Source organism: Shewanella colwelliana (assembly GCF_001735525.1).
Classification (GTDB): Bacteria; Pseudomonadota; Gammaproteobacteria; order Enterobacterales; family Shewanellaceae; genus Shewanella; species Shewanella colwelliana.
In genome coordinates this window covers 1-56710 of the sequence record NZ_MCBT01000023.1, presented here as the reverse complement: position 1 = coordinate 56710, position 56710 = coordinate 1, and the positions used below count along the sequence as shown (strand labels likewise).

Below are 56710 nucleotides of genomic sequence, written 5' to 3'. Positions count from 1 at the left end.
ACTAGGGAAGCCAATTAGCAAAGCCAATTTACAAGCGGGAGATTTAGTCCTATTTAAAACGGGCTGGTCGACAAGGCACGTCGGAATTTATTTAAGTGATTCACGTTTTTTACATGCTTCAACGAGCCAAGGGGTAATGATATCTCGATTGGACAATCGTTATTGGCAGCAAAAGTATTGGCAATCGCGTCGACTATAAATTGCGCTGGATGAGTTCGGTCATCCAGTGCAACCGCTCATCTGTTATGTGTTTACGTCCAGCCTTTGTTGGAACCAGTTTCTGCTAAACTGATATTAAGACGTCATCAATTTGGAAACTGGGCGTAGATTGAGGGGTGCATGGAACAACTACCTGTAGTGCTTGTTGTTGATGGGGCGAGTGAAGCCTGTCATTCGGTGTGCCAGTTTTTGACCGGGCAATATCGTCTGCTGACTGCAGACACCGTTGAGCAGTGCCTCATTGCTGCCATGCAAAAACCTGAGTTAATTTTGTTAAACATGGCACTTCTTGATGACTCGGATATTAGTGTTTGGCAGCAGTTAAAGTCCAATCCTGAAACTCAAAATATCCCCGTTCTGGCACTGGTTAATGACGATGGCGAAGGGCTCACAATGCTGGATAGTGGTGCCGCAGACTTTGTCTGTAAACCTATTCAAGCGGTTATCCTTAAGGCACGCGTTGCTACCCATATTCAATTGCAGTCTCAGGGCAATAAACTTAATTTTCTTGCATTACATGACCAGCTAACGGGTTTGTATAATCGGCATTTTTTGGTGGAGCGCGCCCATCAAAGCTTGTCGAAAATACAGCGTCATCAAACGGCACTCTCTATTGTGTTGTTAGATTTAGATGGTTTCCGCCATATCAATGACTTTAATGGCCACCATGTCGGTGACTTGGTATTGCAAATCGTGTCAAAACTATTGCAAGAATCCTTTCGTAAAGAGGATGTGGTTGCCCGCATGGGGGGGGAGGAGTTTGTGATTCTAATGGAGTCGGGCATTGAGGAAGCGCTTGATAAAACTGAGTCCGTGCGCCAGTTATTACAGAACCTCAAACCAATGGGATTACCGCTAACGGGTAGCTTTGGCGTCGTCAATGTCAATGCCGATAATCTCGACTTCTCACACCTTATGTTACTGGCCGATGAGGCGGTTTATAAGGCTAAAGCTGACGGACGTAATTGCATCGTCTGCTATGATCAAGGGCATTACCTTTCACAAACCACCCACTAGCCATAAGCCGAAGCGAAGATCGGCTTGTTCCTCCCATTTAGCACTGTCTCAGTAAGCGTAAAATATGTTATTTTATGGCCACACTATGTGTTGGGCGTTCTGCCCACATTTTCCACTTTTACCTGTAGTAGATAAGGATTTATGGAATGGCAAAAGCAAAAATTGGCATTGTGACCGTCAGTGATAGAGCCAGTGCTGGCGTGTATGAAGATATTTCAGGCAAGGCTATTATTGATACGCTAAACCAGTATCTTACATCAGAGTGGGAGCCAGTGTATGAGGTGATTCCTGATGAAGCTGATGTCATTTCAGCGACCCTTATTAAGATGGCTGACGAGCAGGATTGCTGCTTGATTGTTACTACAGGTGGTACCGGACCAGCCAAGCGCGATGTGACCCCCGAGGCCACAGAAGCGGTATGCGACCGTATGATGCCTGGCTTTGGTGAGTTGATGCGCGCCGAGTCGTTAAAATTTGTGCCGACAGCGATTTTATCTCGCCAAACCGCGGGACTTCGTGGCGACTCACTTATCGTTAATTTACCAGGTAAGCCTAAGTCGATTCGTGAATGCCTCGATGCAGTATTCCCAGCTATCCCTTATTGCATAGACCTGATGGAAGGGCCCTTTCTAGAGTGCGACGAAGCGGTGATAAAGCCATTTAGACCTAAGGCAAAATAGCTTAAGAGGCTGTTGTGAATAACCTAGCGACATCAGTGGCTAGGTTTTGCTTTAAGGTGTTTACTCATAGAGGCTTTCAGTTGCGCCTCATTGTCTCGCTCCCTCTCACTTTTATGTTCTGCCATTGCATCTTCCACCAGTCGCTCACAGCGTACTCTCTCTGATTCTTGTTGTAATGGGTCAATAGCGCGATCGGTTTGCGCATCACATAGCGCACTGGCACAACCTGAAACTGTCGATACGAGTATCACCAGTCCTAGGGCTCGCTTGGTTTTAAAAAGTTGCTTGTTCACATGTTTACCTGACAGCATTTTAAAAAATGCCACTCTATCATAGAAATCAAAGCGCTTTGTGGCGATTAGGCTAATGACTGACATGAGTCGCGACTAATTTTCTCGTCGGATCAAGCTGTACATCCTGGCGATGCTTGCCTTCCACAACGGTTAAATAATAAAGACCTGTGGCTGGCGATTGAGGATATTTTGGCGATGGTGGCCGTTATATGCCTCTTCTAATAATCTGATGCGCACTATAGCCCGTAAACAATAGTAAGCTTGGTATCGCAATAAAATGTGCGAACAGATTGGGTTCAGTGCTGAAATGTAACCACAATAGTAGCGTCCAGCTACCCCCTAAGTAACAGAGGCTAAGTAGCAGGTGTAATCTTGGTTTATTCATTGACTATTTCCTTATCATTTACACTAAAGCCAGTATAAAAACTCGACAAATAGCGTGAAAGTGTCATTATTGACAAAATAAGGGTGATTAATGACAGTCTGTGGGGCGAAATGAAAACGGTTATGATTCTAGCGGCGGGTAATGTTGTGGCGGGTGGTATCGTTGGCTTTTTAGATGTATTCAGCTTTACTAACGCTTTATATCGCCGCCTTAATCCTGAGGTCACGCAAGATCTATTTCATTGCCATATTATCTCTGCTGACGGGCAAGCGATCACGACTAATCAAGGCTTCCAACTGCCTGCAATGGCCTTAAGTGATGCACAGTCAATAATGGCGGCAGATGCGGTGATATTGGCGTCCTCTTTTGTGACCAATAAAGCAGAATTTCAACTATATCAACAGGAGTTCGAAGGCCTGTTAAAGCCACTACAAGCCTATGCGAAAACAGGTAAACCCATTGCTGCCTATTGTTCTGCAACCTTAATGCTAGCAGCGTCAGGCTTGCTCGATGGCCGCCGTGCGACCACGGTTTGGTGGTTGTCTCAGATGTTTGAGCGCAATTTTGAACAGGTTAACCTTTGCATGGATGCATTGGTGGTGTCCGATGAGCAGTTTCATACCGCAGGGGCAACGACATCAAATTTTAGCTTGGCGTTACACTTAGTGGGCTTGCTGGCTGGGGAGGCGTTGGCGCAGCAGATGGCTAAGATATTACTTATCGATCCAAACCGCTGCTCGCAGCAACCCTTTATGACCATGGCCATTAATCCCGAGCAGCACAAGGATGAGTTGATCCACAAGATCCAGCAGTGGATGCACTCTAATCTTAACCACAATTGGGTTTTAGATGAGGTGGCCGATAAGTTTGCCGTGGGTAAGCGCACCTTAATCCGCCGTTTTAAGAAAGCACTAAATGAAACGCCCGCGAGCTATATGCAGAGGTTACGTGTTGATGAAGCCAAGCGCCTACTAGAAACCACTGAGTTGGCGCTAGAGCAGATTGTGATACGAGTGGGTTATGAAGATGTCAGCTCGTTTAGAAAACTGTTTATTCAGCTTACGAGTCTTTCACCTCGTGTCTATCGGCAAAAATTCAATACCCATACCTGCTGTTAGGCTGCAATTAGAGAGCATTGATCTGCTGCTTTAAGTCGTAACTGCTATCTGTCACGATTTTCTCTAGAGTTTGTACTCTTTCTTCTAGATGGCGGTTTTGTTTGCGAAGCAGTTCAAGTTCATCGAGTTTGATATCGGCCTTGGTGATTTTCTTCATTCTGAAGTAGTGTTTAAGGCCTTCGCTAATTGCTGTGCTGATGATAAGTGCCAGCATAATAACCATAACAATAATCTCTTTATCCATCATAAACACCTTATTAACTTTCTGTTTTAGCATTGTTTGCGTATTTATCGACAACCTTGCCAGTTGTCGCCCATATCAAGACACCGCCCCAAGCTATAAATGATAGCCCTGCTGGAATACACGCCAATAAAATGAGCTTAAAATGCTTGCGGTTAAACATCAGTGCGAGCATGGCAGGTAGAAACCAGATAATGAGCACTCCAACAGCTAGCAGAGCCATAAATGCATAGTTTTCTTGGGCTAAAATTTTATCTACAAACTCCATTTTCTCTCTCCTTTAAGTTAAGCCCGTCGCCATGAGTACGCCGGGCTTAACGGTTTCTATTTATAATCCGAAAACAATCTTTTCACTTTTCAGTGAACGCTCCATACCGAATGCCAGCACGATGGCAATGGCGACAGTGGTCGTGCTTGATAGTGCAAGTTGCAACATTGGGATCTCCTGGCCTTTGATAAAGGCTATAAGTGCCTGCATCTGTCCAGAGATTGGCAACCATTGCAGTGTATCTGGCGCAATGTTGTAACTCGCCGCCATCGACAGCATCATAGGAACAATCAGTACTATGGTGAGATATGACTGCGCCTCTTTAAAGGATTTAGCCATAAAGGAGACAAAAAGCTGCAGTGCTGCGGCCATTAATGATATTGGCAGGCCGATCACTAACATCAATGCGATAAAGTCTGGGGTAATATTGACGCTAAAACCAAGCTCCTGCCAAGGCACAAAGCCATAGGCGATTTTTGAGATCACTAAGGTTAAAATAAGCCCCACCATGGCAAAAATGGTGACTGCTGCAATTTTTGCCAGCACGATATCGCGGGTAGACACTGGATGACTAAGTAGCAAAGCCAGTGAATTGCGCTCGCGCTCACCTGCGCTGGTGTCTATAGCTAAGTTCATACCTGAGATAAATACCGCGTACACCATCATGAAAATGGCAACACCTAAGATCATACCGCCCTTAGAGTCAGAGGTGGCCTGATCTTCAACGACAACCTTTAGTGGCTGCACCACCTTAGGGTCGATACCGCGAGCGATAAGACGAAGGCTGCCCATTTCGGCGCTATAAACTTGCAAACTTTTCTCTAAACGTCTGATAGACGATTGCAGCTTTTCATTAGAGTTATCGGCGATAAGCGTGATCTCCGCCGGCAGGCTGTTAGCCATGTTGCTTGCGTAGTCTTCACTGATGATCAACTCTATCTGTTTACGGTCGGCATCATCGCCTTGGCTTATCTCATTGCTGGCAAGAAACTTAACCAAGTCAGGGGCTCGTTCGCTGTGGCTGATGGTGATGTTGAGTGCTTCAGGGCTAGTTATTTGGCCGATAAGTAGCATAAACATGCCACACATCATCAATGGGGCACCAATGGCATAGTAAAGGCCAGCCATGACCGAGCGCTTATCTCTGGCGGCATCGGTCAGCTCTTTTCTGACCATAGTGATTATTGTACTGATCATGCTGCAATTCCCTCGTCGGTGCCTATGAGTTCAATAAAGGCATCTTCCAATGATGTTTTCCCTGTCTGCTGACACAGCTGTTCTGGGCTACCTACGGCTACTACTTTACCTTCAGCCATGACAATCACTTGATCACACAATGCGGCCACCTCTTGCATCACATGGCTAGAAAACAGCACACAATGCCCCGCATCCTTGAGGTCTTTAAGTAGGTCGCGAAGCACTCGGGTGCTCATCACATCTAAACCTCGGGTTGGCTCGTCGAGAATGATATTGGTCGGTTCATGCACAATTGCCTGTGCCAGTGCCGTTTTCATCCGTTGTCCCTGAGAGAATCCTTTGCATTTACGATCAGCAATATCATTCATATGCAGTTTGCCCAGTACACTGGCTGCTGCGTTTTTGGCATCTTTACGGCTCAAGCCATTAAGCTCGGCAAAGTAGCTGATATATTCCCGCGGGGTTAAGCGCTCATACAGCCCAAATGGATCTGGGAATAGTCCCAGTTGTTGTTTAGCGGCGACCGGGTTTTGAGCGACATCAATGCCATCTATCTCAGCATGGCCATTATCTGGTTTGAGTAAGCCAAACACAGTACGTAAGCAGGTGGTTTTACCTGCACCATTGGGGCCTAGCAGACCTGTGATTTGCCCATCTAATGCCTCAAAGCTAAGGTCATTAAGTGCTTGGACGTCGCCAATACGTTTTGAAAGATTCGATACTTTAATCATGGTCCGCTCCTTGTGCGCTTGCTGGCACCGAGTCATCAGTTTTTTGGGGAATCGCCTCAACAGTACTGGCATTAAGGTAAAAGTTACGGCGAACATCTTTATTCAAACATTCGTCACTGAGCTCATCGACTTTACCTTGGCTAACAAGCTGCGCGATAAGGTCATTACCACAGCTTTGATAGGCCACACCATGAGTGGCATATGGGGCTACGAAATGTTTAGCATTGCTGAGTTTTTCCATTGCCATTTCGCCCCAGCTTGGTGGGGTGGCAGGGTCAAGCTCTCCCGACAACACTAAGGTTGGAATGGCACTATCGATAGGGGCTGAAAAATCACTGTCTACCGCTGGAATGTTCCAAATAGGGCAGCTTTGATCGAAGCCTTTTAACATCTCTCGGCCAAAATAGCCTTGCTCTGCCTGCTGGCGCTCTTCACTGCTGAAGCGTTGCCAGTCTTCTCCGCAAACTACAGCAGCATGCATACCCGCAGCGATACCTGTGCTGTTAATGGTGAGCGCGTAAAGCCCCATAATAGGTTGAAAATTATCTTGTGCGGCCTGATTAATGGCGTGTGGGATCAGGGCTCTGACATTTGGCATATAGAGCGCCATGCGCACCGCACCCATAAACTTGGCTTGGGTCATGGTGAGCAGAGTGGGCTCACTGGTAAGCGGATCTCGGGTTTGGCTAATCGCAGGGCCTTGGCTTAGTCTGTCATTAACCTGGGCAAAATCGGCTGCCAACTGCGGGAACTGCTGCTGACATAAGGTATTGTTTTGACAATCTTGTAGCAGTAGGTCAAGTGCGCGGCTTATGGCGTCACCTATGTGTAATACACTTTGCTGCATAGGCACTACGCCATCGATAGTGACGGTAGATAGAGCCTGTGGATACTGACGCATATAGAGTTGTGCCATACGTGAGCCATAGGAGATGCCATAAAGATGTAGTTTTTGATAACCTATGTGTTCACGCACCGCTTCAAAATCTTTGAGGGCTGTATTGCTACCATACTGGGTCACATCTGCGTCGATACCATCTAAGCATGCTTGGCTTTCTGCGCCGATATCGACATCACTATCGTTAATAGAGAGTGCTCCTTCAAACCCTTCTCCTGTGCACTCAAGTAGATTTGATTGGCCCGTACCACGTTGGTCGATGAGCAGAATATCTCTATGTTGACGCACTTTGCTGAAGATTTTATCGAAACCAGGGGCGTTTTCGATGGCCGATTGGCCTGGGCCACCCGCGATAGCCAGCAGGGCTTCGCTGGGGAAGCTAGGTTTAATCGCAGGCAATACCACATAGTGTACTTGAATCTGTTTGCCATCGGGCAGATTGTAGTTTTCTGGCACCGATACGCTGCCGCAGCGCAACCTATCTGAAAGCCCTTCTACATAACAAGATTCAGCCGTTGACGTGTTGTCTGTGTTGGCCCAAGTGGGCTGTGAGAATAGCAGCAAGCCAGCCGCAGCAGGGATCATTAGAGCGACTAGCTGTTTGAGGCTTATTTTGTTGCTTGGGTTATTGCCCATATGATTAACCTTTCCATGAAGCATGATACTTATTCCTTAGTTGAAATTTACTGTATCTATGTTAATTTAGTACTGTATCGGTGTATCAATGTATTAATACAGTGACTAAAGGCTAATGCTAGAATTACTTAATGTCAACCCCAGTAGTGGCGATCCAATTTACCGACAGTTAAGCGAACAGATTGTGCGTTTGATTGTGGGTGGGCAGCTGCAGCAGCAACAGGTATTACCGTCGGTAAGGCAGATTGCTGAGCATTTAACGGTGAACCCTATGACGGTATCACGTGCCATACAATTGCTGGTGGAGCAAGGGTGGCTTGAGCGTCGTCGTGGCCAACCCACAAGGGTTGCGGCGCGGGAGGAGAGTGAAACAACCTCTGGCGCGCAGTTGCTGGTGCCACAAGTCGAAGCGCTAATTGCACAGGCGACCCAATTAGGTGTTAGCGTCGAAGAACTTCAAGATGTGATTGCGAAAGTTTGGCATAAATAATTAGGATGATTGAATATGGACCACAACGAACAGCCCATTTTAGCGTTTCAGCACCTGAGTAAGCAGTTTGATGATCAGCTTGCTATCGATGATCTCTCTATGGCGCTATACCCTGGTATGGTTGTGGGCTTACTTGGGCAAAATGGTGCCGGTAAGTCAACATTAATGCGTTGTGCTTTGGGCATTGTTGATGTGAGTCAGGGTCAAGTTTCATTGTTAGGCGAGTCTAGTGGTGAGTTAAGTTCAAAGGTGAAAGAGCGCTTGGGTTATGTGCCTCAACAACCCTTTGGTTATGAGGGATTCACCGTTGAAAAAGCCCTTCAGTTACATAGAAGCTTCTACCCAGATTGGGACATTAAATTAGAGCAAGATTGGCTAGCACGCTTTGAGCTTGAGGGGAAAAAGCAGGTGCAGCGATTATCTGTGGGCCAACGGCAATCTTTAGCCCTGATTATGGCCATGGCGTACAGACCTAAGTTACTGATCTTAGATGAACCCGTTGCCAGTTTAGACCCTATCGCTCGTCGTGAATTTATGTCTGATCTGTTTGACTTAGCCTTAGATTCCGGCTCTGCTGTATTGTTTTCTTCTCATATCACCTCAGACTTAGAGCGTGTGGCCAGTCATCTGGCATTGATGAAAAAAGGTAAGTTGGTCATCTTTAAAGAGATAGACCGCGTGCGAGAAGAGATTCGCTTAATCACCTTAAAAGCCAATCAATCGTTACCCAATGAATTACTGGTATTAAATCAACTCGGTGAGCAGTTATTAGTTGATAACTACCACGAAGGAATAGCGCCCCTTTGCGACGCGGTGGCGTCAGTTAATCTTGAACAGTTGTTTATGGAGCTGCATCGATGAGATGGCCAAATTCGCTGCGCGGCATGATGTGCATGTGGTTCTTTGACTTGGGGAGTGTCAGCTTTCTCGGTACGGCTATGTTGGCGTTTGTGTTGATGTTGCTGTTGAGCATGGGCGGTAAGCTTGAAGCGATATCAATGATGCTGGGCATGATGCAAGTATCTACATCGGCCGCGATAGCGTGGCAGTTTAATCGTTTAGCTGCGACCGAATGGGCAGCCTTGGTACCGCATTACCGCCACAACGTCTTGATTCAGGCTGTGTTTATTGGTGCTGTAGTGACGAGCATTTCAGTGTTCACCAGTATCTTGTTGGAGCTACCTATGGGAGTAGAGCTGGTGCTGGCGGCTACGCTCGCTGGCTTAAGCTTTATCTATTTTTGCTGCCGTTATGTCAAAGGTTTCTATTTCTCTTTCTTTTTGTTCTTGCTGCTGCCATTTTTAGACGATATTGCTAAGCAGATCCCTGGGCCGAGCTTGCTGATTATTGCCATCGCAGTATTTATGGTTGCAGGGCTGCTATGGCGAGAGATCGTGGCGTTAAAATGGCACAACGAGGCGCGTTCTGTTTACCTCAATGGATTAGAGATGGGTTGGTTTTGGTTGCCAAGCTTTGGTTCGTTGCGATTCATGTCTTACATCGATAGGTTTTTGCATCCAGCAAACTTTTTCTTGGGCGCAATGCTATCGATGATCGTCGTCACTATGCCGATCATCGCCTTGTTGGTCACCCTCATTAACTACATCGCTGATATAGAACTGCCTGTGCTATTTATTTTGGGTCAGTTTAGTGCCATCTGCTGCGCAATGGTGCATTGGAGCCGAGTTCAGCGTTGGCGAGCGGTTGAGGCACTTTATATGTTGCCCGGATTTGACGGTAAACAGGGGATGGTGGAGGCGTTTGCTGCGGCGCAATATCGACTGTTAGCTCTGCTCACGCTAATGATGGCGGTTATCGCAACTTTAGTTGGCCTGTCGAATGATTCATTTACCTTTGTATTGTGGGGTCATGTGGTACTCAGTACCTTCTGTGCCTGTGCGCTCCTGTTGGGTTTTGGTTGTGCAGCCAAAGGCGCGATACATATAACGTTGACTATGCTAGTTGTTGTCGCCCACTCTATATGGTTGTCCAGTTCACTGATTGCCATACGCGATGGTGAAGAAATAATTTACTGGTTATTTGTAGACATCGGATTAGTGGCGTTTTCCATGCTAACCCTTTGGTGGGGAAAGAAAAAGCTCTGGAGTGGCGATCTGGCGTAACCCCACGAAATCCATGGGTTTTGTGCACCGCTTAACAGTATTTGAGCAAAAGCTCTTATTTTTTAGCCAATGTTAAAGTAAAATGCGCAAAACAGGTACACTTGTACGCTAAAAAAGGTCATAAAAAATGTCACTCGAGCAATATCATCCAATTCGTCTGATTCAAGAGCAGAGCCGCCAACTCGGTGAGGCGACCGCCCTTGAAGGCTATGGAATGGCCGCTCCGTGGGATCGCATTAGCTGGCGTTCTTTTGGTGAAATTAGTGACAACCTTGCTAAAGCGCTCATTGAAAAAGCGATTGAGCGTCAAGATAAAATCGTTATTTTGTCGCAAAACTGCCCACAATGGACCTGTGCGGATGTCGGTGCGCTAAAAGCGAAAGCAGTTGTGGTACCCATTTATCCAACTAGCACCATTGAGCAAGCGCGTTACATTATTAACGATGCACAAGCCAAGTTGATATTTGTCGGTGATGCAGAGCAGTACAAGATGGCCTGCGAGCTTGTTAAGCTGTGTGATAGCTTGGTTGATATTGTGGTTTTTGATGCCAGTGTCGCCTTGAAAGATAGTACTCACAGCCATTTTGATACCTTTATAGCGCAAACCTTTGCTGCGGCGTCGGACGTCGAATTAGCGGCGCGTATTAAAGAGAGTCATCTCGATGATTTAGTCACACTCATTTACACCTCTGGTACCACGGGCGACCCTAAAGGGGTGATGCTCGATTATCGTAATATTGCGTCTATGGTGCGCCAGCACGACACGGTACTCCCGTTTATTGCTGGTGATGTATCGTTAGCCTTCCTGCCATTGAGTCATGTATTTGAGCGCGGCTGGAGCTTTTACGTATTATGCCGGGGTGGTCATAATGTCTATCTGCAAGACCCTATGACGGTAAAAGACGCCATTGTAGATGTTAAACCGCATACTTTATGTGTAGTGCCGCGTTTTCTTGAGAAAGTCTACAGCGCTGTGCAGGACAAAGTCATCAAGGCGCCCGAAACGCGTCAGAAACTATTTACTTGGGCTATCTCGGTGGGTAGTCGTCAGTTTGAGGTGGGGCAAGGGCGTGCTAAGGGCTCATTAGCGTTAAATCTGCAGTGGAAATTGGCGAATAAATTGGTGTTTAGCAAGCTGCAGCAAGTGTTAGGGGGCCGCCTAAAATTTATGCCGTGTGGTGGCGCTGCGCTGGACCAAAATGTTGCCAGTTTTTTCCATGCGATCAACGTACCTGTACTGTGTGGGTATGGGATGACCGAAACTGTCGCCACGATTACCTGTAATACTTTGGATAACCGTGTTGCTGGATCCAACGGAAAAACTCTGCCAGAAGTTGAGATAAAACTGGGCAAAGACAATGAGATTTTAGTTCGCGGTGATACCGTGATGCGTGGTTACTATAACCGCCCAGATGATACCGCTGCGACTTTCGACGAGGGGTGGTTGAAAACTGGTGATGCTGGCCATATCGACGAACAAGGCAACTTATTTATTACAGACCGTATTAAAGAGTTGATGAAAACTTCTAACGGCAAATATATTGCGCCTCAGCGTGTGGAAGGTACTGTTGGCTGCTGCCCGTTTATTGAGCAGGTTGCAATTATTGCGGATGCCAAAAATTACGTGACAGCCTTGATTGTGCCAGCCTTTGAGTCGTTGGAGAGCTGGGCACAAGAGAAAGGGTTGCACTATGAGTCACCGATTGACTTACTGCGCCACAGTCACGTGATTGAACATTTTGAGCAGCGCTTAAAGACTTTGCAGAGTGAGTTGGCAGGATTTGAAAAGATTAAGAAGTTTACCTTGCTGCCTGAGGCGTTTTCGATGGAAGCGGGTTTAATCACACCAACGATGAAGCTGCGCCGCAAAATGATTTATCACAAGTATGCCAGTGAAATTAGTGCCATGTATGTTAAGTGATCGGTAACTGATTAGAAAAAGGGACGTATTTACGTTCCTTTTTTATTGAGCTGTTTTACCAATGTGGAGTCCTGTTGCATCCATTTCTGTTCTCAGTTACCGTCAGCAGCACAATAATAAAACGATAATCGATAAAGGAACTTCCCGTGTCGCAGACCTTTTTTACCTTAGCTATTCAACCACGATTCAATGAAACCGATGGCCTAGGTCACATCAATAACACCGTCATCCCCGTATGGTTTGAGGCGGCGCGTGAGCCCGTGTTTGAGATCTTCAATCCCAGCCTTAATCTGGCCGAGTGGAACCTCATTGTCGCTGGTTTTACGATTGCCTATACCGCGCCGACTAACTACGGTAAACCCGTAGAGGTTAAAACCTGGATAAGTCGAGTGGGTAGTAGCAGTTTTGAAGTCGCGCAGCAGAGTTGGCAAACTGGCAAAATGACCGCTGAAGCTAAGACGACGCTGGTGCATTATGATTATGCTGTGGAAAAAAGCGTCCCGATTGCAGATGTGGTCAAACAGGCTCTGTTGCACCTAACTGGCGGGTAGCCTGAATAGGGCTTATTTAATCTAAGTTGACGTTAAATAAGCCTTAAAGAAATTTCTTTACATACCAGCAGCTTGCGGTTATTTGGTATTGCTGCGCTTTTGCCCAGAGTAACCCGTGCCTGACTAAACGCTCTGCTAACCCTTTACCGCGTAAGGCCTCGGGAACATACGTGCGTGAAAAATCAACATGATCACCTTGCAAGCCATATTCTAATACAGCTTGATTATTGTCGATTTCGATAACAAACTGCTGCTGTTCAGCTTGATGTTTAATGGCTATTTCTGTCATAAGGTTTTATCACTCCGATTGAGTATTGTCTCTGTTATAACAGTTTTTGCTTGCGGTTAGCTATGGCTATATTTTGGGGCTACCTTGCGTCGACCGGACTGCTATGGCGCAGATAGATTATAATTTTTTCACTTTTTAGTTGGGTCAGTATCGGTGTTGAAAAATAGATGTAACCATTTTTTTAGGGCTCGTTATCTCCCGTCTCTTACCATGGCGCTTTGTTTGGCTGGTGTAGGCACTAAAGTACACGCTGTCGATACGGATTTGCGTCATGTGATTGAGGCTAAAGTTAAGGGCGACATCACCAGCACTATAGTGTTAACCGATGCCAACCTTATTTCGTTAGGGATTGTCGATTTTAACCCTAACTCTTTAGTCGACTTGAGTGAGATAGGCGATATCAATGTTGGTGATGAAGAGACCTTACGTCGGCGCAGCCAGCTAAAGAGTTACACAGTTCCTTGGGAAAGCGATGACGTACAGCTGACACCACAATGGACTAGATCTGTTGGCGTACGATTTTCTTATGTGAGTGCGACTGACAGTATCGAGGGGATTGACGATAGAACACTTCAAAGCCCGTTAGAAGACACGAGTTACCTTCTGGCGGGAGAGTATCGTTGGAAATATAAGATCAATCAAAACTGGAATCTAGCTTTGGGTTTAGGTGGTCAGTTTCTATGGTTGGAAAACAGCTTAAAATATCAAGATCCCCTTCTCGAAAGCTTCAGTAGCCTTATTGACAACGCCTTTGTTAATACCAGCTATGGCGCACTTATGTTTGATCCCAATGCGGAGTTAACCTATGCCAGTCAATGGTATGGGCACAAATGGGAGTTTATTAGTTCACTACGTTACGCTGTTGGGCGCACAGTGTTTACAGATGACGGTGCTCAAGCGGTTTCGCCCCAAGTTGGGCGTTTTAGTAACGCTTTTGTATTTCATTATCAGCTGCCTAATGCATGGGATAACCGAAATGAACTGCGCATGCTGATTAAGCGGGTTGATCTGACAGGTGATGTGGTCGACCCAATGGGGACTCGCGACTATTATGAACTCGGTGCAGGCTGGATAATTGAAACGCCATCGCTATCCTCTTGGCTAGACAATATTGGCGTGGGAATTACGCTTAATATCAATAGCGGCCTTAGTGGTGGTGGCATTGTGTTATTGCTCAATGAGGAGCTCTGATTCACTTTTCCACCACCCAGCTTTGTTCTTTTAGGCTATTTTGCTTGATGATCGTGTAAAACGGCGAGTAGTTCTGGCGTTAATTCTGCCTTGGTTTTAGTTTTGAAATTAAACATGACAGCCACTGATGAACCGACTGTGGTGACAGCTTGCTGCTGCTCACTAAAAACTTGATAGTGCATGGTAAAACGGTCGCTTTGAATATCACTAACACTCACACCAACATGCAGTGTATCGGGGAAGGTGACCGGTCTTTTATAACGGGCGCTATTTTCGCTGATCACTGGACCTAGGCCTGATTTATACATCTCATCGAGCGGAAAAAAGCGGTTAAAAAAATCGATGCGTGCTGTTTCAAAGTAGCGAAAATAGACCACATTGTTGACGTGCTGTAGGGCGTCCATTTCCCCCCAAGCAACCGAGATAGAAGTATGGATTGGGTATTGTTGGATAAATTTTTCCACAGGGATCACTTCCTTTTGCTCTTTTAAATTTAAACACTTGTTTGATTGAGCATAACAGCATGACTATGTAGCAACAAGAGGCAACTGCTGGATCAAAAAAGACACCTTAAGGTGCCTTTTGGGAGAGGGCTAACTTAACGGCTAGATCTCTAATTCGTCAAAGCTGGTGATCTGTTTGAAGTCGCCAGTACGCTGAGTGGTTTCACGGACCATCTGTAGTGTACGAAGACCTGCTTGCTCCGCTGCTTTTAGCTCTTCAATGACATCAGAGATAAACAGCACTTGTTTGGGCGCTAAGCTGATGGTGTTGATGATGTTGCTGTATGCCTGCTTGAACAGCTTATTACCTGTACGGGTATCGAAATGGCCGTCGAAGTATTGAGTTAAGTCGCCACCGTCACTGTGACTAAATAACAGTTTCTGCGCATCAACTGACCCTGAAGAGAAGCTATATAGACGTACATTGTGAGCTTTAAAGCCTTTCACTGCTTCGATAAAATCCGGGAAGATATGCCCTTTAAATTCACCTTTGGCATAACCTTGTTTCCAGATTAAGCCTTGCAGGGTTTTCAGTGGTGTCGCCTTACGGTCTTCGGCCACCCATTGTTGCAGGATCTCTATGACTCGGTCGAGTGACGCTTCTGGCTCTAATGCGATATCACGCACATCACAGATGCAGTTGTCGACTAATACATTGCTTTGATTTTCTTTAATAAAATCAGGGAGAGCCTTTGCCGAATAAGGGAAAAGGGTGTCCTGAATAAAGTTTAGGTCGGTTGTTGTACCTGCTGTATCTACAACAATGGCTCGAATACCCATAACGTTGGCTTACTCCACAATGCATTACTAAAAATGATAGCTTAATTTACACTCCAGATCCTAAGCTGTATTGCCCCCGTTGGCTAGTGAATTATCACCACTAATGTTGCGATGGGCTGCTTAGCTGACAACTTTGCAATCAAACGACTAAAAGGACGAATATTAACCATTATTGACGGGATTCTGTAGAAATATCATACTTGCACGTTCTCGTCATATATTCAAAGGATGGAAATTGACAATGAACGTCTCAAAAATCATCACCGTTTTACTGATACTCATCATCGGCAGTCTTGTATTGCCTTTAGCCGCAAAACCGTCGGTTAAATCTCTGCCTATGCACTTATCCGCTTGTGATAGCACTGAGTGCAGTAAAAAATTTAAAGAATACAAAACCTTGTCCCGTTATGGTCATTCTGATGCCATGTATACGTTAGCGGAGATGTATCGTGTGGGTTATGGTGCAAATATTGATATGCGTTTGGCCACAAAGTGGTATCGCCGTGCTGCGAGGTTAGGTAATCCTTTTGCGCAATATAAAGCGGCGATTATCTATCTTCAGGATACAGAAGAGCAAGATGTTGATAAGGCGATGCGCTATCTTCGTTCAGCAAATAGAGCCGATCTGAGTGAGGCTACTCATCTCTTAGGGATGCTCTATTTAGAGGGTGATTTAGTTGAAAAAGATGCTGAAAAGTCGAAGGAATATCTCACTAAAGCCTATGAGGCTGAGTACCCGCCAACGATGATGTTATTGGCTGAGGCGAGTGACGTCGCGTTAGCGTCTCAGGTATTGGCTGCAAACACGGTTAAGCATAAAAAACAGAGCATTGCGGCTCCTATCGATGAGATGGAGGTTATCGAGGTTCAGGGGCTGAGCCTTGAGGAGGTATTTAGTTATCATATCTCAATAATGCGAAATGGTGTGCCGGATGGAGCAAATGGTACAGGTACGTCACTGCGCGGCAGAACCTGTGGCGAGATGATCGCTTGTAACACTGAAACCGATAAAGAGCGAATTAGAGACTTCTTGATGTCAACTTGGTAGTCAATGAGTATTAATTTTTTGGGGGGGAATCGCTATCATCCCTAACCTAGTACTCATATGTTGTTATGCAAGAATCAATGGAAAAATAAAAACGGTGAGCAGGGAAAATATGATAAAAAAAATACGACAGAGTTTGATCGTCATGCTCGTTTCCATGGGGCCTTTAAGTTTGGCTCTGGCGGCGAACGTTGATGAGAGCAACCACATTGAAACCCTGAAGGTGACCTCGCGCTATTCGGTGCAGCCTATAGAGTTTACGGTCACACTCCCGCCTAACTATAGCCATAACAGTGATCAGGGTTATGTGGTGTTGTTTGACTTTCATCCTCGCAGTCGCGCTTATCTTGATGGTATGCATGATTGGATGAGTCACAACGGCGCTTGGCCATGGCTTGAAACGATTATTGTTACCGCGCCAGATGGCAGTGAACCGCTCGGTAATATGAAAACCGCAGCGATCGAAGAGCAGGGCGATACTCAGTTACTCGACTTTATGCAACAAGCATTGTTGCCAGCTATCGATGCCAACTATCGCACCAATGGTTTTCGCATCTTTAATGGTTTTACCGGTAATGCAGGGTTAGTGCTTTATACCTTAATTAACCGACCAGGGCTGTTTAATGCTTACTTTGCGGCTAGTCCTGTGTTGAGCCAAGACTTTGCCTATGTGATAAAAGATGCACCCAAAAAGTTGGCTGCGATGCAGGGTAGACCGCGTTTTCTGCTGATGAGTACCAGTGATAGCGACTTTGAGAAAAGCCAGTTGGCTGACTTTGCCTTAATGGAGCAAGTCTTAACGACCAATGCCACTAAGACGTTGGATTATCAAATTAAGCGCTTCGATGGCAGTTACTATATGACGCAGCCGATATTGGCTACCGCTTATGGTATAGAGCGGTTATTCAATGACTATCATCAAGTCTTGAGTGCAGACTCTGCGATCTCCAAGCGGGGAAGTGATGCCATTATCGCGCACTATCGTTACCTGTCAGAGGAGAAGTATGGCTTCGATGTTCCTTCTACTGAGTCGCTGATAGCTTTAGCCGAAGCGGAGTTTGCTAAAAATGAGGCGAAAGGTTTAGTGGTTTATCAGGCGGCTGTCAGCGCTAACCCTAACTCTCACACTGCTCACGATGCGTTAGCTGGTGCCTATGGCAAGATGAAGCAGTTCGACAAGGCGATTAAACACGAGAAGCTCGCGCTAGAACATACAGACCATCCGTTCTGGACTCGTAAATATTCTCAGAACCTGGCCGCTTTTGAAGCTAAAAAGGCGCTGTGATCGTTAATCTTATCATTGAAGATAGTGTTTTGAGACGCTATCGCCAATGTGGTTCGTTTACGGATGAGATGAAAGACCTATGATGTCCCTGTTGTTATGACAGGGCTATTGCGAAAACAAAATCGCTAATGCATTGCATGGGAGGCAAAGGGCTTTGTGACCTAAGCCCCTGTTAATTCAGCGTCAGTAGGCGTAAATTTGAGTGACTGTTTAGCCACTGTTGGATTGTTAGCGTCATGGTTAATACTATTTTGTTAGTTTCTCAAATCAGGTGCCCTCACTGCGGACATCAGCAAAAAGAAAACATGCCAACCGATGCGTGTCAGTTCTTCTATGAATGCAAAGGCTGTCATCAAATACTTAAGCCACTGGCTGGCGACTGCTGCGTGTTTTGCTCCTACGGCACAGTCAAGTGTCCACCCATTCAACAAGGTGGTGATTGTTGTAAAGCTAATGCCACTAAGCAATAAGTACCTTTTTAAGCTTGGCCTATTGATTTCTGTTAGCGAGTTTTATAATTTTTACCTGCTACTTTAATCTTTCCTATGGAGGGGAAGCCATGCAACAAACCGTGATTAAGTCGTCAAATGCCACTATTCAAAATGGCGTCGCACGTGCAGATGGTAAGTTTTGGATCACTGAAAGTAATATCCATTTTGAGCCTTACAACACAGAGTTTGGCTTAGGCCCCTATAAGATCGATAGGCAATCGGTATCTAAAGTCGATAAATGCGTGGCGACGGGTGGCGGTTTTATTCCTGTGACCACAGATGCCATTAAAATCACTCTGTCAGATGACAACTCCTATAAATTTATTTTGGCATTTGCCGATGAGTGGCTTGAGCTGCTGCGTCGTTAAGCTGAACTTTACCCCATTTCATAACGGTGCGAGTAAATTATGTACCTAGGTCAATGCCTTTGTGGCGAAATATCGATTAAAGTGAATGGGCCGATAACGGATATTATCCATTGTCACTGCTCTTTATGTCGGAAAAATAGTGGTACAGCGTACGCGACTAATGGTTTTATTAACCGTGCTGACTTTGAAATTGTGGCAGGAGCAGAGAGCCTGACAACATTTTCATTTAAGCCTGGTCGTAACCGACATTTCTGTCGTCGGTGTGGGTCACCTGTTTTCAGCAGTAATAAACAAGATCCCAGTCGACTAAGGATACGTTTGGGCATACTTGACTCAGATATCTCTGAAAAGCCAGCATCTCATAATTTCGTTACTTCAAAAGCAAGCTGGGATGATTTGGACGCCAACTTACCGCGTTATGAGACATTTGAGCCAAGCAGAAAGTAGTCATTCATTAGTTGTTGAGAGCGACGATAAATCACACTCTTCCTCTGCTATAATCGGCTGTCGCAAGCGATCGATCACCATAAATCCATGGTTGTTAACTATGCAGGCTAAGTATCAAATTCCTTTCGGGTAAACAAGCCAAAACGATGTGCAACCACTTCGCTTTGGCTAAATACAGACTATTGATGAACCAATTTGCCAGCTTTCACCACATCCTTACACACATCGACCCCATAACTGTAGGCGAGTGCGGCTGGGGTCGTGACATCCCAATGACAGAAGTCCGCCTGCATGCCTGCGCGCAATACGCCTACACTCTCTTCAATGCCCAGTGCCTTAGCCGCGTTGCGTGTCATACCTGCGATAGCCTCTTCTGGCGTTAAGCGAAACAGAGTACAACCCATGTTGAGCATCAATAGGCTAGAACAGAGCGGCGATGAGCCGGGGTTGTAGTCGCTGGCAAGTACCATAGGCACTTGATATTTTCGCAGTAAGTCGATGGGGGGCATCTGGGTTTCGCGGAGGAAATAGTATGCGCCAGGGAGCAGGGTGGCACAGGTGCCGCTTTCACTCAGCGCTTTGACACCCGCTTCGTCTAAATACTCAACATGATCCACCGACTTAGCCCCCAGTTTGGCCGCCATAGCAGACCCCCCTAAGTTAGATAGCTGCTCTGCATGGAGTTTGATATCCAGTCCCGCTTTTTTGGCGGCGCTTAATACGCGTTCCGTTTGCGCTAGGCTAAAGGCGATATTTTCACAAAAAACATCGGCGGCATCGGCAAGATTTTCACTGATCACCGCCGGCAGCATCTCATCTATTACTAAGTCGACATAAGCATCGCTGTTATCTTTATACTCTGGTGGAATCGCGTGGGCGCCTAAAAAAGTGGTTTTTACATCCACATGGTGATGTTTGCCAAGCTCTCGGGCGACCCGCAGTAGTTTGAGCTCTGTTTCGGTATCTAGGCCATAACCTGATTTGATTTCAACTGTGGTGACGCCCTCTTTTGCCAGCGCATTTAGACGCTGTCTACCTAGCTCAAATAGCTCCGCTTCTGAGGCTTCGCGGCAGGCTTTTACTGTTGAAATAATACCGCCGCCAGCACGAGCAATCTCTTCATAACTGGCACCTTGTAGACGCAGTTCAAATTCATTAGCACGGTTGCCTGCAAACACTAGATGGGTGTGAGCATCAATGAGACCTGGGGTTAGCCAACCGCCTTTGCCTCTGTAAACTGGCGTTGACAATACATCAAACTGCGGCAGCTCGCTACGCGGGCCAATCCACGCAATTTTTCCCGCTTGTACCGCAACGGCCGCATCAGTAATAGCACCGTAAGGCGCTGAAATAGAAGGGTCCATTGTTGCTACGTTAACGTCAATCCAAACCTGATCCCAAGACATCTAATTTCCCTCTTTGCGGGCACTTATGGTGCTAATGGCAAAATATTTATGTGAGCTAGCTTGTATTTACTTGTATATACAAGCTAGGATTATAGCGGTAATTTTTACCCTTTGAAAAGTGATATCGCTGTTCTTTGATGTGCCATCTTAACATTGAGAACGGCTAGTAAGCGTTAAGGAGCTTAGATGGCTACGCCCAAGTTTGCTGAAATTAAGCAGTTTATTTTGACTAAGGTTGAGTCGGGAGCATGGCAAGAACATAGCCGGGTTCCCTCTGAAAACCAATTAGCAGAACTGTTTGAGTGTAGCCGTATGACAGCAAGGCGGGCACTGACTGAGTTGGCCGAAACCGGTGTGCTCGAGCGCTCTCAAGGGTTAGGAACCTTTGTTGCGGGGCTAAAATCACAGTCATCGATGATGGCGATCCGTAATATTGCCGATGAAATTAAGGACCGCGGTCATGGCTACAGTGTGAGGCAGTTAGGGTTAACTCAAACAAGCGCCACAGCCCAGATTGCTATTGCTTTAGGGCTCGAAGAGGGGAGCCCTGTATTTTACTCTGTGCTGGTGCATTGTGAGCAAGAGTTACCCTTGCAGCTTGAAGAGCGCTTTGTGAACCCGCAATTGGTGCCCGATTACCTTAAACAAGATTTTAGTTTGCAAACGCCTCACGAGTATCTCTCCTTTGTCGCACCGTTAACGGAGGCGCGCCATACCATTGAGGCGGTTGTCGCAGATAATGAGCAGCAGCAACAGTTACAGATTGAGGCGAGCGAGCCCTGTCTACAAATTTTACGCCGTACTTGGTCACGCCAAGGGGTGGTGAGCTTTGCACGTCTGATTCACCCTGGTAGCCGTTTCCGACTTGGCGGTCATTTGACCTTCAATCGCTAGTGCATATCAAACACTTTACGGGAACGACCTGTTTCCCATAAACCCTAGTGGTGACAGGTTGAAGCAAAAATAACGATAAAAATTGAGTTAAATCGATTAGATAAAACAAATTGAGGTAAGCAACAATGGATAAGAGACACGACCCCAGCCGTCGCATCATCGCCCCACATGGCACAACTCTGAGCTGTAAAAGTTGGCTCACTGAAGCTGCGATGCGTATGTTGATGAATAACCTTCACCCTGATGTGGCTGAGCGTCCAGAAGACCTTGTAGTCTACGGCGGTATTGGTCGAGCGGCGCGTGATTGGCAGTGTTACGACAAGATTGTTGAAGTCCTACAGCGCTTAGACGATGACGAAACCCTGTTGGTACAGTCTGGTAAGCCTGTGGGCGTATTTAAGACCCACAACAATGCTCCTCGAGTGATCATTGCTAACTCAAATCTAGTGCCACATTGGGCTAATTGGGAACACTTTAACGAGTTAGATAAGAAAGGTTTGGCCATGTACGGCCAGATGACGGCAGGCTCTTGGATTTACATTGGTACGCAAGGCATTGTGCAGGGCACCTACGAAACATTTGTTGCCATGGCTAAGCAGCACTTTGGTGGTGATTCAAAGGGTAAGTGGATCTTAACGGGTGGACTCGGTGGCATGGGCGGCGCGCAACCTCTTGCTGGTACCATGGCGGGTTACTCAGTGCTTGCTTGTGAAGTGGACGAAACTCGTATCGATTTCCGTTTGCGTACCCGCTATGTGGATAAAAAGGCCACTAGCTTGGATGAAGCGTTAGCCATGATTGATGACGCTAACAAAGCGGGCACTCCTGTGTCTGTTGGCTTGTTGGCCAACGCGGCGGATGTGTTTGCCGAATTGGTTGAGCGCGGTATTACCCCTGATGTGGTGACCGACCAAACCTCAGCACACGATCCACTCAACGGATACTTGCCACAAGGCTGGACCTTAGCGCAAGCGGTTGAGATGCGTAAGACCGATGAAGCGGCTGTGGTTAAAGCAGCTAAGCAATCGATGGCTGTGCAGGTTAAGGCGATGCTAGCGCTGCAAGCCGCAGGCGCTGCCACTACCGACTATGGTAATAATATTCGTCAGATGGCGTTTGAAGAGGGTGTTGCAAACGCATTTGATTTCCCCGGATTTGTGCCTGCCTATGTGCGTCCTTTGTTCTGCGAAGGAATTGGCCCATTCCGCTGGGTTGCTCTATCTGGCGATCCTGAAGATATCTATAAGACTGACGCTAAGGTCAAAGAGCTTATTCCTGATAATCCACATCTGCACAACTGGTTAGATATGGCACGTGAGCGCATTGCATTCCAAGGCTTGCCTGCACGTATCTGTTGGGTAGGGCTAAAAGATCGCGCGCGTTTAGCGCTAGCCTTTAACGAGATGGTTAAAAATGGTGAGTTATCAGCGCCAGTTGTGATTGGTCGCGATCACTTAGATTCAGGCTCTGTTGCTAGTCCTAATCGTGAAACAGAGTCAATGCTTGATGGTTCTGATGCTGTGTCTGATTGGCCACTAATGAATGCGCTGCTCAATACGGCCAGCGGTGCTACTTGGGTGTCTTTGCATCATGGCGGTGGCGTGGGCATGGGCTTTAGCCAGCACTCGGGTGTCGTGATTGTGGCTGATGGCAGTGATGATGCCGCAGAGCGGTTAGGGCGTGTACTGTGGAATGACCCTGCAACGGGCGTCATGCGCCATGCCGATGCTGGATACGATATTGCAAAAGACTGTGCAAAAGAGCAGGGTCTAGACCTGCCGATGCTGGAGAAGTAGAAGATGAGTCATTTAATATTAAAACCAGGCACTCTTAGCCTGCAACAGTTACGCGAAATTAGTCGTAGCAAAGTGAGCCTTGAGCTATGCCCTAGTGCCATTGCCGACATCAATACCAGTGCAGGCTTAGTACAGCAAGTGTTAGATGAAGGTCGCACCGTTTACGGTATCAATACCGGTTTTGGTTTACTGGCCAATACCAAAATAGGCACCGACGACCTGCAACTGTTGCAGCGCTCAATTGTATTGTCGCACGCAGCAGGCACAGGCCAGTATATGCAAGACGCGACCGTGCGTTTGATGATGGTATTGAAGATCAATTCGCTAAGCCGTGGCTTCTCAGGCATTCGTCTTGAGGTGATTAACTTCCTTATCGCCTTGGTCAATGCAGAGGTCTACCCTTGCGTTCCAGAGAAAGGCTCTGTCGGGGCATCGGGCGACTTAGCACCACTGTCACACATGTGTTTACCGCTACTTGCCGAAGGTGAAATGAGCTATAAAGGTCAGCTAATTTCAGCGGCAGAAGGCCTTGAAATTGCTGGCCTTAAACCATTAGAGCTCGCAGCTAAAGAGGGCTTAGCGTTGCTGAACGGTACCCAGGCCTCAACCGCATTGGCACTTGAAGGCTTGTTTAATGCAGAAGATCTGTTTGCAGCAAGTTCAGTGATCGGCGCCATGAGCGTAGAGGCCGCCATGGGAAGTCGCAGTCCGTTTGATCCGCGTATTCATGCTGCACGCGGCCAAAAAGGTCAAATCGATTCGGCTGCCGTGTTCCGTCACCTATTGGGTGATGAGTCAGAGATCAGTCTCGATCATGTAAACTGTGAGAAGGTTCAAGATCCATACTCATTGCGCTGTCAGCCGCAGGTTCTGGGAGCATGTTTGACGCAAATCCGCCATGCGGCTGAGGTATTAGGCACTGAGGCTAACGGAGTAACGGATAACCCTCTAGTGTTCCAAGATACGGGTGACATTATCTCTGGCGGTAACTTCCACGCAGAGCCAGTGGCGATGGCCGCAGACAACTTAGCAATAGCGATTGCCGAGCTTGGCTCTATCGCCGAGCGCCGTATTGCACTGCTAATTGACTCAAACTTGTCAAAGCTGCCTCCATTCCTCGTTGAGAATGGCGGCGTAAACTCAGGCTTTATGATTGCTCAGGTAACGGCTGCGGCATTGGCTTCTGAGAACAAGACTTACGCACATCCTGCGTCAGTGGATAGCTTGCCAACCTCTGCGAACCAAGAAGATCATGTGTCTATGGCCACTTTTGCGGCCCGTCGTCTGCGTGATATGTCTGAAAACACTCGTGGTGTATTGGCGGTTGAGCTACTCGCTGCAGCGCAGGGCCTGGATTTCCGTCGTCCTCTGCAACCTGCAGTGGCTGTTGCTAAAGCCAAAGCTGAGCTACGTGAACTGGTAACCTACTACGATAAGGACCGTTTCTTTGGCCCAGATATCGAAGCTGCTACCGATCTACTGATCACAGCTAGTTTTAATGCATATTTGCCAGCAGATATCTTGCCAAGCTTTTAAGCATCAGCAGATACAGCGGATTTATAAAAGGGCTTAAGGGCCCTTTTTTGTATTCAGGCTTAATCCGTAGGCTTTAGTCTTAGGTCGAATGTCGCTGTTGTTGAAACGAGAGATGTGTAATAGCGTAGTTTGATGAGTTGAAGATAGTTAATCCTAACTAAGGCTAGGCAATGCAAGCATTCCAAGATTTATATCCAGAAGATCTCAGTCACTGTTATGGTTGCGGCAGAAATAATCCTCATGGTCATCAGCTAAAAAGTTACTGGGATGACGATGAAACCATCGCGCTTTTCACCCCTAAGTCTTTCCATACCGCCATTCCTGGTTTTGTTTACGGCGGACTGATTGCATCGTTAATCGATTGTCACGGAACTGGTAGTGCTAGCGCTGCTGCAGCAAGGGCATTTTGCGATGGTTCTCAAGAGCCACCAAGGTTTGTCACCGCAGCACTGAACATTGATTATCTAGCGCCGACCCCTATGGGGATAGAGTTGGAACTGCGCGGCGTCATCCGCGAGATTAAACCTAAAAAAGTGGTGTTAGATATCAGCCTTATCGCTGCTGGTGTTACCTGCGCCAAAGGGCATATGGTGGCAGTGAAGATGCCTGCGAGTATGATGATTGAAGCATAAAAAAGAGCAGAGAAGAGCCTGCTCTTATTTGTCGCTGAACACTGAGACGAGATTACATCCGTGAATCCATCTCGGTGACCTTGAGTGTCATCAGCTGTTTATTCCACTGCTGCTTATCTATACCATCAATCCAAAATACGCGGCTTTCTCTTACCTGGCCTTTACGTAGGTAGGATTCGGGCATTCTAAATATCGCTTTCCATACCTTGACGGTTTCTTTCTTTATCAGTGATCTCGAATCTGAAAAAAGGCCGATTTCGAGTTCAATAACGACGTAGTGCTCAGGGCTATTACTGGATAACTCAAAGGTTAAACCTAGGCGATTTTTATCATCCCATTGACTGTCTAGGAAGCTGACTTTGACCCCATTCTTTGCGGTAGACTTGAGCAAGGTTGCTTGTTTCATTGCGCTGGCGGTTAGGGTATCGGCAACGACGGGTGCCGTAGCACTGTTTTGCTCGGTTGTTGCAATAACTGAAGCACTGGTTGCTACTGAGGTTGCCTCTAGGTTATTGGTAGGTGTCTGACTTTCTAGAAAAACATATTCCCAAGTGAAGTCATCATTGATTTGAATTTTTGTACCGTCTTCTAGGGTGACAATGGCGACTTTTTCAGGGGTGATTTCTGCCGAATAAGCTGACACGCTAAAGAGCATCAGTGTGATGGCTAGATAAGTTAGCAGTGTTCTGTGCATGGTTTATGACCTGTTGGAGATGATTGACCTAGCATAGACAAACTTAAGTAAAATTAACACTAGGTAAGTCAATTAACACCAAACTCATCAAGGTGTTGGTTTACATAGCAAAGCCAATGCTGATCACCGCAGACTCGGTGGCCGTGTTATACCCAGCGCCAATCATTAGCCCCATGTCTGTCATGTAGCGAAGGCCCACTTCTCCACCCCAGTTTTTATCATCATCTTTTTCCCATACTGGTTTGCAGTCGGTGCATAGTGGCATGATATTGGTGGTGGAGTGAAGTTCGGCGATGTACACGCTGGCGCCACCATAAACACTGAAGTGGCGAGTGAGGCTGTAGCTTAAACCAAAACGCCACAAGGTTTCCCGTGTGAAGGCTTCACCGGGTTCTTCCACCTCGAAGGTTTCATCTTTGCTGCGTGCGTAACCAATGTAGTAGCCCCAGTCACTATAATCTCTGTCATAGTGATAAGGTGCTAGGGTGATACCATACATATCATTGCTAGCAGGAACATAGTCGACACTGATTGTCATTGTGGGCGCAAGTTTGAAAGTGTCATCTTGAGCTTCATTGGCTGCGTGTAAGTTGGTACTCATTAGTAACATGGCACAAGCAAGCAGACGTTTAGACATGGTCATCTCAATTATCAATGGTTAGAAATGGATTGTTGTTAATCTTTATATTACAGTCAATGATTAGTGCTTAATTACCTTTAAAAATAGATGTTTGTAGTTTATTTGTTGGTATGGTTAATTGAGGTTGTTAAGTCTGGTTTGCATACTTGAGTGATTGCACAGAGGAGAGATATTTTGGATCAAGAACTACGCTCACAAGTGTCCCATTGGCTAACAAGCGTTGGTATTGCCAGTCCTGATGATGGTGTCTCCACTGGGATCATGGTATTGGGTTGCCTGCTGGTTGCTTTTATCGGTTATGTGCTGGTTAAACGTGGCGTGGTGAGCGCTATGAATGTGGTGATCCAGCGTTCTCGTGTGAGCTGGGACGATATCTTTATGAAACATCGAGTGCTGGAGAAGTTCGCTAAACTTGTTCCCGCGCTGATTCTTAATATCATTTTGCCGCTAGCCTTGACCGAACATCCCCTTGTGAGCAGCTTGGCTGATCGTCTGCTTGATGTCTTGATTGTGATTTTGTTTGTCCGCGGCGTATACAGTGCACTGGATGCGGCCAATGAAATTGCCGATGTGAACTTAGTCAGTCGGCGTTTGCCCATCAAGAGCTTTGTGCAGCTGTTTAAGCTATTTATGTTCTTTGTTGCCATCATTATTTCAATCTCGGTGTTGGCCGAACAGTCTCCTGTCTATTTCCTTAGCGGCTTAGGTGTGGCCACTGGTTTAGTGATGTTGGTGTTTAAAGACACCATTTTGGGCTTTGTGGCCGGAATTCAATTGGCGGCAAACCGCATGGTGAGCCCTGGTGACTGGATTCAGATGGACAAGTATGGTGCTGACGGTGCCGTTGAAGAGGTATCCCTGACTACGGTGAAAGTTCGTAACTGGGACCAAACCATCACGATGATCCCCGCTTATGCTTTAGTATCGGACGCCTTTAAAAACTGGCGCGGTATGTCGGAGTCGGGGGGACGGCGAATAAAGCGTGCGATCAATATTGATATCTCATCAATTGGATTTTTAACTGCTGAGCAGAAGCAACATCTGGGTAAGATCAACTACATTAAGGCTTACTTAGAAAGAAAGCGGGTTGAGATTGCTGAGTTCAATGCCAAAGTCCAAGACGGCGACATGCCAGTCAATAGTCGGCATTTAACCAATGTGGGCACCTTTAGGGCATATCTGCTGGAATATATGCGTAATCATCCTAAGGTGCATCAAGAGATGACCCTGCTAGTGCGGCAGTTGGCACCAACAACAGAAGGCTTGCCGATAGAGATCTATATTTTTACCAACGATATACGTTGGGCTTTTTACGAAGATATTCAGGCGGATATCTTTGATCATGTTTATGCAATATTGCCCGAGTTTGGTTTGCGTGCATTCCAAGCACCATCGGGGGCGGACATTCGTAGTTTAAAGGGGTGAACAAAGTTACTGCAAAGTAACATCACAGACAACTCAGGTTTGAGGTTGGCATAAGCGGTTTTAACATTCCTCAAACCTTTGAACTTTCGGGCACTTTACACCTGATAGTCCACCAGTCTTTAAAGTCAGCTATTCTCTCGTTACTAATATCGCGGCAAGTGTGATAAATACGCCGCCACTGGTTCTGTCAAACCAATGCAGTTTATTGCTTGACTTAAGGGCTGGTGCTAGCACATTTGCCATGCTGGCATAGATCATCACAAAGCTAAAATCCACGATAGCCCAAGTAAGTGCCAATATCGCAAGTTGGGGTCCTTGGGGAGCGGTCACATCAATAAACTGAGGAAATAATGCAGCGAAGAACAGTAGATCCTTGGGGTTACTGATCCCAACCATAAATGCCTGCTTAAACATCTGTTTTGGCGAACCTTTGCCTCGAATATGTTGCAGATCTAACCCTTGAGCAGAGGCTTTGGTCAGTAGTAACTTGATACCCAGATACAGTAAATACGCCGCGCCGCAGTATTTTAAAATGGTAAACCCATATTCAGTGGCGCTAAGCAGCGCGCCTAATCCCGCAGCTGAGGCAAACATCAGTAACAGTGCCGATGTGACGCTGCCCAGTGCCGTTGCCAGACTGCGAGTTTTACCAAAATGGATGCCGTGGCTCATTGAGAGTACCGCCATTGTCCCGGGGGAGATGGCAATTAAGAGGATGGCAAACAGGTATAAAAGCCAGATATCAAGCGTCATGATTGAAAATTGTATACAAAGTTCTAGGTTGCCGCACTATAACCAGTGCGGCAAGTTTTGGCAATCGCACCGTCAAGCCGCTCTATGCTTTGTAGTTAGGGATGACCTTAGGGTGACGACCTTTGATTGTGCGATAGAAGGCGAGAATATGTGACATATCAGCTTCGATATTACCTGTAACTTCTATCGGCTTTGGGATCATCACTGTCTTTGAACCAAAATTTAGTGCAACAGTGACGATTGGGACGTTGGCGGTGTTGGCAATATGATAAAAGCCTGTTTTCCAACGTTCAACTGGGCTACGAGTGCCTTCTGGGGCTAAAGCTAGTTTGAACTCTGGATCGCTTTGGAACAACTGGGCAACAGCGTCAACGAGGTTGTTATTTTTACGTCTATCCACGGGGGTTCCACCAATAGCTTTGAAAAACCAGCCCCAGGGCGGGATAAACAGCTGATGCTTGCCGAGGAAGTGAATCTTGTCTCCCAAGGCTCCGCGCGCGAGTACGCCAACAATGAAGTCCCAATTACTGGTATGGGGACCAACAATGACCAGGTATTGCGCAATAGCAGGCATGGCGCCGTCAATTTTCCAGCCGGCTATTTTTAGTATGGCTTTACAAAAAGTTTGAAACATAAGTTAAACTCGAATTAGATAATCATGTGCTTTAGGCTAGTTTTTGTTTAAAGGATAATGCCTTAGCGATTATTATATACTACACCTTAATTTCTCCCTTTGGAGTACAAGATGGTAAAAAATGGATTGATAGCCCTGTTGCTGATTGCAGCATTTCAGGTGCAAGCTGTGCCGACGGATGATATTGCACAAGTTTTATCTGAGCAGCAGGATGCGTGGAACCGAGGAGATTTAGATGCCTACATGCAAGGCTATTGGCATGATGAAAAAGTGCGTTTTGTTTCAGGAAAAAAATTTCGTTATGGCTGGGAAGAAACGCTAGCCGCTTATAAGAAAAACTACCCTAATAAAGAAGCCTTAGGGGTGTTGAGTTTCAGCATCAATGAAACCAAAATGCTAAGTAACTATGCCGCTATTGTGGTGGGGCGTTGGGAATTAAAGCGGGTAAAAGACAATCCTAATGGCGTGTTTACCCTGTTGGTTGAGAAGGTTGATGATAAGTGGGTAATCACTCATGACCATACTTCCGATTAGGCGGTTGAAAATTTAAAGCTCTGCTTGCCTAAATTTCTGCCTTTGCCGTCATAGCGTACTTCGGTAAAACTGATGTTTCCTTGCTGATCTTGCAAGATAATGGAGGTGGAGCGGGTTCCGTATTCTAGGTGTTTAATATAGATTGAAGAAAGTTGCCGCTCCCACTCTAGCGCCACTCCGGTTTGTGGTAGTTCGCTATCTTGTGCTTGTGTTTGATCTGTCATGATGGCAAGTAGCGCATCAATATCTGGCTGCTGGTGAGATAAATAGTGTTCTAATGCTTGGGTTCCTTTGGCCATTTTGGGCCAGATATCATCTAATGCACCATTGCTGATCGCATGAAATCCAGGGGTTAATCGTTTTACCTCTTTGCTAATACTGTGATAGCAGTAAAGTTCATGCTGGTGGCCAAAAAGCAGATTGAAAGGGTTATATTGGTGACCATGTTCTCGCAACCAGCCCACTGTAGTCGATGCTGGATCGGATAGGGCATTGACGACCAATTCACCGCGGCTGCGCATATCTGGTTTGTGTAACTCGGGGGCGCGGATATTGGTTAGGCCTGCAATATATCCCTGACGATTAATGCCGAGCCAAGAGCCTCCTGCTTCGAGATCTCTGCCCGCTAATAGATTGTTTTCAGGTGGCCAAAAATGAGCGGGTTCAGTAGGCCGGAGATGAAACTCATCACGATTAGCGCAAATGATCACTGGGTAATCGGGGTGGGCCTCAATGGCCACGAATAGAATGCACATGGGCTAAGCCTTAAAGTCAGTTCTATATCAGTTCGATGAATAAAACGTTGATCTTATTTAATAGGTTTAACTTAGCCGTCATCCAAAATAAAAGCTATCTAATGATGATGTTTATGCTTGTGCACTTCGCCTGTTACAGCGGGCTCGTGATGGTGTGATGGCCTATCGTGATCATGGTGGTGCCCTTTCGGTTTCCAAAGCATGATACGCGCCATAAATTTACGCGGCCCTAAGCGCAATAGACTGCTCGCAAATAGCAGGGCTATGGCAGCTAAGGCGGCGATGTTCAGCTCTTGCGGCAGTGCAATAATGGTGTGCCATTGCGGAATAAGCCATTGGGTGCCCAGCAGGCAGATAAGTATGACTCCCGACAACATTACTCGCTGCATCCAACTCATGAGTTTGAGTTGCGCCAGGTTGAAAATGGGCGCGGCAATCAATGCCACCATGACAGCCTCAATACTCCAACCGCTGTATGCCAGTGATAGGGCGAGAACCGCTCCTCCTAGATTACAAAAGCGCATTGGTAGAAAAAGCACCAGCAACACAGCCACTTGTACCATTGGGTTAGACAGTGGTACTGATGGGTGGCCAATAAGGTTGGCCAGAATAAGGCTCAAAATTATCCATGGTGCACTTCTATCGACCAAGTGGGCAAAGCCAAATCGGAAGGCTGATTCTGGCAGGTTGAGATGAGGATCGGTCGGTTCGACCTTAATCAATGTGAGCAATAGTCCCACAAGCGTTACGCCGATTAACTGAATAATGGCAATGCTGGGGCCCAGGAGTAGCAAGGTGATCACAAGGGCTTCTGGGCCAGCTAACCGTTGTAACCAACGCTGTGCCAATCCCTTATTATGCGGTGACAGGCCGAGTTTGAAGCGTAAGCTAGCTATGGCATAACTGAGTAGCAATACAGGACCTAAGGTGAGTAACCATGCTATTAGCTGCTCTGTTGTGTGGCTATGATCATGATGTTCATGACCGCCAGAGTCCATGATTAGCAGGACAAATAGCAAGGCGATACCCAGCAGGCTTCCGATGCCAGCTTGATATTCATACTTACCTTGGACATCATTCAAGCTATTGCCATGGGGTTGGTGCAGTACCACATGTAAAATGGAACCTGTGACAAACGCTTGTAAATAAACTGTTTTATCTAGGCTTAAATGAGCTAAAAGTTGCTCACCAGCAAAGTAGCCAGCGCCTGTAAGTAGCATCATCCCCACTAAGACTGTCATTGCCCACCGGCTTCCCACCTGTGGCTTTAGTAGCCACCAAATCGCTAAACCGACGGGAAGTCGGTGCAGTATGACACCTAGCGCCAGTAGCGCCGAATTGCCATCTTGTTGAGCCAATACCATAGCGCCGCCATCGGTAATAGTGTGCAGCAGTAAGCCCGTAATCCCTAAGGTTAGGGTGAGATTGTGGGTGACTTCAGAATAGCGATGAAATAGACGTTCACTGATCGTGGGGCCCCATAAGCCTATGATCACAAAGACAATGGCAAGAAAGCCCCCATGTTCCAGCAGTTCAGGAAGAATGTGGATCAACACTAAGCCGCCAAGCGAGACGAATATAAAGCCGTCTAAGCCTTTTTGTAGGCCAGTACCTGTGGTAAAGAACCGATAAAAAACCGGGCCAAGCAACAGCGCAATACAACTGGCGATGAGATAGTACATAGATAGTGTTAACAAGGGAGCCTAGAAAGCCAGCTAGTATATCAGTGTTATTGACACCAATCGAATAATTAGCGTCAAGGAGGGATGATATTTACACTCCTTCATGAACTGTAGGAAATTGGCAAGTTTGTGAGGTTTTACGCCATTAGCTGGGATTTTGTTATGTTATTTGCTGAATACTATTGAAAATACGTTATACAATATAGGTCTACTTCATTAGAAGATCATTGAGTTATGGATATTTTTTCAGCCGCCGTTATGTTGTTTTTAATTATGGATCCCTTAGGGAATCTGCCAATTTTCGCTTCAATATTGCGCCATATCGATCCTAAAAAGAGACGCAGAGTACTGATTCGCGAGTTGTTGTTTGCGTTGGGGATCATGCTGCTATTTCTATTTGCTGGTGAAGCAATCCTTAATTTTTTGAATTTGCGATCTGAGTCGGTCAGTATTGCTGGTGGCATTATCTTGTTCCTTATTGCGATTCGAATGATTTTCCCACAGCCTGGCGGCGTTGTTGGTTTGGCCGCAGGTGAGGAGCCGTTTATCGTTCCGATGGCGATTCCTTTAATGGCTGGCCCTTCGGTATTGGCGGCATTGATCCTATTAGCCCATACCGACAGTACCCGCATGGTGGACTGGACGATTGCGTTATTGGCGGCCTGGGGCGCGAGTGCGGTGATTTTGCTCTTCTATAAGGTGTTTACTAAACTGCTTGGTGAGAAAGGCCTCACCGCGGTAGAAAGGCTGATGGGGATGGTACTGGTAATGATTTCTGTGCAGATGTTCCTTGATGGTGTTGCTAACTATATTGCGCATACGGGTCAGGTGAACTGATCGGTATTAAAACAGCGAGTGCTTGATTGGCTTGGGCGTTTGATATAATTGCCAAGCCCTCAAGCCCTCAAGCCCTCAAGCCCTCAAGCCCTCAAGCCCTCAAGCCCTCAAGCCCTCAAGCCCTCAAGCCCTCAAGCCCTCAAAAACGCCACAAACTTGCATCTCATCGATAACCCTGCAATTATCTGCATATTGTATTCAATGTTGGTGTTGCTGTGACTTATTCGTTTTTGCGTAGACTTTGTAGACCGTTACTTGTGCTTGGTGTGCTTGGTGTGCTTAGCAGTAGCTTCTCTGCAACGGCTTTAATTCATGAGTATCGCAACCTTTTGCCCTATAGTGGCGTGCCGCAGTCCATGGAGCAGCGAGATAAGCAAGGGAACTTAGTCATCCCTGCGGTATATATCGACATGGGGGCTTGGCACGGATTTCATCTACCCAATGACCCCGCATATTACGGCAGCTTTACCGGGCCATTATTTATCGCGCAAGAGTATAGTTTGCACCTGAGTGACAGTTTACAGCGACTAAAATTACGCAATCTTCAAACGGGTGATCACCTAGATCTTGCTAGCGCCCCCATTGAGCATATTTATAGTGAACCTCAAGGTTTGGTGCAACAGTTCCAATGGGCAGATGTTGCCTTAGAGACTCGATTACAATACAGCGACTCACGCACAGCAATTATCACGACGACGTTAACTAACCTGTCAAACAGCCCACAGCAATGGCAACTAACTTGGTCTGGTCAGCCTTTTAATCGCCACCCCCACTTACCTAAACACGCTGTAATTGCACAGAGTGAGATGAGTGAAAACCAGGTTCAATGGTCCTTTACGTCGATCGATGAGACATGGACGATGCAGCTTGATGATGCTCAATATCAGTTGCTGTTTGAACAGGATACACAGATAACCTTAGATCAATCTCATGGCTATCAAGCGCAGAGTCAGCCCTTAGCTTTGGCCCCTAAACAGCAGTTAACCTTGCGTTCAGCACAGCGCTACTTTCATCAGCATCAAGAGCGTGATGCCTATGGGTCTATCGACTGGCACCGAGCGTCAATGCAGATTGACCAAAATCAACAGCGCTGGTCATCACGCTTTAAACGTTTGATGAAAGGTGGCGCGCTCCCGCAGCGGCGACTTGCGGCCAAGAGTATGGTGACACTTATTCATAATTGGCGTAGTCCGGCAGGAGCGATTAAACATGATGCGGTTACACCTTCAGTAACCTACAAGTGGTTTAATGGTGTTTGGGCATGGGATAGCTGGAAGCAAGCCGTTGCACTGGCACAATTTGATACCGAGTTGGCGAAATCCAATGTTCGGGCGATGTTTGATTACCAGTTTACAGCCGACGATAAGGTACGACCGCAGGATGCCGGTAATTTGCCCGATGCGATCTTTTTTAATCGCGATACCAGTCGCGGTGGTAGTGGCGGTAACTGGAATGAACGCAATGGTAAGCCGCCTCTAGCTGCTTGGGCGGTGTGGCAGATTGATGAGGCAAGCCAAAGCAGCGACTTCTTGATTGAGATGTACCCTAAGTTGGTGGCCTATCATCAGTGGTGGTATCGCAATCGGGATCATGATGGAAATGGTTTAGCTGAATATGGTGCGAATAACCACCCGGCGCATCTTAAAGAAGGTAAGCCAAACCGGGAGGCGATAATTGAAGCGGCAGCATGGGAGTCTGGTATGGATAATGCACCGAGATTTGATGATGTTGCGGGTATACAGGTGCTCGAAAATCTTGATGATACTGGGCAATTGCTGGGGTATTCATTGTCACAGGAGTCGGTGGATCTCAATAGTTACCTGTATGCTGAAAAACAGTTTCTTGCAAAGATAGCTCAGCGGTTAGCCCTGCCTTCTGAGCAACAACATTGGCAAGATGAAGCTAACCAGCTAGCACAACTGATACAAACGGCGTTTTATGATGCTAAGACGGGATTCTTTTACGATCGTCGCTTCAACAAACAGAAGGACTATTTGATGATCGCCCAAGGCAAGGGGGTCGAAGGTTGGTTACCTTTATGGGCAGGTGCGGCGAGTGAGGAGCAGGCGCAAACCATGGTTGCTCGTCATATCACTCCTGAGCGTTTTGGTACACGACTGCCATTTCCGACCGTGAGTGCTGACAACCCCGCCTTTGCTGCCACAAAATACTGGCGTGGGCCAGTATGGTTGGACCAAACGCTATTTGCACTCAAGGGAATTGAGCGCTATGGCTATGGCGCCTTGACGAAAAAGCTTGCTCGGCAGTTGGTTGACCATGCAGAAGGGGCGTTAGTCCAGGCGCCGATCCGTGAGAATTATGACCCGTTAACGGGTCATGGTTTACACTGCACCAATTTCAGTTGGTCCGCATCGGTGTTTTTACTAAGCTACAGCAGATGGTTACACTAAGGCGCAACGTAACCGTTCGCTGCCTCGCTGGCGTAAGTGGCGAGCATTGCGGTGAGCGCATATTAACGATTGTTAAACCAATTTATATTGGAAATTAGCGAAAAATATCGGTAGGGATCTATTCTCTAGCGCAAAATGCTGTTAATGTTTTGTGTCAGACTTTAGGTGTTGTTGTTGCGTTTAAACTAGGGTTTACGCTAATACCTGTCGATCGCTAATCCTAGGCTTAGGTCATTGAGCCTTGCGTATAGATCGCTAGAAACTTCCTTCTTCCTTCAAAGTTCTGACTAGAATTATTATTAGCATTGCATATGCCTACGATGTTGTATCGATATCGATCGTCATTACAGCAGCAATAGACAGGCACAAGGATATTTGCAGTATGAAAAATCAATATTACGTGGGGACATTGACGGCGCTGAGTCTGTCATTGATGTTAGCGAGCACCTCAAGCATTGCGGCGCCTTTGGATGTCAGCACTCTAGCACCGACAGCAGATGCCGGCGTCATTAATGAAGAGCGTATTCTTTACTGGATGGTCAAGCGCGGCGAGTTGGCCGCTGATGCAAGTGATGAACAAAAGCGTGCAGCGCTAGCAGCCTATACTCATAGAGCGTCAGGCTTCCAAAGTAAGGGCTTATTGATTCAAGAGTCGCTCGAGAAACAGCAGCGACAACGTCTTAAACAGTCAAAAAACATTCGAACCATGAGTTTTGCATCGCCACAAGCCGATGCCGATATCAATAAGACGGTAAAAGTGCTTGGCATATTGATCGATTTCCCTGATTTACCCCATGACAATAATCGCTTAAGTGCAAGTGATACTGCCATGTATTATCCCAGCTATCCCACCAGTCATTATAATAACCTGATGTTCTCTCCCACAGGTTTCACCGGTCCTCAAGGGCAAAACCTAATGACTGGGTATCAATATTATCAAGCAGAGTCCGGTGGTAGTTTCTCTTTTACGGGTGATGTTAAAGGTTGGTATACCGCGAGCCAAAATGCGGCCTATTACGGCGTTAATGATCCCGATAATGATGACAGTGATAAGGCGGTTCCAGAATTAGTTAAAGAGGCTGTGACTCAAGCGTTGGCTAGTATGACGAGTGCTGAAATTGCCAGTTATGATGTTGAAGACCCTTATGATGTCGATAATGACGGCAACCTCGATGAGCCCGATGGCGATATTGACCACGTGATGCTGTTTCATTCCAGTATCGGTGAAGAAGCGGGCGGCGGGGTGTTAGGTGATGATGCTATTTGGTCACACCGATTCTTTGTCTATGAGGGCAGTGCGCCAGGTTACACTATTCCTGGCACAGGTAAAAAAGTCTTTGGCTATACCATTCAACCTATTGATGCTGCCGCTGGTGTTGTGGTGCATGAGTTTGGACATGATTTAGGTTTGCCTGATGAATATGATACCACCAATAAAGGCGATGGCTCGCCTGTTGGCTCGTGGTCAATTATGTCTGGTGGTAGTTGGACTGGCGCGATTGCAGGCACAGAGCCTGTTGGCTTCAGCCCCTATGCCCGCTCTTATCTGCAGAATAAATATAAAGGTAAGTGGTTAACTGAAGAGGTATTAACGCTAAGTGATATTCCATCGAACGGATTAGATGTCGCGCTGGTTGAAGCCGTAAACAATACTCAAGTTAACCAGATCGCGGTGAAACTTCCGCCTGCCGATATTGCCTTTAAACTCCCTTATGCTGGCAGTTATCAATATTATTCTGGTCAGGGAAATATGATCAGCACTGCGGCGGCATTTTCTACTGAATTACCTGTCAGTACTGCATTGACGTTGACGATGAAGGCACATTGGAATATTGAGTTAGATTATGATTATGCCCAAGTGATGGTCGACGGAGTCGCACTAAATGGTAATCATACTAAGGCGAGCAACCCGACCAATAATGCTAAGAACATTATTACAGGTAAATCATCTGATGTTCCCGGCGCTGAAGGGGCTGATAGTTGGGTTGATTTAACGTTTGATCTGTCTGGTTATGCGGGCTCAAACCGTCAAATCAGTATTGTCTATTTTACTGACCAAGCCGTTGGCGACTACGGTTTGGTGATTGATGAGATTAAGCTGCTCGACGGTACAAGCGAAATTTATAGTGATGGCGCAGAGTTGGATGGCCAGATGACCCTTTCTGGTGGTTTTGCCCGTATCGATAACAATCGCCCTGGTGCAGAACGTCGCTATTTAGTGCAGTTACGCAGCCACAATGGCGTGGACGCAGGATTGGCGAGTCACTCTTATGAACCGGGTGTATTATTGTGGTTAGAAGACTTTAATGTGGCTGATAATAACTCAAGCGAACATCCTGGTTCAGGTTTGATTGGTGTTGTCGATGCGGATCAAAATTTAATAGGCAGCTACGGCAGTGCCACTCAGATCCGCGATGCTACATTCAGCATGTTTAATCAATCTACCTACTTCAATGATAACCACTTAAATGCTAATAGCCTGTTTGAGGATAGCCAAGATTACAGCGCGCCATTGCAACCTCAATCAGGAATCATATTGCCAGCGATAGGCTTGAGCATGGAAGTGCTTGCACAAAGTAATGATTCAAGCAGTGCAACGGTGCGTTTCACTTATAGCGGTGAGCCCGTTACGCCGGAGCCCAAGCCTGAACCCGTTCCAGTTACGGTGGATGTGATGGCCCAGCAAACTTTTGGCAGTGTCAGTTTTAGTGCAAATGTGGCAGGTGGTGATGGTAACTACAGTTACGCTTGGGAATTTGGTGTGATTGGTGCAACCAGTACAGAAGCATCTCCTACCTACGTCTACAGCGAATCGGATGATTACGCGGTGTCATTAACCGTGACCGATGGCAAAGGGGTTCGTGCTACCGATCTTATTCTGCTTAAAGTTGAAGTACCGCCAGCAGCTGGATTTAGCTTCGTTGCTAGCGATCTGCAAGTGACTTTTAGCGATTCAACATTGGCAGGTGTTGGTGCGCTAAGTTACCAATGGGCCTTTGGTGACGATACTAATAGTGCAGAGCAATCTCCAACGCATACCTACAATCAAGCAGGAAGCTACACGGTGACTCTGACGGTAACCGATGCAAGTAATAATACTTCAACAGTGAGCCAAGCCGTTGTCGTTACAGCGCCTGTGGTTGTGCCCCCTGTCGTTGTGCCACCGGTTGTTGAACCAGAAAAAAGCTCAGGTGGTGGCAGCCTTGGTTGGCTAAGCATGTCGGCCCTCTTATTGTTAGGTCTTCGCCGCAGGGCATAGATATCCCCTAAAAAACGCCTCTAATAGAGGCGTTTTTTTATGCAAGTGGTATCAATGCTCGCAATAAGAAATAGAGATAGGCTCATTGGGCTAACGCTAGTGTAATACGGGGCGTTATTTATGATGCGTTAAATCAGATTATTGGCCTCTATATGGGCCTGCGCGGCGGGCAGAAATATTTCACAGACGATCAATGCTTGATCGTGATGAGCAAAATAGCGTCTGCGTCCCCATAATGATGATTGCTTCGATTGGCCTACAGAGTCGATTAGGCTGGCCAAATTAGCGCAGGGGGTAAATTGGCTTACCTCTATCCTTCCTGGAATAAATTGGTCACTGGTAAATAATAGCTCGCCGAGTGGACGAGAGCCTAACGCTAAGAAGTTAGCCGTAGATTTTTGTAGAAGAGTCCCAGGGACTAAGGTGCGGGCAAATATCCATGGCACACCGTCAAGACATAAAAGTACTTCGCGCACCCAAGCCTGCTGTTGTTGAGGAAACTCGCCTGCTAATGGTGACAGAATATCTTCGCCTAGCACCTTTACTTCAAATTGATTGCAGTGAGACTTGAGTTTTTGAGTTAAACTACCACAAGCTAACAGCCAATTTTTTAAAGGCTGCAAAGGCAGCTGTGGGATCTGTTCCGGTGAATACCATTGGATTGATTCACCATAAGGGAAGCTTAAGCTAGTCACACTCATTTAATTCTCGGTACAATGCTCACAAACGCCGTCAGTTTAACATGCTGCGACCAGAAATCGGTAATGATTGGTATTAAAGCAATGAGAGTGTTTGCCGTTAACCTAATTGAGAAATAGCGAAATCAATTGTGGACTAAGGTTCATGACCTCAGCAATGTAATAGAAATAATGGAGTGTTCATCAGATATGAAAAAGTTTGGGCTGCTATTGCTGATAATGATGTCGAGCTTGTTGAGTGTCAACGTCTTTGCGGAAGAGGGAGAGACCGTAGACACTTATGCCTATTATGGCTTTGAGCCAGATATCGTGACTAACTATATCTCCAATAGAAAGAAATTAGGCTTTGTTCGCATTAGTGTCGAGCTTATGGTGAAAGTACCTGAAGACCTGATGGTGCTAGAGCACCATGATCCACTGTTACGTGCAGCGATTATTGAGATTTTAGGTGCGCAAACAGAAGACAAAGTTAAATCGCTGACGGGGAAAGAGGAGATTCGTCGTGAGTGTTACGACACCCTTAACCGCTTGCTTGAGCAAGAAATTGGTAAGCCATTGGTGGTGAATCTACTTTTTACTAAATACCTATACGATTAATTTCCTTAGTTTTTGCCGCTAGTTCACTGAATTGGCGGCGCAGTGTCATAGTGGTCATCTCCCATGAAAAAGCCTCGCGCATCGCGCTCAGCAGACAATACCAATATTGATCGCGTCGAGCGCCCTAAAAAGTCATCTAGTTTACATCCGAGAAACCAACATAAAGACGGTTATGATTTTGCTGCGTTGGTTGCAGATACTCCCGCGTTAGCGGCGTTTGTTCGTCCTAATCCATATGGTAATCCATCGATTGATTTTGCCAATCCCGATGCGGTCAAAACATTGAATTTGGCTCTGCTCAGGTTACATTATCGGTTGCAATATTGGGATATTCCTAACGGCTTTCTTTGTCCGCCTATCCCTGGAAGAGTCGATTATATTCACCATGTGGCAGACTTACTAACCGAGGCTGAGAAAGGGAAGTTGGCTCGTAAAGATAAATTGCTGACTGGGCCTAAAGTTGCGGTGCTCGATATTGGGACTGGCGCAAATGGTGTTTATCCACTGCTTGGTGTGCAGAGTTATGGCTGGCGATTTGTCGCCAGTGATATTGACCCAGTATCGGTTGCCCATGTCGGTAATATTATTGCGCAAAACCCGAGCCTGCAAGGCAAGGTTGCACTGCGGTTGCAAACCAATCATCACGCTATTTTTAAAGGGGTGATTAATGCCGATGAACGCTTTGATCTTACGTTATGTAACCCTCCGTTTCATTCATCCCTTGCCGAAGCGAGCGCAGGCACTGAACGAAAGATAAAGAACCTTGCAGCCAATCGTCAGGCTAAGGGTCATACAAGAAATTCTGCGAAAAACTTGGTTGAGCCAAAGCTAAATTTTGGTGGCCAAAAAGCAGAATTGTGGTGCGAAGGGGGCGAGCAACGTTTTCTAAAAGATATGATTAAAGAGAGTGGTGATTTTTCCAGTCAGTGTTTATGGTTTACCAGTTTGGTGTCTAAGAAAGAGAACCTAAAGCCTTGTTACCAGGCGTTGAAACAGGTAGGTGCCGTTACCGTTAAAACCATTGAGATGGCCCAAGGCAATAAGCTCACCAGGGTACTAGCTTGGAGCTTTCTCACACCAGCGCAACGTATCCTGTGGCATAAATACCGTAGCTAATGACTAACGGGTTAATATTTCCAGAAGTTCGGGTGTAGTAGTACCGCTACGGTTAAGATCTCAAGTCTTCCTAGTAACATCCCTATGGCTAAAGCCCATTTGGCAATGTCAGGTAGTGTTGAAAAGTTACCGGCTGGACCAATTACAGGTCCTAACCCTGGGCCAACATTGGTCACCGCAGTTACTGCGCCGGTAAAGCTGGTGGTAGGGTCTAGGCCTGTCATCACTAAAATGACTGATAGCAGCACAATCACAAACAAAAACAGCAGAATAAAGGTCACCAACGACCGGACAATATCTTCTGTTATCGAGCGCCCATTGTAGCGCTCTTTAAAGACACCGTTGGGATGAAATTGCTGCTTGAGTTGCTCGCGCATAATCGAGATAGCAATTTGAAAACGAAAGATTTTAATCCCGCCTGAGGTTGAGCCAGAGCAGCTGCCTGCAAACATTAGAAATAGAAAAGCGACATTGGCTAACGCGCCCCACGCCGTATAATCCGTTAGGCCATAACCTGTGGTGGTGACGACCGAGACTACATTGAAGCTAGCGAGCCGCAAAGCATCTGCTGGGGTCATATCGTGACCTTGCCACAACCAGAAGGCTAAACCACAAGATACAAATAACAGAAACCACAAATACCCTTTGACCTGATCGTCATTCCAAATTCGCATAGAGCGCTGTGAGATCATATGGACAAACATGAGCAAGGGTAAACCCCCAGCGGCCATAAAGAGTGTACCCACCCAGTGAGCCTGGTGGGAAAATGCAGCCATTGAGCTGTCTGAGGTCGAATAGCCACCGGTCGACAGTGTGGTCATAGCATGGTTAATTGCTTGAAACCAGTTCATCCCAGCGGCGTGATAGGCAATTCCACACAGTACAGTTAGTGCGATATAAACGTAAAACAGGTGCTTGGCCATATCTTGGGTGCGAGGGACTGCCTTATCGCTCCAATCTGATGATTCTGTTCGAAATAGACGCATTCCCCCGACGTTTAAGAAGGGCAAAATAGCAACCGCCATCACGATAAAGCCAATACCGCCCATCCACTGTAGCAACGAGCGCCAGATTAGGATGCTGTGATCCATGCTATCTAACCCTGATAGTACAGTTGAACCAGTGGTAGTGATACCCGACATGGTTTCAAAGAAAGCGTCGGTATAGTTGATGCCGTGATAGAGAGTAAATGGCATTGCTGCAAAAAGGCTGACAATGAGCCAAGTGAGGCTGGTGAGCAGAAACATATCGCGAATGTTAAGGCGTAAGTTTTGGCTCTGGCCTTGATGCATACACGCACTGGCACAAGTACCTGTTGCCAATGAGGCTATCATAAATGCACCCACAGTCTCTTCGCCGTAAAGTAGGGCGAAGAGCAGTGGAATAAACATAAAGGCGGTTAAGGTTGACAAAAACACGCCTAAAATGAATAGCAATGGCCGAATATTTAGCATAATAGGCTCAGGTTGTGACGTTTAGTGCTTAAAAGAAGAAGGCACTAGGTTGGAACAGTTTTTCCACTTCACCAATAAACTTCTTGTTCACTAAGAAGAGAATCACGTGGTCACCCTGTTCGATTACCGTTTTGTCGTGTGCCATCAATACCTCTTCATCGCGTACAATCGCGCCGATGGTGGTACCTGGTGGCAGTTTGATTTCGCTTATCTGTTTACCCACCACTTTAGAGGTGCTTGGGTCGCCGTGAGCTATTGCTTCAATGGCTTCCGCCGCGCCGCGTCTTAAGGAGTAAACGTTACAGATATCACCTTGACGAATGTGAGTCAGTAGTGCCGAAATAGTGGCTTGTTGTGGGGAGATGGCAATATCGATATTCGCTTCTTGGACAATATCGACATAGGCTTCTCGTTGGATTAGCACCATCACCTTTTTTGCGCCCATGCGCTTGGCCAATAATGCAGCCATAATATTGGCTTCATCGTCATTGGTGACCGCAATGAATACATCGGTTTGATCTATGTGTTCTTCTAACAGCAGCTCTTGATCCGAGGCGTCACCACAGAAAACCGTGGTATTTTCGAGTTTCTCGGATAGGGCCTCGGCACGCTCTTGACGATGCTCAATCAGCTTAACCGAATGGTTGCGCTGTAACTGTTTGGCTAACCCAAGACCAATGTTACCCCCGCCAGCAATCATAATATTTCTATAGGTGTTATCGAGCTTTTGCATCTCACTCATTACTGCGCGCACGTGACGACTATCAGCAACAAAGAAGACTTCATCATCGGCTTCGATAATGGTGGTACCGCGTGGCATGATAGGGCGACCTTGCCTAAAAATAGCTGCAACCCGGGTATCAATATTGGGCATGTGCTCACGCAAAGCAGCTAAAGCATTACCGACTAGTGGGCCACCATAATAGGCTCTGACGGCCACCAAGCTTAGCCGACCTTCTGCAAACTCTAATACCTGCAGGGCACCAGGGTATTCAACCAAGCGGCGAATGTACGCGGTGACTAACTGCTCGGGTGCGATGAGTTCATCAATAATAAAACCACCACGAGGGCGGTTTTCACTGTTTTTGGTTTCGCTATCGATAAACAGTTTGTCGCGTAGGGCGAGGTACTGCTCTGAGCGGATTCGGGCAATTTTTGTGGGTGTGCCAAACAGTGAATAGGCAATTTGACAGGCTGCCATATTGCACTCATCACTATTGGTCACCGCAATTAACATATCGGCATCTTCTGCGCCGGCGTCTTTGAGGACGCCTGGATGGGCTCCATGGCCGAGCACGACACGCAGATCATACTTATCTTGTAGTGATCGTAAGCGCTCACGGTCGTTGTCGACGATGGTGATATCGTTATTTTCACCAACTAAGTTTTCAGCCAGAGTGCCGCCAACTTGACCAGCACCTAATATGATAATTTTCATAGCCTAACGTTATCCCTTAATCAGGCGAGCGTAATAAAACCCATCCATATTGTCTTGGCCAGGCGTAATTTGCCAGCCGACATCATCGCTATTGGGTTGTTGAGCGATAGGAATGAGTGTTGCATCTTTCGTTCTCGCCAAAAATGCACTGATCTGTTCGGCATTCTCTTGTGGCAAAATGGAGCAGGTCGCATAGAGCAGTGTGCCACCTGGTTTTAACCACTGCCAGCAGTGATCTAAAATTTGTGACTGCAGTGTGGCCAACTCTTCAATATCAGTCTGCTTGCGCAGCCACTTAATATCGGGATGACGACGGATCACCCCTGTTGCTGAGCAAGGGGCATCGAGCAAGATGCGATCAAATTTCTCCCCTTGCCACCATGAATCTATGTTTGCCGCATCACCGTGAACCACTTTTGCGTTTAGTGATAAGCGGTCAAGGTTTTGCTGAACCCGTTCTAGTCGCTTTACATCAAAATCGACGGCAACTAAATCGATACTATTCTCTGTTTCCAATAGGTGACAGGTTTTACCTCCTGGTGCTGCGCAGGCATCGAGGATTAAGTCGTTAGCGGCAGGGGCCAGCAGTGTGGCCGCCCATTGTGCGGCACCATCTTGCACCGATGCTGCGCCGTCGGCAAAGCCTGGCAACATGGCCACATCTTTTGGACTGTCGAGTAGTATGGCATTGGCGCTACTGCCTTCTGTCGCGGGGATCTCTAAGTTAGTGAGCTGCGCTAGATATTGCTCACGAGTTTGCGACAGTTGGTTGTTACGCAACCACATCGGCGGACGCTGGTGGCTTTGCTCAATGACCTGTTGCCATGTCTCAGGATAGGCTGCTTGTAAGCGCTTAATTATCCAGGCTGGGGTATTAAAAGCTAAGGTTTCATTGTCGGTCGGCAGCGGTGCTTGATTACGTTGTAAGTTGCGCAATACACCATTGACAACCTTTACTAAGCCTTCGAACTTTAATTGGCGACACGCTTCAGCGGTTTCAGAAATCGCGGCATGGCTAGGAATACGGGTGAAATAGAGTTGATAGCAGCCAATTAACAGGAGTTGATGCACAATGCGCTGCTTGCCCTTCATGGGCTTGTTCATGCAATCGCTCACCAGCTTGTCGAGTTGAGGCAGATGACGCATCACGCCATAGCTTAGTTCGGCAAGTAAGGCTTTATCTTTACCGCTGCAGAGCTTTTGTTGCTGTTCAGGTAGTGCGACTGATAGTGATACGCCCTTTTCAAGCACTTGGAAGATCACCTTGGCCGCGAGGGCTCGCAAATTCATGATGATTTCGCCTCACTGTGCGTTGCGTGCTGTAACTGCGAACCTGGGGTAAACCATTCGCCGCGTGAGTTGAGGATATCCGCTACTGGCATCGCTTTCTTGCCTGGAAGTTGCATTGTCTCTAATACCAAGACACCGTCGCCTGTCGCTATGGCCAGCCCTTGTTTGTCGGCGGTAATAATGGTGCCAGCTTCACAATTGCTGACTTGTTCTTTGACACTGGCTTGCCACACTTTAATGGTGGCATCCATGTGTGAGAAGTGACTGGCTGGCCAAGGATTAAATGCTCGAATTTCTCGCCAAAGTTGTACCGCTGGCTTGTTCCAGTCTAGCAGCGCTTCCTCTTTAGTGAGCTTTTCTGCGTAGTTAGCTAGAGTTTCATCTTGTGGCTCGGCTTTGAGAGTCCCTTTAGCAATACCGGCTAATGCGTCGATTAGTGCGTCGGGTCCTTGTAAGGCTAACTTTTCATATAGGCTGGCAGAGGTGTCAGTGTCTTCAATTGGCAGATGGGTTTTTAATAACATATCGCCAGTATCTAAACCAATATCCATCTGCATAATGGTTACGCCTGTTGCTTCATCGCCGGCCCATAGGGCACGTTGAATCGGAGCGGCTCCGCGCCAACGTGGCAAGATCGAACCGTGAACATTAATGCAGCCTAGTTTAGGTGTATCTAGCACGACTTGAGGCAGGATTAACCCATAGGCGACAACCACCATGATATCGGCATTGAGTGAGGCGAGCTCAGCTTGTGCCGCTTCATTACGAAGACTCGCAGGTTGATAGACTGAAATGTCATGGGCTAATGCCAGTGCTTTAACTGGGCTGGCTTGCAGTTTTTTGCCTCGTCCTGCGGGTCTGTCGGGTTGTGAATAAACGCCGATGACATTGTGCTCTGATTCGATTAGTGCCTGTAAATGACGGGCGGCAAAATCTGGCGTCCCCGCAAAGAGAATATTGAGTGGTTTCAAGTGCTAGTTATCCTTGCTTTGCTTCTAGTCGAGCCGCTTTTTCGAGTTTTTGTTTAATACGCTGCCGTTTGAGTGGCGACAAGTAGTCAACAAATAGTTTGCCTTCGAGATGGTCAAGTTCATGTTGCAGGCAGATAGCAAATAGCCCATCGGCCTCTAAAGTGAACTCGTTACCGTGACGGTCGAGTGCTTTGATAGTAATAAATTCAGCACGATCAACGTTAGCGTAGATCCCTGGAACGGAAAGGCATCCCTCTTCGTTTGAAAAATCACCACTTTTTTCAATAATTTCCAAATTAATGAAAACTTTTGGTCGTTCAACATCATCTTGCAGGTCCATCACAATTAATTGATGGTGGTAATCAACTTGGGTAGCCGCTAGACCAATTCCCTTCTCTTCATACATCGTCTCGAACATATTGTCGATTTGTGTCTGCAGCTCAGGGTTAAATGCTGTAATGGGCTGCGCAATGGTGCGTAACCTTTCATCTGGAAAACGTAGTACTTTTAGTAAACTCATACATAAACTCTTAACAAGTCTGTCAAATTTGAGCCAGTTGGTTATACTGACTTAAGCTAATAGATTAATTTTAATCCTTAGTGGCAATCAATAACAGCAAAAGCTCGATATAAAGGGCAAACAGCATGGATACCCCCATGAAACGACTAATTTTACTCGGTTTAATGATATTAAGTTGTTCGTTCGTTTTCGCTGATACTCTGACATTGAAGTCAGGGCATCCCGATTCTTATGTAGTGAAGAAAGGGGATACCCTTTGGGATATTTCAGCATACTTCCTCAAGGACCCTTGGCGTTGGCCTAAATTGTGGGGCGCGAATCCTCAGATCGCCAATCCTCATTTAATTTATCCAGGTGATCAATTAACCTTGGTTTTCATTGATGGTGAACCAAGGCTAGTGGTTAAACCGCATATACGCAAAAGTCCAGAAGGTCGTGTATTACCCAAAGGTGGCGCGATTCCTGCCGTAGATTTGTCATTGATACAACCCTATTTAGTGCAAAACCGTGTTGTCGATGCCGCTTGGTTGGCTGAGCAGCCGATGGTTTTAGGTGGCGAGAGCGAGTCTAAACATCATGTGATGGGTGATATCGTTTATGTGCAAGGACAATTAGTGGTTGGCGATAAGTTCGGTGTTTATGCCCAAGGTCGCCAATTCGTAAGCCCTGAGTCGGGAGATGATTTAGGCCAGGAAGCGATATTAACGGCAAGTGGCCGGGTGATTGAATCTGGTCCGATATCGAAAGTGCAATTGCTGAGTAACCTGCGTGAAACCAAAGCGGGTTATAGAGTTTTGCCTATTGGCGATGATTCTTTGATGTCAGCCTACTTTATGCCACAAGCGGCAACAACACCGGCATCAGTATTAGCCTCAGAGCGCGATGTTCGTGCTATGGGTAAGCTTGATGTGGTTTACATTGATAGGGGCAGCAAGGACGGCGTTGAAGCTGGGCATGTTTTTTCTATCTTTAGAGATGGCATTGGCATCGTGATTGATGGTGATGGTCATCCTGTTAAGCCTGAAGACCGCAGTTCTTATGAAGATCTATTGTCAAGTATCTCTTCAGATAATGAGATTAAGATGCCTGACATTTACCGGGGTAAGCTCATGGTGTTTAAAGTTTTTGATAAGGTGAGCTTAGGGCTGATACTCATTAATGAGAAGCCTGTGAGAGTGAAAGATAAGCTGATACAACCGAACTCTTTACTACAAAGCGAGTAAATCGATAACTGAGAAACTGGTCGACTGGCTAGTTGTTTCTGCGGTATCTGGGCTAGGACCTGCTCGGATTAAACAATTACTGAATTACATGGATGTAGAGGAGCTTAGGCAAAGATTGGCGCATGAACCCCATGCACTTCCTTTGCCTGAGCAGCTACTGAAAGGCTCGTTCACACCTGACTTTTCTCGAGTTGAAGCAGCATTAGCTTGGCAGGCTCTAGAGAAACACCACCATATCCTGTGTCAAACCGATTCCTATTATCCGAGTCTACTGCTGGAGATCAGTGATCCACCGCCCTTGCTGTTTATTAAAGGAGACCTTGATGCTTTGTTGTATCCTAGTATCGCAGTGGTAGGTAGTCGTGCTGCCTCACAATCTGGTTTGGCAGCAGGTTATCAACTGGCTAAAGAGTTAACGGGGTGCGGTATTACCATTGCTAGCGGCATGGCGGCGGGCATAGATGGCGCGGCTCATCAGGCGGCTATCGACAAGGGTGGCAAAACGATAGCCGTGCTGGGAACAGGAGTTGATGTTATCTATCCCAAGCGTCATCGACAGTTATGTAAGGATATTCAAACCAATGGTTGTGTGGTGAGTGAGTTCTGGCCTGATGTGAAACCTTTTGCTGGTAATTTTCCTAAGCGTAATCGGATTATAAGTGGGCTATCTTTAGGGGTATTAGTGGTTGAAGCGGCCAGAAAAAGTGGTTCCTTAATCACGGCGAGATTAGCATTAGAGCAGGGCCGAGAAGTGTTTGCTGTGCCTGGCAATATCTTGGCGGGTGACCATCAAGGTTGTCATGATTTGTTACGAGATGGCGCAAAGTTAGTTGAGTCGGCGGCCGATATTATAGAAGAGATTGCAGCTTTATCTCATTATCACCTTGAAGAGTTGCATCGGCGTCACCATATAGGGGAGGAGTTAGCTTCTGATTTGCCATTTTCCTCGCTGTTAGCTAGTGTAGGATATGAGGCCACACCATTAGATGTCGTGGTCGAGCATAGTGGAAAAACGATAGAGCTAGTACTAGAGCAAATGTTGGAACTTGAACTTCAAGGTTGGGTTTCAGCAGTACCCGGTGGTTATATAAGACTTAAGAGGAGCTAGCCATGTTTGATATCCTCATGTATCTATTTGAAAACTATGTTCACAGCGAAGTTGAGATGTTGGTCGACGAAGATGAGTTGACACAAGAGCTTACTCGCGCAGGTTTTCATCAGTCTGCGATTATCAAGGCCTTGTCTTGGTTAGAGCGCCTCGCTTCACTGCAAGAGAGTGATCAACCATACCTATGCAATCATGATCAGCACTCCTTTCGTATCTATACCGAGAACGAGATGGAAAAGTTGGATGTTGAATGCCGAGGTTTTTTACTGTTCCTAGAGCAGATTAAAGTATTGAGTGTCGAGACTCGGGAGATGGTAATCGATCGAGTAATGGAAATTGATGAACCGACACTGGTTTTAGAAGATTTGAAATGGGTGATTTTAATGGTGTTGTTTAATGTACCAGGCAATGAATCCGCCTATGAGCAGATGGAAGATCTCGTCTTTGAGCAGCCTGACGGAAGGCTACATTCTTAAAGGAATCGAATAAACAAGGAGGCTAAAGCCTCCTTGTTTATTTCTTATCTGGCTAAAAATGCCGATGCTTGTTGTCTAGCGTGAGATGCTTAGGGGTTAAATAGTCACGATAACCGTAGCGATTGAGTTTGTTGATTTTTGCTGTGGCTTGCGCTGTATTATCTTCGAAGGCAGCAACTTGAGCATTTAACCACAGTGCAAATTGCTGTTGGTGTTTGCTGAGTTTACTCAGTAATAGTTCATACCCTTCAAAATAGTCAGTTTTTAGGTATCTGCTTAGTTGTACAAAATCGTCATGGTGCTTTTCAACTAGAAAACGAATGGCCATGTAACTCCACTTGTACGTTCTATCTTGGCCATCTTTATATTCGGTGGCAAATATCTCTTCTAATGTGGGGGCTTTTTCTATGTCTCGCTTAATCACTTCGAATGTTGACGGGTTATCATTGCCTTTCGATACGTATTCGGCCAATCCTTCTGACCACCACACCATTTTGCTGGGGAAATGGCCAAAGCCGCCATACTTTACAAAGTGACCATCTAAATAATGCACGTACTCATGATTAAGGTTCCAGATGGCAAACTCTGGTTCAATCCAAAACTGGCGATAAGCAAAAAATGTCGCTTGGTTGTCTGGTTTTGATGGTGTCCCTTCGATATACATACCACCGTTATCGGTTTGAATATCAAATAGTAGTTGGCCGTAGGCGTTATATTGGCTCCAGTTTTTGAATGCCACTACACGAAGGGCTTTGTTCCCATCGTTGGCCGTTGGCTTATTTTCGGTCTGAAGTAATTGGTGGAAATTAGCTTCTTGCGAGGTCAGCTTTTCACAGCTCTGTGCTAACTCTTGTTGATTAAGATCTTGCGCCAGAATAAATAGCGATGCAGAACAGGAGTGGTTAATCGGTAAGATCTCGGTGAGTGTTGGTATCTGACAAATTTCACTCTGCTGTTCACAGTTTTCTTGTCCAGCAAAAGCGTTGACATGGAAGCCGAGTGTGTATGTGTTCTTCGCGATGCTACCACGTTGTTCGACATCAGCTTTGGCTATCTTGGCTACTGCGGTATCTATGGCTAACTCCGCGGCAGTGGCATTGCCATCTTCACCACTAGGCAGGGCGAGACGATATTGTCCTAGTGCCCAATAGGCGTTTGCTCGTGGCCAGTCTTCTTGTGCTCGGATACTGTAGGGAGAGTCTGCGAAGGCTAATAGTGCTTGGCTAATATCTGCATCGATAAGCTGTTTCGTTAGCGCTTCCTCATTGTGCTTACGGGCAGCTGTTAGCAGTAATCCGTAAGTTCTTAATGTTTCCCATAAGGCATAGTCATGGGCGTTGGTGACTGGCTGCTTAGCGAGTCGTGTTAACTGCGTATTGAGTATTGGTAGCAGTTCATTCAGTAATACAGCGGTATCATCAGTATTGTAATAACGGTAAAGGGTAACGGCGAAATGTTCTTGTAGCCTAGGGTCGTTAGTAAATACCTGGCGCTTTGATAATGCGGTTAATGCGTTTGTAAGCCGCTGTTGGTCTTCGAGCGTCAGTGTGTCTAAAGGACCGAAATAGCTAAATGCTCTGAGAAAATAGAGCTGCCTATCCAGCTGCTCTGGAGCATTTTCATTTTGAATGAGCTTAACGGCTTGATTGAAGCTATCTCGGGTATGGATCGAACCATGGGTGAAGAACTGATCGACATCTGTGGTTTGTAGCTGTTGTGCAATGGCTGGATCTGTATCGATTGGTGTTACAGTGCTACAAGCTGAGAGCAGGGCTATGCTCGGATAGAGTAGAGATAAAGCGATGAGTGAACGAGATAACATAGTGGCTCCTTGTTTTTGTATACAATATATCTCTTGTTGTGGGCAAAGACTAGCTATAATTAGATGCTTATTCGATTCCCAAGCAGTATCAGAGCTTGGTAAAATGCACAAAGATTCAGCCAATGAGATAACCATGTCAAAAATTGATCAGCAACTGTTTACGTCACACGAGCATGCCTTGGAAAAGGAGTATGAGCTCTGTCCTAAGTGCGGCTGTGAATTATCGGTAAAAAACAGTAAGCATGGTGGATTTGTAGGCTGTAATAACTATCCCACCTGTGATTACACTCGGCCGCTAGTACATCATGAGTCAATCGAAACGCAGATTATTGAAGGCTCTGAGTGTCCTGAATGTGCTGCAGAGCTTGCGGTAAAGTCTGGTCGGTTTGGGATTTTTATCGGCTGTACCCAATACCCGCAGTGCAAGCATATTGAAAAGCATGATCAAGAGGATGCCAATAACGCGATTGCTTGCCCAAGTTGTAAAAAAGGCATTATTGAACAGAGGACGAGTCGGTTTGGTAAAAGCTTTTATGCATGCAGTGCCTATCCCAAGTGTAAGTTTCTGGTGAACTACCCCCCAGTTGCCGAGGTCTGTCCCGATTGCGGCTTTAGTCTATTGGTAGAACGCAAGGGGGCAGCAGGCATGCGAGTCGAGTGTCCGCAGAAACAGTGCAAATATAAACGCGCACTATAAGTGAGCCGTTTGTCAGTATTAGCTTTGTCTGTATAATCTCGAGCCATTAAACAGTGGCAAACCACTAACAGTTATTAGAGAAGGTTAGGCAGTATGTTGCAACAAAATCCACCTGACGTCGTAAATCTTGTATTAGCCGGAGGCGTCATTGCTTACCCTACCGAAGCTGTATATGGCTTAGGCTGTGATCCTGACAATGAGGAGGCTATTCGCAAACTGCTTGAGCTAAAGCAGCGACCTTGGGAAAAGGGGCTTATTTTAGTCGCGAGCGATTTTGAGCAGTTGTCCCCTTACATTGATTCAACCCAACTTACAGCAGAGCAACTGCAACGAGCGTTTGATAAGTGGCCCGGACCTTTTACCTTTATTATGCCGACTAAGGTAACGACCTCACGTTTATTATGTGGTCAATTCAATTCACTGGCGGTAAGAGTGTCGAGCCATCCTGGTGTTCAAGCATTGTGCCAAGCGCTGGGTAAACCCATTGTGTCTACCAGTGCCAATTTAACGGGTGAAAATCCAGCGATGACAGCAGAAGAGGTCATTAAGCAGTTGGGTGGCAAAATTGACGCATTGGTTGCTGGTGGACTCGGTGCAGAACCCAAGCCCTCTACTATTATCGATGCGATAAGTGGCAAGATTTTAAGATAACAATAACAAGGAATGATTATGAGCAAGCCAAGTACCATAGAGGTGAAAGCATTTTTACTTAATCTACAACGGCAGATATGTGAGGGATTAGCGCGTCTCGACGGTAAGGCTGAATTTATTGCTGACTCATGGACACGAGCAGAAGGAGGCGGTGGCACCAGTCGAGTTATGACAGATGGGCAGGTGTTTGAGCAAGCTGGTGTCAATTTTTCTCATGTGACAGGGGCTGCCATGCCTGCATCGGCTACGGCACATCGTCCTGAGTTGGCCGGACGTAGTTTTGAGGCGATGGGAGTTTCATTAGTTATTCATCCTAAAAACCCCTATATCCCAACCACACATGCAAATGTGCGTTTCTTTATTGCAGAAAAAGAGGGAGCGGATCCAGTATGGTGGTTTGGTGGTGGCTTTGATTTAACGCCTTACTATCCGTTCGAAGAGGATGTTGTCCAGTGGCACCAAAGTGCTAAGGCGCTTTGCGAACCCTTCGGCGAAGAGGTTTATCCTAAGTATAAAAAGTGGTGTGATGAGTACTTCTTCCTACCGCACCGTAATGAGACGCGTGGTGTCGGTGGTCTGTTTTTCGATGATCTTAATGAGCAAGGTTTTGACACTAGCTTTGCCTTTATGCAAGCGGTTGGCAATGGTTTCCTAAAAGCATACGCTCCAATCGTCGAACGCCGTAAAGATACTCCGTATGGTGAACGCGAACGTGACTTTCAGTTGTATCGTCGCGGTCGCTATGTTGAGTTTAACTTAGTCTATGACCGAGGTACCCTGTTTGGTTTACAAACGGGTGGGCGAACAGAGTCGATTTTGATGTCTATGCCACCATTGGTTCGTTGGCAATATGCCTATACCCCTGAAGAGGGAAGTCCTGAGGCGGTCCTCTATAACGATTATTTAAAACCTAGAGAATGGTTAAGCTGTTAGGTGTTGTAAAGAGGTGAAAATAAAGGGCTAAAAACAGCCCTTTATCTTAACTTGCAACTATTGATTACGCATGTGATCAGCAAGGGTTGATATCGCCTGAAAAATGGCTTGCTGATGTTGTGGATCCTGAATCTCTATTTCAATCGCTCGTTGCATACAGAACAACCATTGATCGCGCATTGCCACATCAATCGCAAATGGCATATGTCTGGCTTTTAAGGCTGGATGCCCATGCCTCTGCTGAAACAACTGTGGCCCACCTAACCAGCCACTGAGAAACTCAAATAGCTTTTGTTCTGATTCGGCTATTGGAGCTTTATGCATGGCTAATAATGGTTGAGTTTCACAATTGCTTTGCATCTGTATGTAAAATTGCTTTGCTAGAGCAGCAATGACTTTTTCTCCGCCAATTCGGTCGTAGGCGTTAGATTGTTTAGGGTCTCTGTGTGCTTGTTTGTTGCCGAATAATGTCTTTAGCCACTTCATTGTCGAAACCGTCTGCGATAAGTCAAAAATTTCCTCGGCACACTAGCCTATTCGATGGCTCGTTTCAATGATGATACCAAATGAAAAATATGCCAATGGGTTCGACTTTATCTTGCCAAGAAAGCTAAGTAGACTGATAGCACGCGTGTACCCACAAGACGAACAGATTGATGACAGATAGATATGCCGTTTTTGGTAATCCAATAAGCCACAGTAAGTCACCGTTAATCCATCAAGCATTTGCTAAGTCGACACAGCAAAACATGACTTATGAAGCAATCTTGGCGCCGACCGCTGGCTTTGAGCAATGCTTGAATGAATTTATTGCAGAGGGTGGAAAGGGAGCTAATGTAACCGTACCTTTTAAAGAGCAGGCATTTACTTTGTGTGATGAATTGAGCGACGAAGCTAAGTTGGCGGGTGCAGTTAATACCCTAATCGTTGATGCGACTGGGCGTATACGAGGTGACAATACTGACGGCCTTGGTTTGGTTGCAGACCTAGAGCGTCATCTGGGCTCGCTTAATGGCAAAAGAGTATTATTGGTAGGGGCGGGTGGTGCTGCTCGTGGTTCTATCTTGCCATTGCTAAACAGTGGGATTACACAATTGGTGGTTCATAATCGCACCCATGACAAAGCACTGAAACTAGCTAAGGAGTTTGCATCATTTGGCTCTATAGAAACTAGGTCACTGAATCAATTAGATCAGGCTTTTGATCTGATAATTAACTCAACTTCATCGAGTCTTTCGGGTGAGGTGCCAAAACTGCCAAGCGCTATTATTGGTCGCACGACGGTTTGCTATGACATGATGTACGGCAAAGAGAGCACGGCTTTTAATTTGTGGGCGCAGCAGATGGGAGCCAAGCAGGTGATTGATGGATTGGGGATGTTGGTAGGACAAGCTGCCAAGAGTTTTGCGCTTTGGCGAGGTGTTGAAGCTGATGTGGAACCAGTGTTAACAGCGCTACGTCAGCAATTAGCTCAATAACCCAGAGAAGTATAATGAATCAAAGTGTCATTTTTACCGATACAACAGATTGGGCTGCTGGCTTAACTAGTGTTCATTTTATTGCGCAGCAACAAGGCATGAACATAAGCTGTTATATCAGCCTAACGTCATTGAGTGAGCTAAGTGGTCAGGTAATCGAAGAGCCAGCAAGCGCATTAGTGGTATTTGAACAATATCGGTTCGATATAGAGGATAAGGCTGAGGCGCTCATCGAAATAGAAGCATTCGATGAGCAAGGTCGAATCTTTATAAGGTAAACCCTAAGTCGGGAGGTTGAGTAAGGCCTCCTCTAGATACTCATTTTTCAAACGCACATAGTTATCTGCCGACTCAGGTAAAAATTTGAGCTCCGACTCTGTGAGCGGTCTAATCTTCTTGGCGGGGCTTCCAACATAAAGGTGTCCTTTTTCGAGTACCTTCCCTGGTGGTACTAGAGAGCCAGCCCCCAGTATTACATCGTCTTCAATTATCGCTCCGTCGAGAATAATGGCACCCATCCCAATTAAAATGCGATTTCCCACAGTGCAGCCATGTAACATCGCCTTATGACCAATGGTGACATCGTCACCAATCAAAAGAGGATGACCTTCTGGACGCGATGGTGATTTGCGCGTGACATGTAATACTGTGCCATCTTGGATGTTTGAGCGTTTACCGATCTTTATATGGTTTACGTCACCGCGTGCAGCCACTAATGGCCAAATGCTAGCGTCTGTGTCTAAAAAGATATCACCTACGAGCACACAAGCCTCGTCAATATAGACACTACTATTAAACTGAGGGCGAACACCCTTATAAAATCGTAAAGAGTTTGTCACTTAAAAGTCCTTAAAACGCCTAAAGTGCTGGGAATATAGCAGTATAATGGGTAAAAAGTAGCTCGTCAGGCTAAAAAGCACGCAAACAACGCAAAAGTAGCACTTTTCTTTTAAAAAGGCCTTGCGCCTATCCGATAACTCCCTATAATGCGCTCCCACTGACACGGCAAACAGCGTCGCTTAGCGACATAAAAGCAGTGATTTAATCAGTAAGTTGAGTTGAAAGTGAAAGAGTTAAAAAACTTCTTAAAAATCACTTGACGCCAACAACGGGAAGTGTAGAATACGCATCCCTAAGCCAACGACCTAGCGTCTAACGGCGGTATCTGAGAGATTGATACCAA

59 protein-coding genes (1 of these 59 cut by a window edge) are annotated in these 56710 nt (G+C 46.4%); 34 read left to right on the top strand and 25 right to left on the bottom strand.

Going from position 1 to position 56710, the window contains the following annotated elements; all coding sequences use genetic code 11:
* From BEL05_RS08660 to mog, 3 genes are all read left to right on the top strand, one after another.
* Window positions 1-199 carry the final stretch of an NlpC/P60 family protein gene (locus tag BEL05_RS08660; protein ID WP_069670913.1) on the top strand. 317 nt of this gene lie to the left of the window's left edge, so 199 of the gene's 516 nt are visible here — the last part of the coding sequence; its start codon lies off the left edge, out of view; the stop codon is at window positions 197-199.
* A gap of 140 nt (window positions 200-339) precedes the next feature.
* Window positions 340-1236: a GGDEF domain-containing response regulator gene (locus BEL05_RS08655; RefSeq protein WP_069670912.1), complete on the top strand. Its 897-nt coding sequence runs from the start codon at window positions 340-342 to the stop codon at window positions 1234-1236.
* Between the two features lie 146 nt (window positions 1237-1382).
* Window positions 1383-1916, top strand: a complete 534-nt coding sequence (gene mog / locus BEL05_RS08650; RefSeq protein ID WP_069670911.1) for a molybdopterin adenylyltransferase — start codon at window positions 1383-1385, stop codon at window positions 1914-1916.
* A gap of 32 nt (window positions 1917-1948) precedes the next feature.
* Here the strand turns inward: mog and BEL05_RS08645 are convergent, their stop codons facing one another.
* Entirely contained in the window at window positions 1949-2209 is a 261-nt protein-coding gene (locus tag BEL05_RS08645; protein WP_139151853.1) for a hypothetical protein, read from the bottom strand.
* A gap of 495 nt (window positions 2210-2704) precedes the next feature.
* Here BEL05_RS08645 and BEL05_RS08640 point away from each other — a divergent pair, with 495 nt between their 5' ends.
* The gene (locus BEL05_RS08640; RefSeq protein ID WP_069670910.1) at window positions 2705-3712 is read left to right on the top strand and encodes a GlxA family transcriptional regulator; all 1008 of its coding nucleotides are present in this window, start codon (window positions 2705-2707) and stop codon (window positions 3710-3712) included.
* Between the two features lie 7 nt (window positions 3713-3719).
* Here BEL05_RS08640 and BEL05_RS08635 read toward each other — a convergent pair whose 3' ends face one another.
* Genes BEL05_RS08635 through BEL05_RS08615 form a run of 5 tightly spaced genes read right to left on the bottom strand, consistent with a single transcriptional unit; the run spans window position 3720 to window position 7707 of the window.
* The gene (locus BEL05_RS08635; protein ID WP_069670909.1) at window positions 3720-3956 is read right to left on the bottom strand and encodes a hypothetical protein; all 237 of its coding nucleotides are present in this window, start codon (window positions 3954-3956) and stop codon (window positions 3720-3722) included.
* A gap of 13 nt (window positions 3957-3969) precedes the next feature.
* Window positions 3970-4221, bottom strand: a complete 252-nt coding sequence (locus BEL05_RS08630; protein WP_069670908.1) for a superinfection immunity protein — start codon at window positions 4219-4221, stop codon at window positions 3970-3972.
* Between the two features lie 60 nt (window positions 4222-4281).
* The gene (locus tag BEL05_RS08625) at window positions 4282-5415 is read right to left on the bottom strand and encodes an ABC transporter permease (protein ID WP_028764356.1); all 1134 of its coding nucleotides are present in this window, start codon (window positions 5413-5415) and stop codon (window positions 4282-4284) included.
* Window positions 5415-6149: an ABC transporter ATP-binding protein gene (locus BEL05_RS08620; protein ID WP_028764357.1), complete on the bottom strand. Its 735-nt coding sequence runs from the start codon at window positions 6147-6149 to the stop codon at window positions 5415-5417. Before BEL05_RS08620 ends, BEL05_RS08625 begins: the two co-directional genes overlap by 1 nt.
* On the bottom strand, window positions 6142-7707 hold the full coding sequence (locus BEL05_RS08615) for an alpha/beta hydrolase (RefSeq protein WP_069670907.1): 1566 nt from the start codon (window positions 7705-7707) through the stop codon (window positions 6142-6144). The genes BEL05_RS08620 and BEL05_RS08615 overlap by 8 nt, the downstream gene beginning before the upstream one ends.
* Before the next feature lie 91 nt (window positions 7708-7798).
* Here BEL05_RS08615 and BEL05_RS08610 point away from each other — a divergent pair, with 91 nt between their 5' ends.
* From BEL05_RS08610 to BEL05_RS08590, 5 genes are all read left to right on the top strand, one after another.
* On the top strand, window positions 7799-8173 hold the full coding sequence (locus BEL05_RS08610; protein ID WP_028764358.1) for a GntR family transcriptional regulator: 375 nt from the start codon (window positions 7799-7801) through the stop codon (window positions 8171-8173).
* Between the two features lie 15 nt (window positions 8174-8188).
* On the top strand, window positions 8189-9034 hold the full coding sequence (locus BEL05_RS08605) for an ABC transporter ATP-binding protein (protein WP_069670906.1): 846 nt from the start codon (window positions 8189-8191) through the stop codon (window positions 9032-9034).
* Window positions 9031-10296 (top strand): hypothetical protein, encoded by a 1266-nt coding sequence (locus BEL05_RS08600; RefSeq protein ID WP_069670905.1) that lies wholly within the window; start codon window positions 9031-9033, stop codon window positions 10294-10296. The genes BEL05_RS08605 and BEL05_RS08600 overlap by 4 nt, the downstream gene beginning before the upstream one ends.
* A gap of 127 nt (window positions 10297-10423) precedes the next feature.
* Window positions 10424-12217 (top strand): AMP-dependent synthetase/ligase, encoded by a 1794-nt coding sequence (locus tag BEL05_RS08595; RefSeq protein WP_028764360.1) that lies wholly within the window; start codon window positions 10424-10426, stop codon window positions 12215-12217.
* 146 nt (window positions 12218-12363) lie between these two features.
* The gene (locus BEL05_RS08590; protein WP_069670904.1) at window positions 12364-12768 is read left to right on the top strand and encodes an acyl-CoA thioesterase; all 405 of its coding nucleotides are present in this window, start codon (window positions 12364-12366) and stop codon (window positions 12766-12768) included.
* Between the two features lie 43 nt (window positions 12769-12811).
* Here the strand turns inward: BEL05_RS08590 and BEL05_RS08585 are convergent, their stop codons facing one another.
* The gene (locus BEL05_RS08585; RefSeq protein WP_028764362.1) at window positions 12812-13057 is read right to left on the bottom strand and encodes a GNAT family N-acetyltransferase; all 246 of its coding nucleotides are present in this window, start codon (window positions 13055-13057) and stop codon (window positions 12812-12814) included.
* Window positions 13058-13279: 222 nt separating this feature from the next.
* On the opposite strand from BEL05_RS08585, the gene BEL05_RS08580 reads away from it, so the two are divergent.
* Window positions 13280-14248, top strand: coding sequence for a Solitary outer membrane autotransporter beta-barrel domain (locus tag BEL05_RS08580; protein WP_245686966.1), 969 nt, complete (start codon window positions 13280-13282; stop codon window positions 14246-14248).
* A gap of 35 nt (window positions 14249-14283) precedes the next feature.
* On the opposite strand, the gene BEL05_RS08575 is transcribed toward BEL05_RS08580, so the two are convergent.
* Both BEL05_RS08575 and mtnC read right to left on the bottom strand, forming a co-directional pair.
* A complete protein-coding gene (locus BEL05_RS08575) occupies window positions 14284-14712 on the bottom strand; it encodes an acyl-CoA thioesterase (RefSeq protein WP_069670902.1) in 429 nt (142 codons plus the stop codon).
* 141 nt (window positions 14713-14853) lie between these two features.
* Window positions 14854-15531, bottom strand: coding sequence for an acireductone synthase (gene mtnC / locus BEL05_RS08570; protein ID WP_069670901.1), 678 nt, complete (start codon window positions 15529-15531; stop codon window positions 14854-14856).
* A gap of 241 nt (window positions 15532-15772) precedes the next feature.
* Here mtnC and BEL05_RS08565 point away from each other — a divergent pair, with 241 nt between their 5' ends.
* The 5 genes from BEL05_RS08565 (at window position 15773) to BEL05_RS20730 (ending at window position 19167) form a co-directional block, all read left to right on the top strand.
* Window positions 15773-16579, top strand: coding sequence for a tetratricopeptide repeat protein (locus BEL05_RS08565; protein ID WP_245686965.1), 807 nt, complete (start codon window positions 15773-15775; stop codon window positions 16577-16579).
* Window positions 16580-16688: 109 nt separating this feature from the next.
* A complete protein-coding gene (locus BEL05_RS08560; protein WP_069670899.1) occupies window positions 16689-17861 on the top strand; it encodes an alpha/beta hydrolase-fold protein in 1173 nt (390 codons plus the stop codon).
* Between the two features lie 236 nt (window positions 17862-18097).
* The gene (locus BEL05_RS21195) at window positions 18098-18331 is read left to right on the top strand and encodes a GDCCVxC domain-containing (seleno)protein (RefSeq protein ID WP_081730714.1); all 234 of its coding nucleotides are present in this window, start codon (window positions 18098-18100) and stop codon (window positions 18329-18331) included.
* 89 nt (window positions 18332-18420) lie between these two features.
* A complete protein-coding gene (locus tag BEL05_RS08550) occupies window positions 18421-18720 on the top strand; it encodes a hypothetical protein (protein WP_028764369.1) in 300 nt (99 codons plus the stop codon).
* Between the two features lie 39 nt (window positions 18721-18759).
* Entirely contained in the window at window positions 18760-19167 is a 408-nt protein-coding gene (locus BEL05_RS20730) for a GFA family protein (protein WP_081730715.1), read from the top strand.
* A 179-nt stretch (window positions 19168-19346) separates the two neighbouring features.
* Here the strand turns inward: BEL05_RS20730 and hutI are convergent, their stop codons facing one another.
* Window positions 19347-20573 carry an imidazolonepropionase gene (gene hutI, locus BEL05_RS08545; RefSeq protein ID WP_028764370.1) on the bottom strand — a complete coding sequence of 409 codons (1227 nt, stop codon included), beginning with the start codon at window positions 20571-20573 and terminating at the stop codon, window positions 19347-19349.
* Window positions 20574-20759: 186 nt separating this feature from the next.
* On the opposite strand from hutI, the gene hutC reads away from it, so the two are divergent.
* The 4 genes from hutC (at window position 20760) to BEL05_RS08525 (ending at window position 25431) form a co-directional block, all read left to right on the top strand.
* The gene (gene hutC / locus BEL05_RS08540; protein WP_028764371.1) at window positions 20760-21467 is read left to right on the top strand and encodes a histidine utilization transcriptional repressor HutC; all 708 of its coding nucleotides are present in this window, start codon (window positions 20760-20762) and stop codon (window positions 21465-21467) included.
* Between the two features lie 125 nt (window positions 21468-21592).
* Window positions 21593-23263, top strand: a complete 1671-nt coding sequence (gene hutU, locus BEL05_RS08535) for a urocanate hydratase (protein WP_069670898.1) — start codon at window positions 21593-21595, stop codon at window positions 23261-23263.
* A 3-nt stretch (window positions 23264-23266) separates the two neighbouring features.
* Window positions 23267-24799: a histidine ammonia-lyase gene (gene hutH, locus BEL05_RS08530; protein WP_069670897.1), complete on the top strand. Its 1533-nt coding sequence runs from the start codon at window positions 23267-23269 to the stop codon at window positions 24797-24799.
* A 170-nt stretch (window positions 24800-24969) separates the two neighbouring features.
* The gene (locus tag BEL05_RS08525; protein ID WP_069670896.1) at window positions 24970-25431 is read left to right on the top strand and encodes a PaaI family thioesterase; all 462 of its coding nucleotides are present in this window, start codon (window positions 24970-24972) and stop codon (window positions 25429-25431) included.
* A 52-nt stretch (window positions 25432-25483) separates the two neighbouring features.
* Here the strand turns inward: BEL05_RS08525 and BEL05_RS08520 are convergent, their stop codons facing one another.
* Both BEL05_RS08520 and BEL05_RS08515 read right to left on the bottom strand, forming a co-directional pair.
* Window positions 25484-26125, bottom strand: a complete 642-nt coding sequence (locus BEL05_RS08520) for a DUF3157 family protein (RefSeq protein ID WP_069670895.1) — start codon at window positions 26123-26125, stop codon at window positions 25484-25486.
* 100 nt (window positions 26126-26225) lie between these two features.
* Window positions 26226-26762 (bottom strand): hypothetical protein, encoded by a 537-nt coding sequence (locus BEL05_RS08515; protein WP_028764376.1) that lies wholly within the window; start codon window positions 26760-26762, stop codon window positions 26226-26228.
* Window positions 26763-26939: 177 nt separating this feature from the next.
* Here BEL05_RS08515 and BEL05_RS08510 point away from each other — a divergent pair, with 177 nt between their 5' ends.
* Entirely contained in the window at window positions 26940-28190 is a 1251-nt protein-coding gene (locus BEL05_RS08510) for a mechanosensitive ion channel family protein (protein ID WP_028764377.1), read from the top strand.
* 129 nt (window positions 28191-28319) lie between these two features.
* On the opposite strand, the gene BEL05_RS08505 is transcribed toward BEL05_RS08510, so the two are convergent.
* Together BEL05_RS08505 and BEL05_RS08500 are read right to left on the bottom strand one after the other, a co-directional pair.
* The gene (locus BEL05_RS08505) at window positions 28320-28943 is read right to left on the bottom strand and encodes a LysE family translocator (protein WP_028764378.1); all 624 of its coding nucleotides are present in this window, start codon (window positions 28941-28943) and stop codon (window positions 28320-28322) included.
* An 82-nt stretch (window positions 28944-29025) separates the two neighbouring features.
* Complete coding sequence (locus BEL05_RS08500; protein WP_069670894.1) at window positions 29026-29577, bottom strand: lysophospholipid acyltransferase family protein; 552 nt, start codon at window positions 29575-29577, stop codon at window positions 29026-29028.
* Window positions 29578-29688: 111 nt separating this feature from the next.
* On the opposite strand from BEL05_RS08500, the gene BEL05_RS08495 reads away from it, so the two are divergent.
* Window positions 29689-30111, top strand: coding sequence for a YybH family protein (locus tag BEL05_RS08495; RefSeq protein ID WP_028764380.1), 423 nt, complete (start codon window positions 29689-29691; stop codon window positions 30109-30111).
* Here the strand turns inward: BEL05_RS08495 and BEL05_RS08490 are convergent.
* Both BEL05_RS08490 and BEL05_RS08485 read right to left on the bottom strand, forming a co-directional pair.
* The gene (locus BEL05_RS08490; protein WP_069670893.1) at window positions 30108-30866 is read right to left on the bottom strand and encodes an NRDE family protein; all 759 of its coding nucleotides are present in this window, start codon (window positions 30864-30866) and stop codon (window positions 30108-30110) included. The two genes, BEL05_RS08495 and BEL05_RS08490, sit on opposite strands and share 4 nt — an antisense overlap.
* Window positions 30867-30964: 98 nt before the next feature.
* Entirely contained in the window at window positions 30965-32548 is a 1584-nt protein-coding gene (locus tag BEL05_RS08485) for a hypothetical protein (RefSeq protein WP_028764382.1), read from the bottom strand.
* Between the two features lie 234 nt (window positions 32549-32782).
* Between BEL05_RS08485 and BEL05_RS08480 the strand changes: the two genes are divergently transcribed.
* The 3 genes from BEL05_RS08480 (at window position 32783) to BEL05_RS08470 (ending at window position 39055) form a co-directional block, all read left to right on the top strand.
* Entirely contained in the window at window positions 32783-33385 is a 603-nt protein-coding gene (locus BEL05_RS08480) for a YhgN family NAAT transporter (RefSeq protein ID WP_028764383.1), read from the top strand.
* A gap of 215 nt (window positions 33386-33600) precedes the next feature.
* Complete coding sequence (locus tag BEL05_RS08475; RefSeq protein WP_245686964.1) at window positions 33601-35796, top strand: MGH1-like glycoside hydrolase domain-containing protein; 2196 nt, start codon at window positions 33601-33603, stop codon at window positions 35794-35796.
* A gap of 382 nt (window positions 35797-36178) precedes the next feature.
* Complete coding sequence (locus BEL05_RS08470) at window positions 36179-39055, top strand: immune inhibitor A domain-containing protein (RefSeq protein ID WP_069670891.1); 2877 nt, start codon at window positions 36179-36181, stop codon at window positions 39053-39055.
* 128 nt (window positions 39056-39183) lie between these two features.
* On the opposite strand, the gene BEL05_RS08465 is transcribed toward BEL05_RS08470, so the two are convergent.
* Window positions 39184-39756 (bottom strand): chorismate--pyruvate lyase family protein, encoded by a 573-nt coding sequence (locus BEL05_RS08465; protein ID WP_069670890.1) that lies wholly within the window; start codon window positions 39754-39756, stop codon window positions 39184-39186.
* A 186-nt stretch (window positions 39757-39942) separates the two neighbouring features.
* On the opposite strand from BEL05_RS08465, the gene BEL05_RS08460 reads away from it, so the two are divergent.
* Together BEL05_RS08460 and rlmF are read left to right on the top strand one after the other, a co-directional pair.
* A complete protein-coding gene (locus BEL05_RS08460) occupies window positions 39943-40350 on the top strand; it encodes a flagellar basal body-associated protein FliL (protein WP_028764687.1) in 408 nt (135 codons plus the stop codon).
* A gap of 63 nt (window positions 40351-40413) precedes the next feature.
* The gene (gene rlmF, locus BEL05_RS08455; protein WP_069670889.1) at window positions 40414-41466 is read left to right on the top strand and encodes a 23S rRNA (adenine(1618)-N(6))-methyltransferase RlmF; all 1053 of its coding nucleotides are present in this window, start codon (window positions 40414-40416) and stop codon (window positions 41464-41466) included.
* Between the two features lie 11 nt (window positions 41467-41477).
* Here the strand turns inward: rlmF and BEL05_RS08450 are convergent, their stop codons facing one another.
* Genes BEL05_RS08450 through def form a run of 5 tightly spaced genes read right to left on the bottom strand, consistent with a single transcriptional unit; the run spans window position 41478 to window position 47139 of the window.
* Window positions 41478-42920, bottom strand: a complete 1443-nt coding sequence (locus BEL05_RS08450) for a TrkH family potassium uptake protein (RefSeq protein WP_069670888.1) — start codon at window positions 42918-42920, stop codon at window positions 41478-41480.
* A 28-nt stretch (window positions 42921-42948) separates the two neighbouring features.
* Window positions 42949-44358 carry a Trk system potassium transporter TrkA gene (trkA, locus tag BEL05_RS08445; protein WP_028764689.1) on the bottom strand — a complete coding sequence of 470 codons (1410 nt, stop codon included), beginning with the start codon at window positions 44356-44358 and terminating at the stop codon, window positions 42949-42951.
* A gap of 9 nt (window positions 44359-44367) precedes the next feature.
* Complete coding sequence (rsmB, locus tag BEL05_RS08440) at window positions 44368-45648, bottom strand: 16S rRNA (cytosine(967)-C(5))-methyltransferase RsmB (protein ID WP_069670887.1); 1281 nt, start codon at window positions 45646-45648, stop codon at window positions 44368-44370.
* Entirely contained in the window at window positions 45645-46619 is a 975-nt protein-coding gene (gene fmt / locus BEL05_RS08435) for a methionyl-tRNA formyltransferase (protein WP_069670886.1), read from the bottom strand. The genes rsmB and fmt overlap by 4 nt, the downstream gene beginning before the upstream one ends.
* A gap of 7 nt (window positions 46620-46626) precedes the next feature.
* Window positions 46627-47139 carry a peptide deformylase gene (def, locus tag BEL05_RS08430; protein WP_028764692.1) on the bottom strand — a complete coding sequence of 171 codons (513 nt, stop codon included), beginning with the start codon at window positions 47137-47139 and terminating at the stop codon, window positions 46627-46629.
* A 125-nt stretch (window positions 47140-47264) separates the two neighbouring features.
* Between def and BEL05_RS08425 the strand changes: the two genes are divergently transcribed.
* From BEL05_RS08425 to BEL05_RS08415, 3 genes are all read left to right on the top strand, one after another.
* Window positions 47265-48362: a LysM peptidoglycan-binding domain-containing protein gene (locus tag BEL05_RS08425; RefSeq protein WP_069670885.1), complete on the top strand. Its 1098-nt coding sequence runs from the start codon at window positions 47265-47267 to the stop codon at window positions 48360-48362.
* 115 nt (window positions 48363-48477) lie between these two features.
* Window positions 48478-49470 carry a DNA-processing protein DprA gene (gene dprA, locus BEL05_RS08420; protein WP_500690798.1) on the top strand — a complete coding sequence of 331 codons (993 nt, stop codon included), beginning with the start codon at window positions 48478-48480 and terminating at the stop codon, window positions 49468-49470.
* A 2-nt stretch (window positions 49471-49472) separates the two neighbouring features.
* Window positions 49473-49946, top strand: coding sequence for a DUF494 family protein (locus BEL05_RS08415; RefSeq protein WP_028764695.1), 474 nt, complete (start codon window positions 49473-49475; stop codon window positions 49944-49946).
* Window positions 49947-49998: 52 nt separating this feature from the next.
* Here BEL05_RS08415 and BEL05_RS08410 read toward each other — a convergent pair whose 3' ends face one another.
* Window positions 49999-51768, bottom strand: coding sequence for a collagenase (locus BEL05_RS08410; RefSeq protein ID WP_069670883.1), 1770 nt, complete (start codon window positions 51766-51768; stop codon window positions 49999-50001).
* A 133-nt stretch (window positions 51769-51901) separates the two neighbouring features.
* On the opposite strand from BEL05_RS08410, the gene BEL05_RS08405 reads away from it, so the two are divergent.
* The 3 genes from BEL05_RS08405 (at window position 51902) to hemF (ending at window position 54049) form a co-directional block, all read left to right on the top strand.
* Window positions 51902-52465 (top strand): DNA topoisomerase family protein, encoded by a 564-nt coding sequence (locus BEL05_RS08405; protein WP_028764697.1) that lies wholly within the window; start codon window positions 51902-51904, stop codon window positions 52463-52465.
* Window positions 52466-52558: 93 nt separating this feature from the next.
* Complete coding sequence (gene tsaC / locus BEL05_RS08400; RefSeq protein WP_028764698.1) at window positions 52559-53116, top strand: L-threonylcarbamoyladenylate synthase type 1 TsaC; 558 nt, start codon at window positions 52559-52561, stop codon at window positions 53114-53116.
* An 18-nt stretch (window positions 53117-53134) separates the two neighbouring features.
* Window positions 53135-54049, top strand: a complete 915-nt coding sequence (gene hemF / locus BEL05_RS08395; protein ID WP_028764699.1) for an oxygen-dependent coproporphyrinogen oxidase — start codon at window positions 53135-53137, stop codon at window positions 54047-54049.
* A 57-nt stretch (window positions 54050-54106) separates the two neighbouring features.
* Here the strand turns inward: hemF and BEL05_RS08390 are convergent, their stop codons facing one another.
* Window positions 54107-54535: a group II truncated hemoglobin gene (locus BEL05_RS08390; protein WP_069670882.1), complete on the bottom strand. Its 429-nt coding sequence runs from the start codon at window positions 54533-54535 to the stop codon at window positions 54107-54109.
* Between the two features lie 170 nt (window positions 54536-54705).
* Here BEL05_RS08390 and aroE point away from each other — a divergent pair, with 170 nt between their 5' ends.
* A complete protein-coding gene (aroE, locus tag BEL05_RS08385; RefSeq protein ID WP_069670881.1) occupies window positions 54706-55527 on the top strand; it encodes a shikimate dehydrogenase in 822 nt (273 codons plus the stop codon).
* 14 nt (window positions 55528-55541) lie between these two features.
* Window positions 55542-55805: a DUF1488 family protein gene (locus BEL05_RS08380; RefSeq protein WP_028764702.1), complete on the top strand. Its 264-nt coding sequence runs from the start codon at window positions 55542-55544 to the stop codon at window positions 55803-55805.
* Window positions 55806-55808: 3 nt separating this feature from the next.
* On the opposite strand, the gene BEL05_RS08375 is transcribed toward BEL05_RS08380, so the two are convergent.
* Entirely contained in the window at window positions 55809-56366 is a 558-nt protein-coding gene (locus BEL05_RS08375) for a gamma carbonic anhydrase family protein (RefSeq protein WP_028764703.1), read from the bottom strand.
* Window positions 56367-56710 lie beyond the last annotated feature (344 nt).

What these genes read in the sequence shown, in the direction of transcription:
- mtnC (WP_069670901.1), bottom strand. Translation starts at nt 15,531, where the DNA reads ATGGGTATTCGAGCCATTGTTGTAGATACAGCAGGTACAACAACCGAC.
- rlmF (WP_069670889.1), top strand. Translation starts at nt 40,414, where the DNA reads ATGAAAAAGCCTCGCGCATCGCGCTCAGCAGACAATACCAATATTGAT.
- BEL05_RS08610 (WP_028764358.1), top strand. Translation starts at nt 7,799, where the DNA reads ATGCTAGAATTACTTAATGTCAACCCCAGTAGTGGCGATCCAATTTAC.
- BEL05_RS21195 (WP_081730714.1), top strand. Translation starts at nt 18,098, where the DNA reads ATGGTTAATACTATTTTGTTAGTTTCTCAAATCAGGTGCCCTCACTGC.
- BEL05_RS08450 (WP_069670888.1), bottom strand. Translation starts at nt 42,920, where the DNA reads ATGCTAAATATTCGGCCATTGCTATTCATTTTAGGCGTGTTTTTGTCA.
- rsmB (WP_069670887.1), bottom strand. Translation starts at nt 45,648, where the DNA reads ATGAATTTGCGAGCCCTCGCGGCCAAGGTGATCTTCCAAGTGCTTGAA.
- hutU (WP_069670898.1), top strand. Translation starts at nt 21,593, where the DNA reads ATGGATAAGAGACACGACCCCAGCCGTCGCATCATCGCCCCACATGGC.
- BEL05_RS08425 (WP_069670885.1), top strand. Translation starts at nt 47,265, where the DNA reads ATGGATACCCCCATGAAACGACTAATTTTACTCGGTTTAATGATATTA.
- BEL05_RS08415 (WP_028764695.1), top strand. Translation starts at nt 49,473, where the DNA reads ATGTTTGATATCCTCATGTATCTATTTGAAAACTATGTTCACAGCGAA.
- hutC (WP_028764371.1), top strand. Translation starts at nt 20,760, where the DNA reads ATGGCTACGCCCAAGTTTGCTGAAATTAAGCAGTTTATTTTGACTAAG.
- BEL05_RS08550 (WP_028764369.1), top strand. Translation starts at nt 18,421, where the DNA reads ATGCAACAAACCGTGATTAAGTCGTCAAATGCCACTATTCAAAATGGC.
- aroE (WP_069670881.1), top strand. Translation starts at nt 54,706, where the DNA reads ATGACAGATAGATATGCCGTTTTTGGTAATCCAATAAGCCACAGTAAG.
- BEL05_RS08460 (WP_028764687.1), top strand. Translation starts at nt 39,943, where the DNA reads ATGAAAAAGTTTGGGCTGCTATTGCTGATAATGATGTCGAGCTTGTTG.
- BEL05_RS08480 (WP_028764383.1), top strand. Translation starts at nt 32,783, where the DNA reads ATGGATATTTTTTCAGCCGCCGTTATGTTGTTTTTAATTATGGATCCC.
- BEL05_RS08615 (WP_069670907.1), bottom strand. Translation starts at nt 7,707, where the DNA reads ATGCTTCATGGAAAGGTTAATCATATGGGCAATAACCCAAGCAACAAA.
- BEL05_RS08605 (WP_069670906.1), top strand. Translation starts at nt 8,189, where the DNA reads ATGGACCACAACGAACAGCCCATTTTAGCGTTTCAGCACCTGAGTAAG.
- BEL05_RS08490 (WP_069670893.1), bottom strand. Translation starts at nt 30,866, where the DNA reads ATGTGCATTCTATTCGTGGCCATTGAGGCCCACCCCGATTACCCAGTG.
- BEL05_RS08640 (WP_069670910.1), top strand. Translation starts at nt 2,705, where the DNA reads ATGAAAACGGTTATGATTCTAGCGGCGGGTAATGTTGTGGCGGGTGGT.
- BEL05_RS08600 (WP_069670905.1), top strand. Translation starts at nt 9,031, where the DNA reads ATGAGATGGCCAAATTCGCTGCGCGGCATGATGTGCATGTGGTTCTTT.
- BEL05_RS08565 (WP_245686965.1), top strand. Translation starts at nt 15,773, where the DNA reads ATGAACGTCTCAAAAATCATCACCGTTTTACTGATACTCATCATCGGC.
- BEL05_RS08520 (WP_069670895.1), bottom strand. Translation starts at nt 26,125, where the DNA reads ATGCACAGAACACTGCTAACTTATCTAGCCATCACACTGATGCTCTTT.
- BEL05_RS08390 (WP_069670882.1), bottom strand. Translation starts at nt 54,535, where the DNA reads ATGAAGTGGCTAAAGACATTATTCGGCAACAAACAAGCACACAGAGAC.
- BEL05_RS08405 (WP_028764697.1), top strand. Translation starts at nt 51,902, where the DNA reads ATGTCAAAAATTGATCAGCAACTGTTTACGTCACACGAGCATGCCTTG.
- BEL05_RS08505 (WP_028764378.1), bottom strand. Translation starts at nt 28,943, where the DNA reads ATGACGCTTGATATCTGGCTTTTATACCTGTTTGCCATCCTCTTAATT.
- hutH (WP_069670897.1), top strand. Translation starts at nt 23,267, where the DNA reads ATGAGTCATTTAATATTAAAACCAGGCACTCTTAGCCTGCAACAGTTA.
- BEL05_RS08380 (WP_028764702.1), top strand. Translation starts at nt 55,542, where the DNA reads ATGAATCAAAGTGTCATTTTTACCGATACAACAGATTGGGCTGCTGGC.
- hutI (WP_028764370.1), bottom strand. Translation starts at nt 20,573, where the DNA reads ATGTCTTGGGATCAGGTTTGGATTGACGTTAACGTAGCAACAATGGAC.
- BEL05_RS08465 (WP_069670890.1), bottom strand. Translation starts at nt 39,756, where the DNA reads ATGAGTGTGACTAGCTTAAGCTTCCCTTATGGTGAATCAATCCAATGG.
- BEL05_RS08485 (WP_028764382.1), bottom strand. Translation starts at nt 32,548, where the DNA reads ATGTACTATCTCATCGCCAGTTGTATTGCGCTGTTGCTTGGCCCGGTT.
- BEL05_RS08500 (WP_069670894.1), bottom strand. Translation starts at nt 29,577, where the DNA reads ATGTTTCAAACTTTTTGTAAAGCCATACTAAAAATAGCCGGCTGGAAA.
- BEL05_RS08585 (WP_028764362.1), bottom strand. Translation starts at nt 13,057, where the DNA reads ATGACAGAAATAGCCATTAAACATCAAGCTGAACAGCAGCAGTTTGTT.
- BEL05_RS08595 (WP_028764360.1), top strand. Translation starts at nt 10,424, where the DNA reads ATGTCACTCGAGCAATATCATCCAATTCGTCTGATTCAAGAGCAGAGC.
- mog (WP_069670911.1), top strand. Translation starts at nt 1,383, where the DNA reads ATGGCAAAAGCAAAAATTGGCATTGTGACCGTCAGTGATAGAGCCAGT.
- BEL05_RS08495 (WP_028764380.1), top strand. Translation starts at nt 29,689, where the DNA reads ATGGTAAAAAATGGATTGATAGCCCTGTTGCTGATTGCAGCATTTCAG.
- def (WP_028764692.1), bottom strand. Translation starts at nt 47,139, where the DNA reads ATGAGTTTACTAAAAGTACTACGTTTTCCAGATGAAAGGTTACGCACC.
- hemF (WP_028764699.1), top strand. Translation starts at nt 53,135, where the DNA reads ATGAGCAAGCCAAGTACCATAGAGGTGAAAGCATTTTTACTTAATCTA.
- BEL05_RS08560 (WP_069670899.1), top strand. Translation starts at nt 16,689, where the DNA reads ATGATAAAAAAAATACGACAGAGTTTGATCGTCATGCTCGTTTCCATG.
- BEL05_RS08515 (WP_028764376.1), bottom strand. Translation starts at nt 26,762, where the DNA reads ATGTCTAAACGTCTGCTTGCTTGTGCCATGTTACTAATGAGTACCAAC.
- BEL05_RS08620 (WP_028764357.1), bottom strand. Translation starts at nt 6,149, where the DNA reads ATGATTAAAGTATCGAATCTTTCAAAACGTATTGGCGACGTCCAAGCA.
- trkA (WP_028764689.1), bottom strand. Translation starts at nt 44,358, where the DNA reads ATGAAAATTATCATATTAGGTGCTGGTCAAGTTGGCGGCACTCTGGCT.
- BEL05_RS08410 (WP_069670883.1), bottom strand. Translation starts at nt 51,768, where the DNA reads ATGTTATCTCGTTCACTCATCGCTTTATCTCTACTCTATCCGAGCATA.
- BEL05_RS08470 (WP_069670891.1), top strand. Translation starts at nt 36,179, where the DNA reads ATGAAAAATCAATATTACGTGGGGACATTGACGGCGCTGAGTCTGTCA.
- BEL05_RS20730 (WP_081730715.1), top strand. Translation starts at nt 18,760, where the DNA reads ATGTACCTAGGTCAATGCCTTTGTGGCGAAATATCGATTAAAGTGAAT.
- BEL05_RS08655 (WP_069670912.1), top strand. Translation starts at nt 340, where the DNA reads ATGGAACAACTACCTGTAGTGCTTGTTGTTGATGGGGCGAGTGAAGCC.
- BEL05_RS08635 (WP_069670909.1), bottom strand. Translation starts at nt 3,956, where the DNA reads ATGGATAAAGAGATTATTGTTATGGTTATTATGCTGGCACTTATCATC.
- BEL05_RS08630 (WP_069670908.1), bottom strand. Translation starts at nt 4,221, where the DNA reads ATGGAGTTTGTAGATAAAATTTTAGCCCAAGAAAACTATGCATTTATG.
- BEL05_RS08525 (WP_069670896.1), top strand. Translation starts at nt 24,970, where the DNA reads ATGCAAGCATTCCAAGATTTATATCCAGAAGATCTCAGTCACTGTTAT.
- tsaC (WP_028764698.1), top strand. Translation starts at nt 52,559, where the DNA reads ATGTTGCAACAAAATCCACCTGACGTCGTAAATCTTGTATTAGCCGGA.